The sequence below is a fragment of the Microbacterium sp. LRZ72 genome (assembly GCF_033792225.1).
In the GTDB taxonomy this organism is placed as follows: Bacteria; Actinomycetota; Actinomycetes; order Actinomycetales; family Microbacteriaceae; genus Microbacterium.
The window spans coordinates 1-57,671 of sequence record NZ_JANGEX010000001.1 but is presented as its reverse complement, the minus strand read 5'-3'; the positions used below and the strand labels follow the sequence as shown (position 1 = coordinate 57,671).

The following is a 57,671-nucleotide window of genomic DNA, read 5'->3' as shown; positions in this document are numbered from 1 at the left end:
GGCTCGGTCGAGACGACGAGGTTCGCGGGAACCGGCCCCAGCTCGGCGAGCATCTCGACGTACCCGTCGCGCTCGGCGTGCGTCTGGTGCTCGCCTCGCACGGCGCGCAGCTTGAGCACCACGCGCTGATCGGGCCGCACGTGCGCGGCGGCCCGGAGCAGCGCGGCCACCCGCCGCCGGTCCGCGCGCTCGCGAGGCACGATCGCCTGCGCGGCGAACACGAGGTCGCCGTCAGGGCGCCACCCGTCGTGGGCGCCGGGGTCCGCCGATCGTGCGAAGGGCAGCCGCGCGAGGCCGAAGCGCATGGCGACCCCCCGTTCGGTCGCGAGCGCCGCGAACTCCCGCACCTCGCGGTGGGAGTGCAGCACGAACAGGTCGCTCTGCATCCGGAAGTGCAGCGCCTTGCGGGTGGCGGGGATCGAGATGCCCGGCAGGCCCGTGACGATGACCGGGCGCGGTTCCAGGCTCGCGACGGCGCGAGCGAGCACCCGGGCGAGCGGCCCGCGCGCGGCGATCAGCACGGCGTCGGGAGCAAGACGCCCCAGTTCATCGGCGAGAGCGGTGTGGGCGACGCGCCGCACCCGCTCGGGCGACAGCCCGCTGCCGGCCACCGCCGCACGCTGCTGCGCCGCGCTGACCACCAGCGGCGTCTCGACGATCAGCAGCGTCGCATCGATGGCGTCGGGGCGGGAAGCCAGCAGCGCCGCACCCCACTTGACATAGGAATCGGTGTCGGCCAGCGCGACGACGCGCAGCGCCGACCCCAGGCTCACGCGGGCACGCGGCGCAGCTTCGCCATCGGCGCGAGCTCGCCCGGGAACACGCGCTTGACGCCGTCGCCGAGCGAGGCCTCGATGACGCGGATGTCGCGCACCAGGTGCTGCAGGCCCGTGGGTTCGAGCGACGCGGCGTGGTCGGACCCCCACATGGTGCGATCCAGCGTGATGTGGCGCTCGACCGCGACGGCGCCCAGTGCGACGGCGGCGAGCGAGATCTGCAGTCCCCGCTCGTGGCCCGAGTAGCCCACCGGCACACCGGGGTAGCGCTCGCGCAGCACCGGGATCATGCGCAGGTTCGCCTCGTCCGGCTCCATCGGATAGGTCGAGGTCGCGTGCATCAGCACGAGCTTGTCGGTGCCGAGCACCTCGATCGCCGCGTCGATCTGCGGGGCGGTCGACATGCCGGTCGAGAGGATCACCGGCTTGCCGGTGTCGCGCAGGGCGCGCAGCAGGTCATGGTCGGTCACGGATGCCGAGGCGACCTTGTGCGCGACGACGTTCAGGTCTTCGAGAAAGGCCACGCTCGGCACGTCCCACGGCGAGGCGAACCAGTCCACGCCCCGCAGCAGCGCGTGATCCGAGATGGCGATGTACGCGTCGCGGTCGAACTCGACACGGCGCCGGTAGTCGAGGTAGGTCATCGTGCCCCACGGCGTCTCGCGGGGAACGTCACGCATGTGCTCGGGCGTGCAGAGCTCCGGCGTGCGCTTCTGGAACTTCACCGCATCCGCGCCCGCGTCGGCCGCGACGTCGATCAGCTGCGTGGCGAGGTCGACGTCGCCGTTGTGGTTGAGGCCGATCTCGGCGATGACGTACGCGGGGCGGCCGCCGCCGACGACGCGTGATCCGATGGTGACGGTCATGATGTGGCTCTTCTCTCGTGCGCGGCGCGGGAATCGATGGGGAAGGACGACGTGGGTGCGGTCGCCTCGCGGTGCGCGTCCGCCGCACGCACGTCAACAGCGCCGCGAGCGCGCAGCACGCGGTCGGCCAGCTCGCGCACCGCGCCTCGGCCGCCGCCGCGGGTGAGCACGGCTCGCGCGGCGGCGAGAACGAGCGGGTGCGCGTCGGGCACGGCGACCGGCCAGCCGACCAGCTCGAGGCACCCCAGGTCGTTGACGTCGTTGCCGACGTAGGCGATGCGGGCCAGGGGGATGCCGCGTGCCTCGGCCCATTCCCGCAGCGCGGCGGCCTTGTCGTCGACGGCCTGCCGCACGTCGGCGCGCAGCTTGCGCGCACGGGTGCCGACGACGGGGTTCGTCTCGGTCGAGAGCACCAGCACGGGCACCCCCGCGCTGCGCAGCAGCGACACCCCCATGCCGTCGGAGCGGCTGACGCGCACGCTCTCGTTGCCGTCGGCGTCGACGAGGGCGGTGTCGTCGGTGTGCACGCCGTCGAAGTCGGTCACGACGGCATCCGCGTCGATCACGTCGGTGTCGGCGAGTGCCGTCGTGCGCACGAGGGGCGCGATGGCGCGCGCCATCTGCAGCTGCTCCTCGGAGTCGATCTCGATCGCCGTGCGCTCGGGCACCGCGAGCACACCGGTGCGGCCGAAGAAGCGGTGGCGCGCGGCGCGGAAGCCCGCGGCATCCATGGCGTAGAAGGCGCCGGTCTCGAGAAAGTGGGGATCGCGGTCCTGCCGCCGGGGGCGATGCGCGGCGTCGTGGTTGATGCCGCGGGCGCCGAGCTCGTCGCGTTCCCAGACGAAGCCGTAGGTCTCGACGGCCGAGAACACGCTGTCGTAGGGGCCGCGCGTGATCATGCGCACTGCGTCGTCGAGGGCCCGCGGATCGATGAACGGCGACGTGGCCTGCAGAAAGGCGAGGGTGCCCACGCGGATGCCGTTCTCGGTCATCTCGTCGAGCGCGTGCAGGAGCGCGCTCTCGGACGACGCCGTGTCTCCCGACAGCTCGGCGGGGCGGCGGATGACCTCGGCGCCCCATTCGCGGGCAACGGCGGCGATCTCGGTGTCGTCGGTCGAGACCACCACGCGGTCGACCGTGCGGGCGGCGCGGGCGGCGGCGACGGCGCGGCCCACGAGCGGCACGCCGCCCACGCGGCGCAGGTTCTTGCGGGAGACGCCCTTGGATCCGCCCCGGGCGGGGATGACGGCGACGACCTGGCGCATCAGCGCACCGCCTTGCGACGGTGGCGCAGCGCGGGGTCGCGCTCGCGGATGCGGCTGCCGGTTCCCTCGAGAACCATCGGCAGGGTCGTCGTGGTGCTGGACGCAAGCGTCAGCACATCGAGGGGGCGGCGCACACCGGCCAGCACGAGCTCGGTCGGCAGATGGGTCTCGGCGAGGAGAACCCCGGGGATGCCGGACACGGCATCCAGCTGCGCGCGCGACTCGCGACGGTGGGGCAGGTAGGTCACGGGCGCCGTCGCCGCTTCGGCGGCGACCCAGTCCAGGTACACGTCGGTGTCGAGCCGGCCGTCGATGGGGCGCGCGCTGCCGAGCAGCACGCGGGAGGTCGAGAGCCCCATGTCCCGCGACGCCGCGCGCGTCCACGCGAAGCGATGCCGCGCCACCCCGACCCCGAGATCGGCGAGGGCGTCGAGCCGGGCGGGTCCCGGATCGAAAGCGGTGAACAGCGCGACGCCGCCGGCGAGCGCGCGCGTGCGCACGTGGTCGAGTGCGAACGGCGCGACACGGGCGATGAGCCCCCGCTCGTCGTTGCCGGGGCGGGCGTACGGCCGCCGCCCCGTCAGTGCGTCCGCGAAGGCGAGCGTGTTCGCCCCGTCATCAAGGAACGTCACGCGTGCGGGCCGCAGCAGCGACGCCGCCAGGCGGAACTGACCCGAGAAGCCGTCTCCGACGAGCCAGTGGCGGTGACGGGCGAGCAGCAGCCAGGGGATGCCCAGATAGGGATGCATCTCACCGAACGGCGCCTCGCGTCGCACCAGCTCGGCGGAGGTCTCGCTCATCTGCGCGGTGAGCCGCCCCGCGACGGTGGTGCGCACGCCGTGGGCGGCCGCCCACTCCGCTGCTCCGAGCAGCTGCAGGGGCGATTCGACCCATGCCAGCGCGTCCTCGGCCACGGCACCCCCGCATTCACCCGGGTGCGGTCGATCCGCCCCGTCCGCTCACCCTGCGATACAGGGGTGAACGATCGGGCGGCGCGGCGATGACGCCCGGGCGACGGGGTGGTGAACGAACGGTGCCGACCGCCGAGTGGCGGGCGTGCCCTCAGTCGTGGATGGCCTCGGGAATCGGCGTCGCTCCCGTGTTGAAGCGGATGGTGCGTCCGATCGTGGTGTCATCGGCGAGGGTCGCGGCGATCACCGCGGCGACGTCGGCGCGCGAGACGGACGCGGCATCCGGCGCATCGGTGTCGATCTTGCCGGTCGGCGAGTCAAGGGTCAGGGCGCTCGGGCCGAGGATCGTGGCGTCGAGCGGCGCGTCGCGCAGGTGCGCGTCGGCGGCGCTCTTGGACTCGGCGTAGGGGTAGAAGCTGTTGTCCTCGGGCACCCCATGATCGGGGCCGGCGCCGAAGTACGACACCATGATGTAGCGGCGCACACCCGCCTCGACGGCGGCATCCATCGAGCGGATCGCGGCGTCGCGGTCGACCGCATACGTGCGCGAGGGGTCCCCGCCGCCGGCGCCCGCGGTCCACACGATCGCGTCATGGTCGCTCACCAACGCGGCGAGCGCGGCCACGTCGAGCTGCTCGATGTCGGCGACGCGCGCGTCGGCTCCGGCCTGCGCCACGTCGGCGGTGTGATCGGGATTGCGGACGACGGCCGTGACCTGATGGCCGGCCTCGACCAGCAGCGGGGCGAGCAGAAGGGCCACCTTGCCGTGGCCGCCGAAGACGAGGATGCGCGACATGGCTCCACGCTAGCCCTCCCGACGCGCGACCGGGCCGTCTGCCGTCCGGCGCGCATAGCCTGGACGGGTGGATTCCCGAGACGACGCCCCCGCCATGACCTACCGCGGCACGACCGTTCTGATCACCGGCGCCAGTTCGGGTATCGGCGAGGAGTTCGCGGCCCGGTTCGCCGCGCGCGGTGCGGATGTGGTGCTCGTCGCCCGCCGAGAGCAGCGCCTGCGCGACCTCGCCGCCGAGCTGACCGAGCGCCACGGCGTGGCTGCGACGGTCATCCCGATGGACCTGGCGCAACCGGAGGCCGCGGAGCGCCTGCGCGCGGACCTCGAGGCCCGCGGCATCCGCATCGACACGCTGATCAACAACGCCGGATTCGGCAAGCGCGGGCCGTTCGTCGACGAGGATCCCGGGCGGATGGCGGCGATGATCCAGCTGAACGTGACGGCCCTCGTCGCCCTCACGCACGCCTTTCTGCCGCAGCTGATCTCGGCGGGGCGGGGCGCGCTCGTGAACCTCGCGAGCGTGGTGGCGTACCAGCCGACACCGAGCATGGCCGTCTACGGGGCGACGAAGGCGTTCGTGTTGAACTTCACCGAAGCCATCGCCTACGAGACCCGCGGCACCGGGCTGCGGGTGCTGGCGCTCAGCCCCGGTTCGACGGCGACCGAGTTCTTCGAGATCGCCGAGGCCGAAGAGATCGCCTCGCGGGGTGTGCAGTCGCCCGCTCAGGTGGTCGACACGGCGTTGAAGGCGCTCGACCGGCGCAGCACTCCCCCGAGCGTCGTCTCGGGTGCGAGCAACACGATCGCGACGACCCTGTCGGCTCTCGTGCCGCGACGCGTCGCGCTCGAGGCGAGCGGCCGAATGCTCGCGTAGCGTGCGGATGCCGGCGCTCAGCCGCGCCCGTCGAGGTACCACCAGCGGCCGCTCTGGAACACGAAGCGGCTGCGCTCGCGGAGCACGCCGTCCGATCCGCCCTCGCGGTAGTGCGCGGCGAACTCGACCACGCCGCGCCGGTCGCCGGGCTCGCCGCCGTCGGTCGCGATGATCTCGAGCCCGGTCCAGCGGGTCGCCGCATCCACGCCGACGTCGCCCGGAACGGTGCCCGGGTGCCAGGTCGCCGAGAGGTGGTGCGCGTAGCCGAGCGCGAACGCGCTGTACCTCGACCGCATCAGCGCGAGCGCCGTCGCGGCGGGACGCCCTGCGTGCAGGGGTCCGCAGCATCCGTCGTACCGCTCGCCCGAGCCGCAGGGGCAGGGCGCGTGCGGTGATGTGCGGCCGGTCACCATCCCATGGAGCCGGGGGCGCCCTTGAACGGTCCCGCCAGGTCGCTTGTGACCCAGCCGCCGTAGAACCCGCCCGGCTGGGGCGTGACGGTCTCGCCGTCGACGATGCACGCATCCATCGGTGCCGGGTACACCGCCACGCGGTCGAGCAGCTGCCCATATCCGGGCGCGGGCGTCGGGTACGTCCAGGCGACGCCCTCGACGACCCGGTCACCGCCGCGCACGTCGAAGTAGCGTGCGGCACCCTTGAATTCGCAGAAGGACGCTCCGGCCGCGGGAACGAGCGACCCCGGGGCGAACGCCGCCATCGGCAGGTAGTAGGTGGGCGGATGGCTGGTCTCGAGCACCCGCACGACATCGTCGGTGTCGACGATGCGCCGGCCCCCGAGCTCGATGCTGATCCGCCGTCGCACCGCCTCGATGCGGGGCGGGCGCGGGTAGTCCCAGACGGATTCCTGACCGGGGCCGGCGGGGTCGGGTGCGGGTCGGCTCATAGGGCAACGGTACGCCGCGGTGCAGACGAGCGGATGCCGGGGCGTCCTCCGAGTCGTCCTCCCTCGTGCTGCTCGTGACGCACTCTCCACCACACGGACGACCGCGGGAGGGCGGCCATGGACGCGGCGGCCACGATGGCGGGGTCGAAGGAGGCCCCGATGCCCGCACCGTCCAGCCCGCACCCCATGCCGACCACCGCGCACACGACGCCGCACACGCCGACGACCCCGCCACATTCACGGCCCGCGCTCGCGGGAGCCGCGGTCGTGCTCGGCTCGGCGAACCTCGTGATCGGCGTGTTCGCCGTACTCGTGACCTTCGGACCGCTGGTGCCGATCGGCGACCCGGTCTCCCGGCTGTACCTGAGCCTGCTGCTCTGGCCCGCAATGCTGGGATTCCTGGCCCTGTCGCCGCTCGGCCTCGCCACCGGCACGGTCGCGACATGGCTCGGGATCACGACGCGCTCGCGATCAGGCCTCGTGCTGGGCATCGTCAGCGGCACCGTGCCGCTGGCCTACTGGTCGGCGACGCTGTGGTTCACGCCCGAGCTGTTCGCGATGCTGCAACGGGTCGCGTTCTGGCTCGGCGGCTGAGGTGGCGGCGGACTCTCGATCCGTATGCAGCGGAATACTTCTCACCCGAGTACGGTTGCTGTCGTCATGCAACGCTTCGGAACCCTCTCCTTCGGCCACTACGGTCCCCTCGGCGGCGGCCGCGTGCTCACGGCCCGCGACTCGATGCTGCAGGCGATCGATCTGGCCCAGGGCATGGACGACGCGGGGGTGGACGGCGTCTACTTCCGCGTGCACCACTTCGCCCGGCAGCAGTCCTCCCCCATGCCGCTGCTCGCCGCCATCGCGGCGCGCACGAAGCGCATCGAGATGGGCACCGGCGTGATCGACATGCGCTACGAGAACCCGCTCTACCTGGCCGAGGAAGCGGCATCCGTCGACCTGATCAGCGGCGGTCGGCTCGCGCTCGGCGTCAGCCGCGGATCACCCGAATCGGTGGTGCGCGGGTACGAGGCCTTCGGCTACACCGGCTCCGAGGACCCCCGCGGTGCCGACATCGCGCGCGGGCACTTCGACACCTTCCTGCGGGCGATCGAGGGCGAGGGCATGGCCGACCGCGACCCGCACAGCCCCTTCGGCGGCGGCACCGGGCGGCAGCAGATCGAGCCGCACTCCCCGGGCCTGACCTCGCGCATCTGGTGGGGCGCGGGCAACCGCGAGTCCGCCGAATGGGCCGGCCGCACGGGCGTGAACCTGATGTCATCGACCCTGCTCACCGAGGCGACCGGCGTGCCCTTCGATGAACTGCAGGCGCAGCAGATCGACGCGTTCCGGCAGGCGTGGCGGGATGCCGGGCACCCCGGCGAGCCGCGCACGTCGGTCAGCCGCAGCATCTTCCCGATCACCACCGCGGAAGACCGCATGTACTTCGGAGGCGGCCAGGGCGGCGACCAGATCGGCATCATCGACGGGATGCGCTCGACGTTCGGCAAGACCTATGCCGCCGAGCCCGACGTGCTCGTCGAGCAGCTGCTCGACGACGCCGCGATCCGCAGCGCCGACACGCTCATGCTGACCATCCCCAGCCAGCTCGGCGTCGAGTTCAACATGCGGGTGGTCGAGTCGTTCGCGGCACATGTCGCGCCGGCGCTCGGGTGGAAGCCGGCGACCGAGTAGGCGTCTGCGCGGGCGGTCGAGTGCCGTGAGTGCACGTGCACTACGTTGACGGTCATGAGCAGGGCTCCCCTGAAGCGACCGCCTTTCTGGGTGCGCGTGGCGGCGCTCTTGATCGACTACGCGCTCATCCTCGGCTGGATGGCCGTGCTCGCCGTCGTAGCTCTCATCTCGTACGCCATCACCGGCAGGTTCTTCGACTGGCTCGCCCTCGGGACCGCCGGCGCTCAGGTGCGGGGTTTCGCACTGCTCGTGCTGCCCGTGGGCATCTACCTCTTCGCAAGCGAAGCGTCGAGCCATCACGCGACCGTCGGTAAACGGGTCCTGCGCCTGCAGGTCGTCGAGGCGTCCACCGGCTCCCTCCCGTCACGCACTCGCGTGCTCGTCCGCACGGTCGTGAAGCTCCTGCCGTGGGAGATCGCTCACGTCGCCGTGTGGAACATCGTCGGACTCCTCGCGGCCGACGACCCCGTCTTTCCCATCTGGCTCCTCGTCCTCATGGTGGTGGCGAACGTGCTGCCCCTGGCGTACATCGCGATGGTGGCGTTCCAGAAGGACGGGCGCGGACCGCACGATCTCGCGGCCGGCACCCGCGTCATCCGGCGCGGCCCGTCTCATGAGCCGGCGTCCGCTGCCGATGCGGCCGGCGCCGCATAGTCCTGCCCCTGACATCATCGAGGCATGTGGATCGGCTGGATCGAGTTCGACCTGCTGCTCGGCGATGTGCAATCGCTCAAGCAGAAGCGCAGCATCCTGCGCCCTCTCGTCGCCGATCTCAATCGGCGCACCGAGGCCGCCGCGGCCGAAGTCGGCGCCCACGATCTGCACCGTCGGGCCCTCGTCGGCGTGTCCGTCGTGGCCGGCGATGCCGCACACGTGCGCACGGTGCTCGACCGCGCCGAGCGGGCGGTGGCCGAGGAGCACCCCGAGATCACGCTGCTGTCGACGCGGCGTGGTCTGCATTCGAGCGAGGATTGATGTGATGACCCCTGACTCTGAAGAACGCACGGCCACAGCCCGGCTCCGCTCCCGTCCTCGCGTCGCCGCCCTCGCGTTCGCCGCCGACGCCGTCCTCGTCGTGGTCTTCGCCGCGATCGGGCGCGCCAGCCATGAGCAGGGCGTGCTGGGCCCGGGCGGCAGCGGGCTGGTGCAGACGTCGTGGCCGTTCGTCGTCGCGCTGGTGCTCGGCTGGCTGGCCGCGTCGGGCTGGCGCCGTCCGCTCGCGCCGGTGCGCACCGGCATCCCGATCTGGATCGTGACGGTGGCGGGCGGGATGCTGCTGCGCGCCGTCAGCGGCCAGGGCACGGCACTCGCGTTCGTCATCGTCGCCGCGGTGACGCTCCTGGTGCTGCTCGTCGGCTGGCGCGTGGTGGCGGAGCTGGTCGCGCGGCGCGCCGCATCCTGATGTGTCGCGGGCGGAGGATGCCTACGCCGCCATCGACGGCGTGACCACCATCATGAGCTCGAACACGTACGACAGCAACCACCAGGCGAACGCGAGCCCGACCATCAGGCTCACCACGTTCACGGCGATCCACGCCCACACCGGGGCGAGGCCCTTGCCCGTGCGACGCCGCAGCACGACACCACGCCCGATCACGTAGACGCCGTTAGTGACGACGAGCGCCAGCGCCGCCCAGCCCCAGTGGAACGGACGATGGATGCCGCGCCGCGCCAGGGTGCGCCAGTCAAGCCACGCGAACAGCACCGTGGCGCCGGCCACGAGATAGCCGATCCCGACGAGCGCCCACGTGCCCGCAGGCATGAGCATCGGCTGCATCGTCGCCGCGCCCGTCGGATCCTCAAGCGCGCGCATCATCGTCTCGTCGAGGTAAGCGCGCCAGTCGGTCAAGCCCAGGGTGGCGAGGGAGAGCAGCGGCAGGAGGACGACGAGCCAGATCCATACGGTGTTCGTCGGTGTTCCGGCCTGGGGCGGGGTGCCGTCGGCCGCGGCGGCTGGGCGCGCGCCGTGCGTGTGCTCGGTCCACCGGGCGCCGTCCCACCAGCGCTGCACCCCCGAAGTGGTCGGATCGGGATACCAGCCGGCGGGCGGGATGCTGCGGCTCTCGTCGGACATCGGCGTCTCCCCTGCTCCCCGGATGGTGGTCGCGGCGAGTCTACTCACGAGGAGCGCACGGGTGCGGCATCCCCTCACCCTCATGGCTCGCCACGAAACGTCGCCTTCTCAGCCCACAGGCGACGCTTCTTGGCTACCCACGCGGTCGTGCCGCCACACCGCACCCATCGGTCGCCACGAAACGTCGCCTCCGCGGATGCGGCGGAGCGATTCTTGGCGACTCAGCGCACATGCCGCGAGCAGAGTGCTCCGCACGACGCGGCTGCGGTTCGGCACCGATCCGAGCCGAAAACCCCATCCGCGCCACATCCGTGCTAAACCTGCCAACAGGTGCACATCCGTCTTCCCCCGTCGAACGGACGATGCCCCTCCCCATCGGAAGGGCCCGCACCGTGGTCCGTACAACGACGCCCGTCCGCCTTTTCCTTGTCAGCGCCGTGGGGCTGCTCCTGATCCTCGCGCCCGCCACGACGGCGACCGCCGCCACGACCATCGACGGTCCGATCGGGCTCGGCACGGCCGAATCGTTCTCGGTGCTCGCGGCATCCACCGTCACGAACACGGGCACCTCGGTGCTCGACGGCGATGTGGGGCTGAGCCCGCTGACGTCGGTCACCGGCTTTCCGCCCGGCATCGTCAACGGCACGACGTATGTCGCGGACGAGACCGCCGAGCAGGCGCAGATCGACCTCACGACGGCCTACAACGTCGCCGCCGGCCTCACTCCGCAAGAGACGGGACTCGGTGAGCTCGCGGGAGAATCTCTGACGCCCGGGGTGTACTCCGGCGGCGAGCTCGCGCTCAACGGGACGCTCACGCTCGCCGGCACCGCGGAGTCGGTCTGGGTCTTCCAGGCGGCATCCACCCTCACCATCGGGTCCGGCTCGATCATCACGGTGACCGGTGGCGCGAGCGCCTGCAACGTGTTCTGGCAAGTGGGCAGCTCGGCCACGATCGGCACCGGCGCCCAGTTCGTCGGAACGGTCATGGCGGCCCAGTCGGTCACGGCGAACACCACGGCGACGATCACGGGCCGTCTGCTTGCGCGGACAGCCGCCGTCACACTCGACACGAACACGATCATCGCCCCCACCGGCTGTGACGCCGCTCCCGGCACCGTCACCAGCAGTCCCGAGATCACGTCGGACGAGCCGTCGGCAGGCGAGGTCGGCACCGACTACACGCACACGGTGACCGCGTCGGGCACGCCCACCCCGACCTTCACGGTCACCTCTGGCGCATTGCCGGCGGGCCTGGCCCTGGATGCCGTCACCGGGACGATCAGCGGAGAGCCCACGGCATCCGGCACCTCCGACTTCACGGTCACCGCGAGCAACGGAACAGCGCCCGACGCGACGGCGGACTACTCGCTCGTCATCGCGGCCGCCGAGGGCGATACGCCCGCCCCGGCGGCGCCGGACGCCACGCCTGCCCCCGGCAGTCCCGACGACACGGCGCCCGGCGAAGCGGCGCGGCTGCTCGCGTCGAGCGGCTCGGATGCCGGCGCGGCCCCGCTGCTGGCCGTGTCGCTCGCGACGCTCGGCGCGGCGCTGCTGCTGCTCCGCCCGCTCCGCCGCCGTGCGCCGGCAGGCGCCGGCACTTCTCGCTGACATCGCGGCCGGGCTCTTCCCCCGCCCGCGCCCGATCGGTCAGCTTTCGATGGGTCGCCACCGAATGTCGCCTCCGCAGCGCTGGGGCAGCATTCTCTGGCGACCCGCGGTCGCCCTCGACACCTCACTCTGCGGTCCCGGCCACCCCACACTTCACCGCTCGCCACAGAACGTCGCCTCCGCGGTTCCGAGGCGACGTTCTCTGGCGACCCGTGCACCGCGACTACTGCAGCCCGAGCGCCACGAGGATGCGCGGAAACTCGACGGCGATCGCCTGCCAGAGGATGCGATCGTCGGTGCCGGCGTAATCGTGCGCGATGAAGTTCCGGGCTGCGCGAATCCCCCGCCAGTCGACCTCCGGATGCCGCAACCGGAACTGCTCGGGCAGACGGTCCGCTGCGGCGGAGAGGTCGACGATCAGCGAACGGGCGATACGCCGCTGATCGTCGATCAGGGGATCGGCGAACGCCTCGGAGCCGCGCGCTACCACCCGTCGAGCCGTCACACCAAACCGCCGGATGTCCGACAGAATCGCCGCCGTTCGCTCGCCCTCGTTCACAGCGGCACCGCATCCCTCGCGATGGCGTCGGTCACGGCCCCGGCCGCCCTGTCCGAGACGACGTCGACCGCGACACCGAGTATGTCGCGCGCCTCATCCATGAACGCCGCAAGGTCGAACAGCGACGCATCGATCGCAGGGTGCACCAGCAGATCGACGTCCGACCCCGAACCCGCCTCGCCTCGCGCGACCGAGCCGAACACGCGCACGTTGCTCAGCCGGCGGGCGGTGGCCGCAGCGAGCAGCGCATCACGCGCGTCTCGCACGTCCGCCAACGTGGGCACGTCCAGTGCGGCGTCGAGACGCGCGAGGGTCGTCGCGCTCGGCACCCGGCGCCCGACTTCATAGGCGGCGATGTTTGGCTGCGGGATGCCGGCGGCCTGCGCGAGAGCGCGTTGGCTCATCCCGCTCCGCTCCCGTCGTCCGCGCAGCTGCTCGCCCAGTTCGCTCGCCATGAAGACGATGATAGCGCCGCGATATCAAGGACGAGATTCCGCTCGACTCACGTCGGCAGACGCTCGCGCACCCAGGCCCAGTCGATCCGCTCCTGCTCCAGACGCAGGGCCGGCGCGTACCGGTCCGACACGATGTCGGCATAGAGCCGGGACTCGTCCTCGTCCAGACGATCCAGCGCCACGGACGTCGGCGCCGACTCGTGTCCCCATCGGTCTTCGTGCTGCAGGAGCGTCTCACGGTCCATCAACACCGAGCGCACGCTCGGCAACGAGGATCGCAAGCGGTTCAGCATCGCGAAGCCATGCGTGTCGAGATCGCCCCAGTAGTGCACATCGGCACCGTGCAGCCACGGCAGGCCCGCCACGGTGTCGACGTCGTACCCCCGCCCCCAGATCACCAGGCCTCCCTCGGGCACGGCCACGCTCAGATAGGTGATCTCGTTCTCGATGATCAGCACGATCCGCGGCCGCACGTGCAGGGTCGCGAGTTCGTCGCGCCGCAGCGTCGCCTCGGTGAGCCCCTCCGGCAACCCCAGCACAACGGGATCGCAACGCAGCCGCACCGACAACGGCTTGCCCGCCAACCCCAGCGACGCGGCGAACCCGGCCGCCGATCCGGGCACCCCGAGCATCGCCGCCAGCACACCGCGGTGCCGCTCGATGAACTTCGTGTCCACACCCGGGGCGCTCACCTGCCGCAGATACGACCCACTCCCCCGATTGGCATCGAGCCAGCGGTAGGCCGCGAGCATCGTCCGCCAGTCCGCGGCGACCGCGATCGCGCGCGAGGGATGGGCGAGAGCCCACTCCCGCGCCGGGAGATCATCGGATGCCGCGGCCACCAGCGCCGCGTAGGCGTCGGCGTCCGCCGCCGCGCCCAGCAGGTGCCAGGCCTGCACGAAGGTCGACACGATCGCACGTGCCGGCAGTTCCGTGCGTCCCGCGGCGCGGCCCCCGATCGCACCCCGCACCACGTCGTAGGCGCGGCCGTCGCGTCCGCCGCGGTAGACCCCGTCGGCCCACGCGCGGGCCGCGTCGAAATGCTCGCCGAGGTCCGCCGCCGTCGGACGCCGCAGCGGCACCTCGATGGTCGGGAACGGCTCCCCGCCGGCCCATGCGCGCAGCAGCGACCCGTCGTCCCAGCGACGACGCACGGCGGCGGCGATTCCCGCCACTCCGGTCCAGGATGCCGGGTCGCTCATCGCCGCGCCGCGGCCTGCTGTTCGCGGAACTCCTCGATCGTCAGGGTGTGCACACGCGAGGCGGCGCCCGTCGGGTTGTCGACAAAACCGATCGCGCTGACGTAGGGCTCGATGACGTGTACCTTCTGCAGCGGGGTGACGATCAGCAGCTGCAGTCCGAGCTTCTCGAACAGCTCGAGGGCGTATCGGGTCGAGGCGTCCGATCCGCGGCCGAAGGCCTCGTCGATCACGGCGAAGCGGAAGTCGCGCGACCGCTCGACACCCCATTCCAAGCCGAACTGGTACGCGAGGGATGCGGCCAGGATCGTGTACGCGAGCTTCTCCTTCTGCCCGCCAGACTTGCCGTCGGAGTCCGTGTAGTGCTCGTACTCCTGCCCGGTGCGACGGTCCTGCTCACTCGCGGCGAAGGTGTACCAGTTGCGCACGTCCGTGACGCGTCGCAGCCACGCCCGGTCGCTGTCGGCGTGGTTCGGTCGCCCCTTGAACCGTTCGATCAGCTCGCGCACCTGCTCGAAGCGCGCCTCGGCGTCGGTGTCGCCCGGGGTCAGCACGTCCGACGTCGCCTCGCGCAGGTCGCCGCGGAACTGTCGGATGTCCTGGTTCACCGTGTTCTCGGGCACCAGCACGATGATGCGCCCGGGGTTGTAGTCGATCGCGCCGAGCGCCTCGTTGATCAGGTCGACCCGCGCGTGGATCTCCTCGGCCTGTCGCCGCAGCCAGTTGTGGAACTGCGCGAGTTCACGCACCGCGTTCGTGTTCAGCTGGTGCCGGAACTCCTTCTCGAACTGCGGCAGGTCGTCGCGCTCGACCCGGGCGTGCATCGTGCGGAAGTCGCCGATCGAGTGCACGCTCGCATCCATCTCGGACCGCAGGTGCGGCCATCGGCGCAGGATCTCGCTCATCTGCTGCTGGATGCTGGTGGTGTAGCCGTTCATCTCGCGCTGCGCGCCCTCGATGGCGCTGGTGAGTGCGGCGATCAGGTTCTCGCGCAGCGCGTCCCCGTCGTCGACGGTGCGGACCGCCGACCGCGTGGCCCGCTGCTCAAGGGCCGGGTAGAACTCCCGTGCCCGGGCGATCACCTCCGCGCCCATCGCCGCGACGGCATCCTGCTCGTGTCGTTGCCGCTTCTCGAAACCCGTCAGGTCGCGCTGCGCGCCCCCGATGTCCGACACGACGCTCTCGAGGTCGTCGCCGATGCGGGCGCTCTCCTCGTCGAGCGCGTCGAGCCGGCGGTTGATCTCGGCCAGCGGCGACGACCCCGATTCGAGCGACTGCCGCTCCTGCTCGAGCGCCCCCAGTTCGGCCCGTGCCCCCTCGACGTCGATCTCGCTCAACGCGGTGTATTCGGCGAGGGCCGCGAGGGCGCTCGCGCGACCGGTGAGTGCTGCGCTCTCCTCATCGATCCGGACGAGCGCCGCCTCGATGTCGGCCCGTTGCGCGGCGAGGTCGGATGCTTCGGCCTCGAGGGCCGCGATCTTCTGCTCGCTGCCGCGTCCGAGCACCCACCCGCGCGGGTCGCTCGCCGCGCGGCGGTCGTCCTTCTCGTGACGGTCGCGGTCGCGGACGAGCCCCTCGCGCGTGACGGCACGGTCCTCCCGCTGCAGCTGCGCCACCGTCTCGGCCAAACGGTGATCGGCGCGCTGTGCGAGCTCACCGGCGAGGAACTCGCTGAACGGGCCCGGTTCGACGACGATCGCATCGCTCAGTCGCGGCCCGTCCGCACCGCCCGAGGGCACCGTCCGCACGCGCCGTTCCGCGACCCGCAGGTAGACCAGCCGGGCGCCGAGTCGATTGTCGTTGACCCACCGCGACACCTCGGCGTACCGCTGCTGAGGCACGAGCATCGACAGCGCGAACCCCCGCAGCACGCGCTCCGCCGCACCGCGCCACTCGGCGTGCTCGTCGCGGACGTCCAGAAGCTCACCCGCGAACGGCACCTCGTCCTCGGTCGTGCGCAACGCCGTGCACAGCCGTCGTCGCACGTCGTCGAGGTCGGCCGGGAGACTGTTGCGGCGGGAGCGCAGGCCGTCGAGTTCGGTCGCGACGAGCGATGCCGCGCGGCGTACGTCGGCCTTTCTCTCGAGCAGCGGATCCTGCCGGGCCCGCAGCGCATCCCGCTGCGCCTGCAGTCGCGAACGCGCGTCCGCCGCCTGCTCGTCGCGGTCGCGGAACTCGTCGGAGGTGTCGACGGGTGCCAGCCCGGCGTTCTGGAGGTGGTCGCCGTACCGCCGCCGTCGCTCCGCACGATCCTCCACGCGTCCGGCCGCGCGGGGGATCTCGCTGTCGAGCGCCGCCAGACGGTCTCCGCCGACCCCTGCGCGCTCGAGGACGAGTCGGTCGCGCGCGGGCACGAGGGCGTCGCGCGCGGCAGCCAGGTCGCTCTTCCTTCGCTCCAGCGCCTCGACGTCATCGCGTCGAGAGGCGATCTCGGTCACCAGCAGCTCCTGCACGCGTTCCGAGATGTAGGGCACGACCGCCGAGCGTTCGTCCGTCTGCGTCCGGTGCCGCTCCGCGGCTGCGTCGTACTTGTCCGCCGCCGCCGCGAGGGGTGTGAGGAGCGCGAGTTGTTCCGTCGCGGTGCGCACGGCCTCGTGCGCCTTCACGAGATGCTCGTAGTGGTCGACGATCGCACGCACGCGGTCCCCGGCATCCACCGGTTCGAGCATGTGACCGCGCACGAAGTCGTTGAGGTTGCCGACGGACTTCATCGACACCGTCTGGTGGAACAGCTCCATCGCCTGTTCCGAGCGGATGCCGAGCAGCCGACGCACACGGCGGTGGTAGTCGGGGAACGTGTTGTCGATCTCGGCCCCGCCCTGGCGCAGCCGCGCGCGCAACGATTTGAGATCGGCACCGAAGTCGGCGAAGTCGGTGGCGACGGCGAGGTCGGATGCCGCGGTCACGAAGAAGCGGTCGGGTTGACCGGCGCGGTCCTTCTGGTGGAACACCTGCGCGATCGTGACCGTCTCGTCGAAGCCCTCGTTCGCGAACACCCCGAGGATCACCGAGTACGACCGGTGATCGCGCAGTCCGACGGGCCGCGACGCTCCGGTGACCTCGTTCCGTTCGGACTTGTAGTGCCCCTCGACGTAGCTGCGCAGGGTGCGCTCCTTCACATCGGCACCCGCGGCCTTGTTGTACGAGATGCGGTGTGCCGGCAGCAGCAGCGTCGTGATGGCGTCCACGAGGGTGGACTTGCCGCTGCCGATGTCGCCGGTGAGCAGGGTGGTCTGCCCGTCGGGTCGGAGCGTCCAGACGTGGGTGTCGAAGGTGCCCCAGTTGAAGACTTCGACCCGGCGCAGGCGATAGCCCGTGCGCGTGTGCGCGGATGTCGCGACGTCGAGGTTCGAGAAGAGGGTGTCAGTCATCGGCATCCTTCATTCCGGCGTACACGGAGAGGCGCCCGGAGAAATCGGACAGGGTCTGCGTGTCGACGTAGGCCTTCAGGATCCTTCGCACCTCCCAGACGCCGCCCTGCCCGCGCAGCTCCCGCAGGAAGCCCAGGCGCGCGACGGCGTCGATCGTGCGGTCGGCCTGGTCGATGATGCGGGCTTCGTTGCTCGAGGTCGCCTGGAAGACGCGCAGCATCTCGACCATCTGGTCGCGCGTCAGCACGAGCTTGCCGTCGCCCCCGGCGGATTCGAACTCGACGATGCGCTTGCGCAGCAGCACCAGCAGCAGGCTGACGTTGTAGGTCAGGCTGCGCCGGCGCACGAGGCGCGGCAGCGCATCCTCGCCGTCCTCCTCGTCGCGTGTGCGTAGATACGCGTACCCCTCGATCTCATCGACGACGACGTCGATCCCGATCGATCCGAAATGGTCGACCACGGCACCGTGGTGACGCTCCAGCGTCGCCCAGATGGACTCGTGCGCTCCGACCTCGCGGTAGACGACCTCGCGCATCAGCGTGATGATCGCGGTCGCGACCGCATGCTCCTCGGGAGACCTCACCGCCGCGTCACCGTCACCCTCGGCATCCGCACCCGGCGCATCGTCCCCGTCGCGTCCTGGTAGTCAACCGTCATGTCGCCGTCCCCGACGTGCACCGAGATGTCGTCCTCCGCCAGAGCCAGGTATCCGAGCACCTCGGCGACCCCTTCCTCGATCGGGTAGAGCGTGACGATGTCGTCGAGCGCGGCGGTCGTGCGGGGCGGCACCACGGCGCGGATGTTCTCGACCAGCCGTGCCGTGTCGACGAAGCGCTGGCCGAGCAGGGCATCGAGGGAGGCCTTCTCCGCCGGCTCGGGAGCCACCATGCTATCGACCTCGACCGCCGGCTGCGGGTCGTACAGGGGGCGTTCCATCGGCAGGGTGATCGGCACGCCGGGTTCGTCGACGACGAGCCCGAGGTCGTTCGCCGGAGGCGGGCTCTCGCGCACTGCGAGGGCGGCGGCCTCCACCGCACGCACGAGGTCGAGCACGCGACGGTTCTCGAGCCAGGTCTGATCCTCGAGGAATCGGCGCAGCTGCTCCGACAGGGTGCGCACGGTGCGCTGGGTGCGCTCCGCGGCATCCGCCCAGTCGTGATGCACGCGGCGCAGCCGCCGATCGGCCTCGACCTGCGGCATCCCCTGTACGCGTCCAAGCAGGGTCGCGAGCTCGTCCTGCCGGTCTTCCGAGAGCAGAAAATCGTAGAAGGCCTGAAAGCTGCGTCCCTGGTCGGATGCCGCGATGTCGGTGCGGCTGGTGACCAGCTCCGCCAGCAGCTCGCCCTTGCCGGCCTCCCAGGCGGCGATCTTCTCGCGCGCGGAGCGGTCGAGCACGCGGAAGTTCTGCTCGACCTCGCGAAAATCCGAGAGCAGCTCGCGTGCGGTGCTCGAGAACTGCTGGTACCGCTCGCGGAGCGCCGTGTCGTCGAGCACCGCGAACCTGCCGCTCTCAGCCTCGTGGAGTTCGGCGTCGATCGCCTCGCGCCGCCGGTGCAGCTCGGCGATGCGGGCCTCGGGGTCGGTTTCGGAACCGTGCACGATCTGGCGGAGCAGGTCGACGAGCGTGTGCAGCCGCGACTCCGTGCCGATGAACTCGCGGGCCTGCAGACTCTCGATCCAGCGATAGGCCTTCTCGAGCGCCGGTGTCGCCTCGTAGTGCACCTCATCCGAGCGCGCCGGGTAGAACCGGCGAAGCCATCCGCTCTCGGGCGCGGCCCAGTCCTCGAGATAGGCCGCCGGATCGGACGGATACCGTTCGGGGTCGATGAGGTGCAGCTGATGGAGGTGGTCGTCGAGACTCGACGCCAGCTCGTCGGCCGCGATGGCTCCCCGGTTCTCGTCGATGAACCGCTGCCCCAGAAACGACAGCACGAGCGGCGCGTTGCGGGCGCGCAGCAGCCGCCACGCGGGATTGCGGTCACGCAGCCGCTCGATCTCGTCGGTATCCATGGCTGCGACCAGGGTACGCGGGAGCGCCGACGCCAACGCCGTCGCCGGCCCTCCGGCTGAGGGCCGAAGTCATTGTTCGTCAGCCACGACCTGGGCCAGACGCACGAAGCTGATCGTGACCGTTCGCCAGAGCAGATCGGCGTCCATGCGGTCGTAGTGATGCACGACGAAGTCGCGATTGCGCGCTGCCTGGGCCCAGATCGGGTCGGCGAACCGTTCGGGATCAGCCGTGCGCAGACGTTTCGCCAGGTCCCCGACACGGTTGCTCAACGCTTCGAACGCGAGCGGCAACGCCGGATCCGCGAGATAACTGTCGCGTCCCCGCTCGGCGAGATCGGCAGCGCGCCGAAGCGTTCCCGCAAGGTCCTCCAGCCAGCGCTCTACGCGTTCGTCGTCCCTCACAGTGGCAGCGCCTCAGCCAGGATCGTCGCGTCGCGCCGCGAGTCGAGCGCACCCTGGGTGACGACGGATACGGGATGCCGCAGCAGCATCTCCATGTCGATCTCGAACTGCGAGACGTCGAACAAGGTCGCGTCGGGCAGCGCAGTCACCAACAGGTCGACGTCGCTGGCGTCGTCGGCCGAGCCGCGAGCAACCGAGCCATAGACCCGCACCTCAGCAAGACGCGAAAGCGCCGCAAGGCGGTGAATGAGGGGCGCGACGGCGCGCAGGTGTTCGAGCGAGGGCACTTCCTCATCGTGCCCGCCGGACCGTGGGAACGAGGTCAGCACCGCTTGGGGCTTGCGATGCGAGCCGATGATGACCGGTTCCGCTGAGGGATCTTGTGCAAGCCGTCGAACGAGCCGCGACAGCGCGACGCGCGCTTCGGCGATCGAGACGACGTCGGCCACGGCAGCTCCTTCGCGAATAAACGTACAATTAAGTGTACATCTGCTAGATCACTCGCCGAGCCTCGCCTGCACCCGGATCCCCGCACCCCTCTCGCGCGCGCATCACCGGCGTCGACGGTCACGTGACCGCTGGCCACCTCGACGCGGTGCGCATGTGGCTCGGCGACTTTCTCGATCTCTGACCCGAGTGATCCTGCCAGTGCGTGTTGCGCATCATGCTACAGTAAAGGGGTGATCAAGTCCTTCCGACACAAGGGCTTGCGAATGCTGTTCGAGACGGGCAGCGCTGCGGGCGTGCAACCGAATCACGCGAAACGACTGCGGATGCAGCTCGCGGCGCTCGATTCGGCGCAGTCGATCGACGACATGGATATTCCGGGATTTCGCATGCATCCACTGAAGGGCTCCATGGCAGGACGGTGGTCGATCACTGTGAACGGCAATTGGAGGGTGACGTTCGAGTTCCGTGAGGGGAACGCGCACGTTCTGGACTACGAGGACTATCACTGATGGACGAGCTGAAGCCGATGCACAACCCGCCGCATCCCGGAGAGTTCATTTGCGACGTGTATCTCGAACCGTTCGGTGTGAGTGGCCGCGCACTCGCCGCACAGTTGGGCATCGCCGCATCGACTTTGAGCCGCGTGTTGAGTGGGTCAAGTAGAGTCACCCCCGAGATGGCACTCCGACTGTCGAAGGCATTGGGGCGCAGCGCCGAGAGCTGGCTGTCGATGCAGGACGCGCATGACCTGTGGCGCGCACGCCAGCGCATCGATCTGGATGGCGTCGGCCGACTGGACGTCGCGGCGGTGCCGTGAGCGATGCTCAGCAGGCCGACTGACGGCCCGGACCCATCCGGTCCAGGAGTCCCGCCACAGAACGTCGCGTTCGGAGCCCCAGGCAGCGTTTTCTGGCGGCCCGCGGGCGCGACAGCAGCGCTCACCCCGCGGCCTCGCGCGCCGCTGCCACCAGCATCCCGTAGAGTTCGGGCCCCGCGCAGTCGTGCCCGGCCCCGGCGATCTCGACGAGGCGGCCGCGCGGCAGCAACTCGCAGAGTTCCCGCGAGGTGGCGAGCGGACTACGCGCGTCCCGCGCGCCGCGCACCACGGCGGTGGGCGCCAGGATGTCAGGCAGCGCGGGCCGGAAATCCCCCACCATCACCTCGAGCAGCGCGGCCGTGGTGGCCGGGCGCCAGTCGGCGAGCAGGCCACGGGCGTGCGTGCGGCGCTCTGGCGCGGCATCCGACTCGAAGACCGAGTCGACGAACGCGTCGGCCCATTCGTGCACCGGATGCTGCATCGTGAAGCGGGCGGCGGCGATGCGTTCCGCGAGGGCGTCCGGGGCGAGCGACCCGCCCCACCCGGCGTAGGCGCCGACGAGCACGAGCGCGCCCACCGAGCGCGGGTGGTCGCGGGCGAGCAGCAGCGCGATGATCGACCCCAGCGAGAATCCCGCGACGGCCGGCGCCCGCAGGCCCACGGCCTGGATGAATCCGGATGCCGCACGCGCCCAGTCCGCGTCATCCCAGCCCGCCGGCACGTCGTCCGAGCCGCCGCAGCCGGGCGCGTCCCAGGCGAACACTTCGACGTGCGGATGCAGGCGCTCGATCTGCGCATCGTATGCCCGGGAGTCCTCGAACCCGCCGTGCAGCAGCACGAGCGGCGGCCCGCTGCCCCGCTGCCGATAGGCGATGCGCAGCCCGTTGACGACGACCTCGTCCATAGCGCGAGGCTACGCCGCCTTGCCGGGACGCTGCACCCGATCGTGCGCTACTCCTCCCCGGCGGGTCGCCAGAGAACGTCGCCTGCACGGCTTCGAGGCGACCTTTCTTGGCGACCCGCGCACCAGCCCCCTCCACCGGTCGCCGAAGAATGTCGCCTCCGCCTCCACCGGGCGACGTTTCTTGGCGACCGGCAGATGAAGGAGCCTCCCTCAGTCGGTCAGCACGAGCGGCAGCTCGCGGGTCGCGTCCCAGGGTTCGGTCCACCCGAGCAGGTCGAACAGGCCGTCGAGCAGCATCCCGGTGAACCCCCACACCAGGTGCTCACCGGCCGTATGCCGCACGAGGAATCCGGGGCCGCGGAACTCCTGCCCGCCCCGCCGGATCACCGTGACGCCGCGGTTCGCCGGGTCGAGCAGGTCGGCCACCGGCGCCCGGAACACGTCGGCCGACTCCGCCTCGTCGACGACGCGCACGGCCGAAGGATGCCGCCACCAGGCCAGCACCGGCGTGACCACGTGCTGCGAGAACGCCAGCGGGATCCGGTCGAGCGTGCCCAGCACCTCCACGCCCGCCGGGTCGAGGCCCGTCTCCTCCCGGGCCTCGCGGACGGCGGCGGCGACGGGACCGGCGTCTTCCGGGTCGAGCCGACCACCGGGAAAGGCCACCTGACCGGCGTGCGCCCGCAGCGTCGACGCCCGCGCCAGCAGCAGCACGTCGAGGTCGCGCGACACCGCCGCGTCGTGGGCGCGGTGGTCGCTCGGAAGCGCGTCGAGCACGCCGAACAGCACCAGCACGGCGGCTTCGCGCCCGCCCACGGGAGCGGGGCCGAATCGTGGCGCGAGCGTCGCCCCGCGCGTCATGTCACCGGCGAGGGCGACGAGTTCGTCCCGCGCGTTCTGCGACGTCATTTCGCTGCGCACCGGTTCAGGGTACGCCGGGAATCCGACCCTCCCTGCGACTAGGCTCGCCCGCATGGCCGAACACCGCATCTTCACGACCAGCTTCGCCAGCATCCACCCGCTCTACGTGACCAAGGCCGAACGCAAGGGTCACAGCCGCGAAGAGGTGGACCGAGTGATCACCTGGCTCACCGGATACGACGACGCGGGCCTGCAGAAGACCATCGACGACGAGGTCGATCTGCGCACCTTCTTCGCCGAGGCGCCCCAGATGAACCCGAACACCCGACTGATCACCGGCGTAATCTGCGGGCTGCGGGTGGAGCAGATCGAAGACCCGCTGATGCAGCAGATCCGGTACATGGACAAGCTCGTCGACGAGGTGGCGAGGGGCAAGAAGATGAGCTCAATCCTGCGCGGAAGCGCGCCGGCTGACAATTAGCCACTCACCGCTCATCCAGGTAACACACCGGAAGCGCACAGCCACGACGTGAGAGGGTCGGTGCTTTGTTGTCCGCACGCGCGGATGCAGGGCGCCGCTGGGGCGGCGCGCATCTCCACTGACACGAAATCCGGTTCTCATGCGTTCGAACTCCCCCGTTCCCTCTGCCCGCCGCACTCGCCGCATCGCCGAACGCCGCGCCCGCCGCCGTTCCGCGCTTGTCGCCACCGGCCTCGCATTCGGTCTCGTCGCCGCCGGCGCGTTCGCCACCACCGCGCCGGTCTCGCAGGCACAGGCGCAGGGCCAGGTGGCGGCATCCGCCGCGACGCCGACCATGGAACTCGCGTCGTTCACATCGCAGCCGACGCCGATCATCAGCGAAGACGGCACCGACGAGATCTCGACCGGAGTCCGCACCGCACTCGAGGATGCCGAGGCCGTGCTCGAGGCCGCAGAGAAGGTCGTCGACGACATCGAGAAATCCGATCTCGACCTGGGCGATGTCGACACGACCGTCGACACCGATGAACTCGCGACCGCGGTGCAGCGCCTCGACGCCGCCGACCTGCTGCCCGCCCCGCTCGTGCCCGATCTGACCGACGACGTCACCGTCGAGGTCGCGTCGATCGACGAGCACGTCGACGAGCTGGCCGCCGGCCTCGAGGCGGCGGAGAAGAAGAAGGCCGAAGAAGAGGCGGCCGAAGAGGCTCGACGCGAGGCGGAGGCCGCGGCCGAGGCCGCTGCCCAGGCCGAGGCCGAAGCGGCTGCCGAGACCGAAGCCGCCGAAGCATCCAGCCCGGCGCCGGCACCGGCACCCGTCGTCGCCAGCGGCAACCCGGGCGCCGCGCAGGAGACGGCGCGCGGCATGCTCAGCAGCTTCGGCTGGGGCGGCGACCAGTTCTCGTGCCTCGTGTCGCTGTGGAACAAGGAGTCCGGCTGGCGCGTCGAGGCCTACAACGCCTCGAGCGGAGCCACCGGCATCCCCCAGGCGCTGCCCGGCAGCAAGATGGCGTCGGCAGGATCCGACTGGCAGACCAACGCCGCCACACAGATCCGGTGGGGCCTCGGCTACATCGATGGCCGGTACGGCTCGCCGTGTGCCGCCTGGTCGCACTCGCAGTCGGTCGGCTGGTACTGATCCGGATGCCGTAGGGCGGCGGGCCCGCCCGCCCGGACGGGTCTGCTGAGCCGAAAGACCGGCTGAACGACGGCGCGCCGGTGCCCCTCGCCGCGGCGCCCGGCGCGCCGCCGCGGTCACCGGTCTTTCTGCGCCGGGCGGACCCTGAAGCGGACGCCCGCAGCCCGCTCTATGTCATCGGCGTGGCGCGGATCGGCGTGCGCGATCTGCCGATAGGTCACGGTCAGCCTGTTGCCCGGGGGCTTGGTCCCAGAGACGTGATCGTGCGCCTGCCGACTTACGCGTCCCGCGCGGGTGGCCCCGCCCGGGTGCCGTACGGTGGCTCCGGCTCACGAACTGGTTCGTCCTGGCGTGGGTCGCCTGCGGTGTAGCCGCATACTTTCTCGACCTCGGCGCTGCGGGGGGCGGCACGTTCGGCAGTTGGGCGGTCGCGGCGACGCTGATGTAGCGCTCGACGATCAATAGTGTTCGCGCGCCTGCAGGATCACGATGCGATCATCTGTCACGTAGTACACGAGGCGGTTGGCGGAATCGATCCGTCGCGACCACGCCCCCGACAGCACATGCCGGAGCTGCTCCGGCTTCCCGATACCGGTGAACGGGTCTCGGAGGATGTCAGCGATGAGCTGATTGATGCGCTTGAGGGTCTTCCGATCCTGGGTCTGCCAGTACACGTAGTCCTCCCACCCGTGCGGGTCGAACGACAGCGCGCGCGTCACGCGTCGATCAGATCGTGCTGCTCGAACTCGCCGCGCCGCGCGCGTTCCATCGCCACAAGCAGGCGCTCCGCGTTGGCGGGGCTGCGCAGCAAGTGAGCAGTCTCGGCCATCGATTCGTAGTCGTCTTTCGACATGATGACCGCATTGCCGTGCTTCGAGACGACTTCCACGGCCGTGTGATCGTCATTGACCTGTTGAATGAGGCCGAACAGAGTCTTGCGAGCTTCGGTAGCGGTGATTGCGGACATGTTGACCCCCAAAAGTGGAATGTACCGGATAGTGTACCACTCAGGGTTGCTCCAGTCCCAGCATCCGCTCCAGCCCGTCCTCGGTGATGATCGGGATCCCCCACGCACGCGCCTTCTTGGCCTTGCTCGACATCGAGTCAGCGTCGGCGGCGACGAGGACCTTCGCCGTCTTCACCATGCTGTCCTTCGCGACGAAGCCCATGCCGTCCAGGATCGCGAGCCACTCGGCACGATCCCGCCGTGTCGCGCCCGTCACCACCACGGTGTCGCCGATCGCCAGCCGAAAGCTCGATGTGAAGCTCGGCGCCGCCACTGCCGGCTGAGCGGCAGCACTCGCGATCACGTCGGCCTCGATCTCGAGCACACCGCCGATCGCCTGGATGTCGTCCCACTCACGCGCCGTCAGCTCGTCGTCGGCCCACGCTGCCGAGACGAGGCCGTCGAAGTAGGCACGGTGCGTGCGCCGCATTCCCGCCGGCGACATGCCGATCCCCTGTGCGAAACGGAGGAGGTCGTCGGCCTCGGTCGTCGACATGTGCTGGTCGAGCAGAACCCGGTCCAGGAGCGCGAGGTAGTCGACGTTGAGCGCACGGTCATCGGATCCCGCGTCCACGCGTACAGGCAAGCGTTCCAGGATCGATCGGGGTGCAGCATCCGCCGCCTCGCGAGGAATCCATCCGACGGGATGTTCGACGGTGAGCGGACCCTCCCCCGCCGAGCGGAGCCAGGCATCCCACCAGGCCGGGTCGTGTCCGGCACCGATATACGCACGCAACAGGGTCGCCGTGGCGAGGGCATCAGCGGAGGCACGATGCGCGTCCTCGATCACCGAACCGATCGCGGCGCTGCAGTCTGCAAGCGAACGCCGGCCCGGCAGAAAGGTCGAGGCGAGCTGCATCGTGCACATCCAGCGGTCGGTATCGGGACAGAACTCGCCGACTGTGGTCATCGAGTGACCAAGGAATCGCGCGTCGAATCGCGCATTGTGCGCGACGGGCACGCGTCCGCGCATCAGTCGCCCGAGGTCGGGAGCAACCGCTTCGAAGGCCGGAGCGCGGGACGCGGCGGAGGCGCTGATGCCGTGGATGCGTTGCGCTCCCATGTCACGCATCGGGTTCACCAGCGTCTCCCACGCCCCTTCGACGATCCCGTCGGGCGATACATGCACGATCGCGACTTCGACGATCCGGTCGTGCTGTTCGGGGAACAGCCCCGTCGTCTCGAGATCGATCACTGCGAACCCACGACTCACAATGGCCCCTCCCCGGTCCTTGCCTGTCAGGGTAGCGGGGCGCTCGGACCTTTCCAGGAGCTGAGCGTGATCGTCGAGCAATCGGTGGTCTGTGCTACGGTCCCGAGCCCCGCTGACGGTGTCATCGCCGTGCGTCCCGGCATGATGGCCGACAAGGTCTTCGTCGCCATCGAGTAGGCAAGTTGCCAAAGGCGGAGGCCGGGCGAGCGTATGCTTCCCGGCCTTCGTGCTGTACACGCGTCGACACGCGACGGTTCACGACACTTGTCTCATCGCGCGGCCGATTATCCGAGCCCCCTGAACTCGGAGATCGTCGTCATGACCGGCGCGGGCCTATTGGCGGAGTCGGGTGTCCCGACGTTCCGCGATGCGAACGAGCGGGCACCCGTGTGGGACCGTCAGGTACTCGGCGAATAGTCCGCTCCTGCCGGATTCGGAGCGCTCTCCGCTCGTCCCCGGTGAAACCCCACGCTCCGGTGGATGCCGCCACGGCGCTCACTGCTAACGCCCCTCCAGCCCACCCCGCGGTCGGATGTAGCCGCGGGGCGCCAACTAGGCTGACGACAAAAAGGAGTTGCATGGTTACGTCGCAAGAACAGTCGCCTCAAGAGGTCGCAGTGAGACGCCTGGGCACCGAAGGTTCTGAGCTGGCGGTGTTCGAATTTCAAGGCCAGCTGCGCGAGCAGATGATCGCAAGTCTCAGAGACGGCTACTTGGCGACGGGAAGCTACGTCGCCGACGCACGAGCGGTGTCGCCCCAGGGTGCGATGTCCATCGCCGTCGCGGGAGCAGCAACCGGGGCGACCGCCTTGTCGGCGGCGTTCTCGTCCACGTTGTTCATGGCGACGGCGAATCCTGCCACACTCATGACTCTGGGTATCGGCGTCGGCAGCGCTGTGATGGGTACCGGCGGAATCGTCGCCCAGGCCCCGTTCCTCGCGGTGGCCAGTTCGCTCCCCGTCGTAGCGCCGATCCTCGCGATCCAGGCGCTGAATACCGCGGTGATGATGCAGCAGTTCAAGCAGGTCGATCGAAAGCTCGACACGATCAAGAGCACCCTGGACAGGACCCTCGCCAGAATAGAGGCGACGCACGCGGGCGAGCTGCTCGCGGCATCCGTCATCGTCGACGACGTCTACCGGCAGTACAACCTCGAGGGCTGCTTCTCGAACGACATGCTCATGCGCCTGGCGCTTGCGGAACGTGACGTGAGGGCGCTTGCGGCGAGGTTCCGGCAGCTGGTCGAGGCGCGGTCCGTCACGAACGTCGAAGACCTGACCGATGTGCACCATGCCAACTACGACGCCCACAGCGCGATGCTCGCGTCGTTCCTGGATCTGCGTATTGCCTACCTGCGCGTCTGTGTGGACATGCAGGAGAACCCGAAGTCCGTCGACTCGTCGATGGAGCACTTGAAGGTCAGGATCGACGACGGTATCGAGTTCTGGGAGGACCTGCTCGAGCGCTCTCAGGCGATCAAGGACGAGATTCTCGAACTCGAAGCGAAGCTGCAGGACATGAAATGGGCCAAGAGGAGCCTCCCCGGCATCTTCGGCGGAGAAGGCGCCTCGGCTGAGAGGGAACTGGCCAAGCTCAAAGCCGCTTACACGTCGACGATGGAGAGCGAGCGAAAGATCATGAACGAGTTCCACTCTCTCATCGCGTCCGCGAAGGCGACGCGGCAGGCACTTGAAACCCCGAAGTCGGACCACGCCGTCACGGCGCCCACCCTGGTGTACTGGCAGGACGAAACAGGCGAACATTCTTTTGTGACCGAGAAGACCCTCATCTCCTGACCGAGCGGGCTGAACCGAATCCCGGCCAAGCGCACGCGTCGAACCGACACCCAGGAAGGAAACAACCATGAGCACGCAGGAGACGGATCTGCAGGCGGGGACACTGGCACCGGAGGATCGTCAGGAGTGGTTGACCAATCACAGCCAGCCCTCGGAGAAGTGGACGGACCAGGACATTCTGATGGCGATGGGGTCGGGCGTGAACTAGACGACGCCGGCGACAACGCAGCACTCGCCCGCGGCCGACGTTCACCCGTCGGCGTACAGCTCCGCCGGCCGGCCGCGCCCGGTCTGCACCTTCTCCCCCGTCGCCCTCAGCCACGGCAGCATCGCTCTGCGGAACGTATCGGGCAGCAAGCGCTCGCCCGCCACGGCCTCGTGTACCCGTCGCAGCTCGCGCATCGTGAACGGCCGATCGACGAGCCCCCACGGGTCGGGGCGCCCGCGATACGCGACGCGCAGCTCCTCAGCGGCGAATCCCACGATCACGCCGTGATCGAAGGGCAGCGCCGGCACGGCGTCGACCGGCACGAGCCGAGCGCGTGCGGATGCCGAGATCCGCTCACGCCGGACGACATCGAGGTGCGCAACGCTCAGCACCCACCCGCGCTCATCGCGCGCGGGATCGTCGAATACGTGCAGCTGTCGCGGCGCGAGACCCGGCACTCCGGCCTTCTCACGCATCGAGCGCAAGACGGCGGCCGAAAGCGTCTCGCCCTCGTGGAGGAACGTGCCCGGCAGCCGCAAACCTGAACCCGCGCTCGCCGCACCGTCACCGTCCGCCACCAGCAGCACCGCCAACGCCCCGGTTCCGGCGATCGTGAGCACCGCGGTGTCGACGGCCACCGAGGGACGCGGGTATTCCGCGAGCGTGCGCCCCGAGCGATCGCGATACGCGGGCCCGGATGACGACATGCGACGATTTTACGCATGATTGCGCAATGTCGGAGGTCAGGTGCACACTCGTCCCACAACCGACCACGCAGCGCCTGACACATCCCGGGAGCCACCATGACCAGACTCGACGCCCTCCAGCTCGACCGCGCCGTCGGCGCCGTCCTCGCCTCCGCGGCCGGCGATGCCCTCGGCTCGCAGTACGAGCTCGGCCCCTCACTCCCCGACGGCACCCCCGTCGAGTTCGGGCGCGGATGCTTCGGGCACGCCCTCGGCGAGTGGACGGACGACACGAGCATGGCGATGCCGATCCTGCAGGCGCTCTCGGCAGGAGAGTCACTCGATGATCCGGGCACGCTCGACCGCATCACGGGGCGTTGGATCGGGTGGTCCCGCACCGCCCGCGACGTCGGCGCCCACCCGCAGCGTGCTCGGCCGCCTGTCGGACGACCCGAGCGCGCACGAGGCATTCCACACCGCCCGCGCCGCGCACGCGCAGTCGGGACGCAGCGCGGGCAACGGCTCCCTCATGCGCACGGGGCCCGTCGCCCTCGGGTACCTGGATCGGGATGCCGCCGACCTCGTCGCGGCCGCGACCGACGTCGCCCGACTCACGCACTGGGAGGATGACAACGCCGACGCCTGCGCCATCTGGTGCCTCAGCATCCGGCACGCGATCCTCACCGGACAGCTCGATGTGCGAGCACAGGTGGAGCACCTCCCGCAGGAGCGCCGCGAGCGCTGGACGGGCCTCGTCGACGCCGCCCTCACACCCGGGACACACCCGCGTGACTTCGCGAAACGGCAACGGCTGGGTGGTGCGGGCGTTCCAGGGCGCGCTCGCCGCGATCGCGGGCGCCCACTCGCTCGTCGACGCGCTCGAGCGCGCGGTGCGGGGCGGGGACGACACCGACACGGTCGCCGCGATCGCGGGCTCGCTCGCGGGTGCGCTGTGGGGCGGCAGCGCAGTGCCGATCACCTGGAACCGGGTGCTGCACGGCTGGCCGGGCCTGTGCGCCGGCGACCTGCCCCGCTTCGCGGTGCTCGCCACGCGCGGCGGCGCGGCGGATGCCGAGGGCTGGCCGCTCGCCGAGCGCGCGACGGTGTATCCCCACAACGACCACCTGTTCCGGCATCCACACGACGACGGCGTCTGGATCGGATCGATAGCCGCCCTCGACCGCCTGCCCGACGAGGTCGACGCGGTCGTCTCGCTCTGCCGGGTCGGCGCGGCGCAGGTGCCCGCCGGGCGCGCGAGCCTGCAGGTGTGGCTGATCGACCAGCCCGGACGCAACGCGAACCTCGACGCCGTCCTCGCCGGGGCGGCGGATGCTGTCGCCGATCTCCGCGTGTCGGGCAGCCGCGTCTTCGTGCACTGCGCCGAAGCCCGCAGTCGCACCGCCGCGGTGGCCGCGCTCTATGGGGCGCGCCACCGCGGCATCCCGCTTGAGCGCGCGTGGGACGATGTGCGCGACACCCTGCCGGCCTTCGCGCCGCAGCCGTTCCTTCGCGAAGCCGTCGCGCGGATCGTCGCCGACGGCACCGATCCCGCTCACCTGGCAAAATCGGGAGAGTGACCGCCACGCGGGAAGCGGACAGATGCCCTCGCGAATGCCTTCATCACAGCGGTCTGCCTACCCCGACACGGCCTCCTCCTTTCCTTCCTGTCCTTCCTGACATCTGTTGACCTCGGACGGACGACGATCATCATCCGAAATCGCGTACACCCGCATCGCCCAGCGCGATGTCCTATCCCGCTGCTTCACTAGAGTGAGATCGAAATGCCGCCCACCACTCCCACCGACCACGTCCTGCGCACTCGATCAAAGCCACCCACTGACCCGGATGCTGCGCCGGTTCGGATCGTCGACCTATTCGCGGGTTGTGGTGGATTGACGCTGGGGGCAGAGCAGGCAGTACAGGCGAGTGCAATGCGACTGGAGATCGCCCTAGCGGTCGACATCGAACCGCTCGCGACCGCCGTGTACAGGCGCAACTTTCCTGACGCGGAACAAGTCCAGACCGATTCCGTTGAATCGTTCTTCGATGGAGAGCTGGGTGCACACGCGACCTTCACTGAGCAGCTCACCCAGATCAATACTGGTCGCGTAGACGTTCTCCTCGGCGGACCACCTTGCCAGGGCCACAGCAATCTCAACAATCACACACGACGTATCGACGAGAAGAATGCCCTATACCTCAGGGTCGTGCGAGCCGCAGAGATCCTGCTCCCCCGCGTCGTCCTCATCGAGAATGTACCGGCGGTGCGCAACGATCGGCACTCCGGCGAGGGAGTCGTCGAGCGCGCGAAAAAGCACCTCGCCGCGCTCGGTTACCGGGTTGACGATCGCATCATCGACCTCGATACGCTTGGAGTCGCCCAGCGCCGCCGGCGCCACATCCTCCTCGCCCTCGCGGATGGAGAACCGATTACACCGGACCAGATCTTCGATGCAGCACCCACCCGGGTGCGCCGTGACCTTCGCTGGGCGATCGGCGATCTTCTCGATGCGACGGGCGACGACCCGATGGACCGTGCACCGCAGGCGAACGACGCGAACCGGAAGCGCATGCAGTACCTGCTCGACAATGACGAGTACGACCTTCCGAACGTCTTGCGCCCGCAATGCCACCAGGGCAATCATTCCTACAAGTCAATGTACGGACGGCTGCGCTGGAACGAGCCCGCGCAGACGATCACCAGCGGCTTCGGCAGCATCGGTCAAGGCCGCTACATGCACCCTCAGCAGGCCCGGGCGCTCACTGCGCACGAGGCGGCACGCATCCAGGGCTTCCCCGACTACTTCGACTTCTCTTCCTGCCCCACCCGACACGCACTTGCGACGATGATTGGCAACGCCGTGCCGCCAGCCCTCACCGCCGCCCTGTTCAACGTGCTCCTTGCGCAGGCGAATCCTTCGGCTCATGTAGCGACGGCTCGGGCGAGGGTGTCAGCGTGACGGTTCGGGCGCGCCGGCGATACTTGAAGGCCCCGCTCTGGAAAAAGAGGTTTTGAAGTGACTGCCAACGTGGTGGAAAGCGCAACGGCTGGCATCGCCCACGTGCCGGAGATCGGCAGCTTGGTGAACGTGCGGGGCGCGCGCTGGGCCGTCACCGATGTCACGGTGCAGTCGCTGCCGCGCAGTAGCGCCGACGACGGCCGCGCCGAGCTGCAGCACGCGGTTACGATGCAGTCGGTCGAAGAGGACTTCTACGGGCGCGAACTCACCGTCATCTGGGAGCTCGAGCCAGGTCGTAGCGTCATCCAAGAACAGGGCCTACCCACAACCCTGCGCCCCGACCAATTTGACGACCCTACAACTTTCGCTGCGTACGTCGATGCGCTCCGTTGGGGCGCGCTCACCAGCGCCGACCCCAAGACGTTGCAGGCTCCCTTCCGCAGCAGCGCATCCGTCGAGGCATACCAGCTTGAGCCGCTCCGCCGCGCAATCGACTCACCCCGCGCGAATATGCTCCTCGCGGACGACGTAGGTCTCGGCAAGACGATCGAAGCCGGTCTCGTCATACAGGAGCTGCTCCTGCGCCACCGCGCCCGCTCGGTGATCGTGATCTGCCCGGCAGGCCTCGTGATCAAGTGGCAGGAAGAGCTGCGCGACAAGTTCGGCTTGGACTTCGAGATCGTCAACTCCGCGACGATGAAGACGTTCCGACGCACCTTCGGTGTGCACGCCAACCCCTTCCGCGTTTATCCGCGCGTGATCGTCTCGATGTCGTGGCTACCCTCGCCCCGCGCGGAACGCATGCTCGAAGAGGTGTACGCGAGCGTCAAGGACGCACGCACGGCGGACCGTCGCGCGTTCGATGTTCTCGTCGTCGACGAGGCGCACCACGTCGCCCCGGCGACTCCGAGCCGCTCCAATGCCGACAAGGCCCGCTATGCGGTCGACAGTCAGCGCACCATCGCGGTGCGTCGCCTCGCGGAGCTCTGCGAGCACCGCCTGTTCCTCAGCGCGACCCCGCACAACGGCTACACAGAGTCCTTCACCGCCCTCCTGGAGATGATCGACCCGCAGCGGTTCGCTCGAGGTGCGGGTCTCGACGAGAAGGCCCTGCAACAGGTGGCGGTGCGCCGCCTTAAGCGCGACCTGCCAGACGAGGGCTTCCGGCTTCGTGAGGTCCGCCCCCTGTGGTTCGACCCCTTCGACGACGAGGCGAAGGCATACGAGAGGCTCATCGCCTTCACCCGCCGCCGGAACGCCGACATGCGGCAAGAACGCGGCAAGCGCGCGTCCGACCTCGCCACGGTGATCCTGAAGAAGCGGTTCTTCTCCTCTCCCGTCGCCTTCGCGACGACCGCGGAGACGTATCTCCAGGCGCGCGGCGACGAGGATGTGCAGCTTCCCGACTATGACGACATCCTCGGCGACGAGGCATCCGATGAAGAAGAAGGCCGCGTCGAGCAGCCCGAGCTTGAGGCGCTCCGGACGGCAAAACGCGCCCAGGTCGCGCTCACCGATGACGACATCTCCGACCTCGAAGACCTCATCGCCTGGGGCCGAGGCTTTGAAGGCCGTCCGGATTCGAAGCTCGAGGCACTCCTACGGCTTATCGAGGGCGAGCTGATCGTGCCAGGATTCGGCTGGGGAGACGAGCGCATCGTCATTTTCACCGAATACGTCACGACCCTGGAATGGCTACGTGACGTGCTCGAGTCGCGCGGCCTCGGCGGCGAGCGGCTCGCAATCATCGACGGATCGACCGATGCCGACACCCGCGAAGAGACCCGCGCCCGGTTCACCGCGCCCCCGCGCGACGAACCGGTTCGGATCCTGCTGGCAACGGATGCCGCCGGCGAAGGCATCGACCTGCAGACTTACTGCCACCGTCTGGTCAGTTTCGACATCCCGTTCAACCCGAACCGTCTTGAGCAACGAATCGGCCGCATCGACCGTTACGGACAGAACGAGACTCCCCTCGTTTGGCACCCTCGCGCCAACAAGCAGAACACCTCCGACTACGCCAAGGACAACGACCTGCTCGCCCGTCTCGCGAGCAAGATCGCTAATTCCGAGCACGACGGTGTCTCGGCAAACGAGATCATCGCTCCCGACCTTCAACGGGACCTCGGATTCGGCGAGGGTCCGGCACGCAAGGCGCAGACGGATGTCGGAGCACTGGCATTCAACCGAGTCATGCAAGCCGAACGCAATCATCGTCGAACCTTGACCCGCCTTGCCGAACGCCTCGAGGACTCGCGGGACCGCATGCACCTACACGAGGGCAACCTGCTGAGAGTCTTCGAAGAGGGGCTGCGGATTTCCGGGCAGCCTCGCATGATCGAGGTAGCCGACCCGCGCGAGGAAGCGCAGCTCTTCCAAGTGCCCCCCGGCCTGTCTCGAACTTGGTCGCAGGCGCTCATCGGGCTCGACACTCGGCTCGCGAAGGATGTCCTCAGGCCCATCACCTTCGACGAGCACCGAGCGCGACACCAGACCGACGTCGTGTACGCGCACCTCGGCCACCCTCTCATCCAGCGTGCGGCACGCGAGCTGCGAGGGCAGGTCTGGACGCGCACCGAGCATGTTCGGGGGGTGAGTGCGGTGGTCGTCGACGGCTTGGATCAGTCCTTCGCAGCGGGGGTCGCCCGCCTCGTGCTCGTCGGCGAGGGCGGCACTCGCCTGCACGAAGAGGTCTTCCTCGCTGGCACCCGCCTTTCGCGCCGCCAGGATCTCGGCATGGAGAAAGCGGAAGACTTGCTGGCATCCGCGCTAGACGGCACCCGCCTCACCCGCCCGAACGAGCGGCTGCTCGCGAACCTGGTGGCCGACTGGAACACGGAGTCGGATGCGGTCGGTGGTATCCGAAGCCGCGTCAACGCCGCCGTCCAACGCCGCACGGAGCGCCTCCGGGGCGGTGTCGAGTCCGACCTGCAGGAACGACGCGACGCGGAACTCGCCGCCGTCGAAGAGATCTTCGCCCGGTTCCGCAGCACGCTGGAGAGCACACTCACTGCCGCTGAGGAGGCCCGCCGATCCGGCGAGGAAATGCTGTTTCAGCTCCCGGAGGAGAAGCAGCAGCGTGACCGCGACCTCGATCGCATCCGGACGCGTCTGTTTCACCTCGACGACGAGCTGCAGACGGAACGCGACGCTGTCGAACGCCGCTACCGCGATGTGAAGCCGCACACCTTCGTCGCCGCGCTCGTGTTCGCCCTGACCCCCGAAGACGCCGAGAAGGTGGAGGCCGCCGGTGCCCGTTGATGTGTGGGAGTGGTTGTCGCTGATCGACCACGACGGTCCCTTCCTATCCAAGGCGGCACTGAAATCGTTCTATCCGTCGGGGCTCCCCCGCCCCGACGCGGACGAGACGGGAGACGTCTTCGTCGAAGAGTTCGTCCGATGGTCCGCCGCCTGGTCCGCGCCGGCAGATGTCTACGACGCGGCACGTGACCGCTGGGTGACGGCCGTGCTGCGCCACCTTCTGGACTGGACCGAAGACCTCCAGCTGTCCCCCGCAGGCATCGCCGCGCAGTCCCCGAGCGGCGCTGTCACCGTGACGCCTTGGGCCGCGCTGACCGGCGATGGTGGCCCGTCCGCCCTCGTCACCGTTGTGGACCGCACCGATGATCTGCGCTCGATCGGCGCCGACGGCTGGTCGGCGAACGCAATCGACCGCATGGCCGCGCTATTGCGGGAAACCGGGGTGACGATCGGAATCGTCACCGACGGCCGATGGTGGGCCCTGGTCTCAGCGGCGAAGGATGTCACGACCGCCAGCGGCGTGTGGGACGCGCTGCTTTGGAGGGAGGAGCGTCCCAGCCGGGATGCATTCCTCGCGCTCGCGAGCTACACCTCGATGGCGGGAGGCTCCCCGGAGAAGCGACTTCCGTCGGTCTTCGCGAAGAGCGTTGCCAGCGCGGAGGAGATCACCGAAGCGCTCGGCGACCAGGTCCGCCGCGCAGTAGAGCTCGTGCTCCAGTCGATGTCCGATACGCATCTCCGCGCACTCGCTCAGGGCGAGCCCTCTCCGCTGCCTAACGATCCGAAGACAGTCTACGAAGTCGCCGTAACGGTGCTCATGCGCATCGTCTTCCTCCTCTTCGCGGAAGAACGCGGGCTGCTTCCCGAACACGACCTCTACCGTTCCTCGTACGCGATCGCTCGGCTCCGCGAGGAGCTGCAACGTGATGCGACCGCGACCACCGTAGAATCGCTTGACCACTCGTGGGAGGCGTGGCACCGTCTGCTCGCCGCGAGCAACGCGGTCTTCGGCGGGGCCTCGTTCCAGGACATGCGGATGCCCGCCTACGGCGGCTCTCTCTTCGACCCGGTGCGTTTCCCCTGGCTGCACGCCACCGACCCTCAGGGCCGCCTCCGGGTGCGACTCACCGACCGTGCGATGCTCGCCGTCCTCCGCGCCGTGCAGACGATCGAAGACGGCGCGATGCGGCTGTCGTTCCGCGACCTCGACGTCGAGCAGATCGGCTACGTCTACGAAGGCCTGCTCGGCTACTCCGCGGAATACGTCGACGACGTGACGGTCGGCCTTCGCGGCAAGAGCGGGTTCGAGCCCGAGATCCCGCTCACCGAACTTGAGGAGATCGCGGATGCCGCCTCCTCGTCGGCGGACTTCGCGAAGCGTCTCGTCGAGCATCTAAAGAAGACTCAGGAGCAGTCGAGGCCGCGCACCGCCAACCAGATCGCGAAGGCCTATGGAGCCGACGATCCGACGGCCGCCGCCGATGCTCGCACGCGTCTCCGCCACGCCCTCCTCGGCAACGATGGCCTCGCCGCGCGGCTAGAACCCTTCCACGGTCTCATCCGCAACGACCTGCGCAGGTTCCCGTACGTCGTCCCCGCGGGCGGATTAGTGATGACGGAATCCCCGCAGCGCGCGAACACCGGCACTCATTACACCCCCCGCGCTCTCGCAGAAGAGGTTGTGCTGCACGCACTGGAGCCGCTCGTCTACAGCCCAGGACCACTCGACACCGAGACCCGCAGCAACTGGAAGCTCAAGTCATCGGCGGAAATCCTCGACCTGAAGATCGCCGACATCGCCGCTGGATCCGGCGCGTTCCTCGTCGCCGCGGCCCGCTACCTCGCCGACCGGCTCATCGAAGCACGCGCGAACGAAGGTCTCGATGTGGACGGCGAGTCCGATCCTAAAAGGTGGGCGGTGCGTGAGATCGTCGCCCGCTGTCTGTACGGCGCCGACATCAACGGTATGGCCGTCGAGATGTGCAAGCTCTCGCTCTGGCTCATTTCGATGGACCAGGGAAAGCCGTTCTCCTTCGTCGATGATCGCGTCTTCCACGGCAACTCGCTCCTCGGGGTCACCGCGGAGGAGCAACTCAAGACTCAGCATATCTATCCCGAGCGCCGTCGCGGCCGAGAGCAGCTACGCTGGTTCGACGTCGACAAAGATCTCGACGACGCGGCCCGTATCCGACGAGAACTCGCGTCTGGTCAGGCCGACGACGCCGACCGGATGCGCTCCACCAAGGCGAAGCACGCACTGTTGGGCCAGGCCGAGCAGGTCACCTCGAAGCTCCGCGACGTCGCGGACGGCATCATCGCCGCCGGCCTCCTCGAAGGAGGAAAGCCCGGCAAGAGGCTCGACGACCGCTACGACGACCTCGCTGACGCCCTCCGCGCCGCCTACCCCACCGGCGAAGATGTCGGGCCCGACCGCACCGAACTCGACGCCATCATCGACGCCGGTCTCACCCCCACCGCAATCACCGGCGAAGCGCGGTGGAAGCCGCTCCACTGGATCCTCGAAGCCCCCGACGTCCTTCATACCCACGGCGGGTTCGACGCCATCATCGGTAACCCGCCGTTTCTCGGCGGAAAGAAGGTTTCGAACTCGATCGGCAGCAATTCTCGGGACCTCCTTGTCAACGTCCTCGCCGAAGGGACACGCGGAAATGCGGATCTCGTCGCCTACTTTGTTCTGCGCGCCGCGTCGCTCGTCAATTGCCGCGACGCTCAAATCGGGCTCATCACGACTAACACAATCGCGCAAGGAGACACTCGTGAAGTTGGCATCACACGACTCGTCACGAGATTCACGATTCGGCGCGCGATTCGCAGCGCTCCCTGGCCGGCACGCAGTGCTTCCCTGGACTACGCGGCGGTGTGGTTCAGTCGAGCGCTGCTTGCTGAAGACGTACACGCAGTAGTTGACGGGGTGCGAACTCGTCAGGTGTCACCTTTGCTCGAACCAAGCGGCCGAGTATCGGGGGCACCGGTGCGGCTTGGAGGAAACTCGGGCTTGGCTTTCATCGGCTCGTATATCAACGGGAGCGGCTTCCTCCTGCCGCACACTGTGGCAGAGGCGATGATCAAAGACGCACCGAATAACGCCAAGGTGGTGAGGCCAGTCCTGACCGGCGAGGATCTCACTAGCGATCCCCGTTGCGGAAGTCACTCGTACGTGGTCGATTTCGGAGATCGGTCGCACTCTGAGGCGGCTGGCTTCACCTCGCCGTTCGCGCACGTGAGAGATCTAGTTCAGCCGTACCGAGCCACTCTCCTCAAGAAGCCCAAATTGGTGAACAACTGGTGGCAGTACGAGCGGAGGGCGGTCGGCCTCTACCGAGCAATTGCGAAGCAGGAGCGCGTCATAGCCCTCACGCTGGTCAGCAAGCCCGTCATGCCGGTCCTCGTATCGGCGGATCAGATTTTCACACACGGATTAGCCGTGTTCGCGACTGCTGATCTCGCCGATCTAGCATTTTTGTCGTCGACGGCTCACCAAGCTTGGGCCATCACTTACGGCTCCACCCTTGGCTCCACCGTTCGCTACGCTCCATCTGACGTCTTCGAGACGTTGCCGCGCCCAAAAAATACATCCCGGATGCGCGACCTTGGGGATCAGCTTGACGTCTCGCGCCGCGAGATCATGCTACGCCGGCGACTCGGACTAACCGATCTCTACAACCTCGTGAATTCCCCGCACGAAGACGCCGATGGAGACGCCGCCTCAATGCGTTCCACTCATGCGCAGATAGACGCGGCCGTGATGGAGGCCTACGGGTGGACTGACATCCCCCTCGATCACGACTTCTACACATACAGGCAGATGGAGCGGTGGACTGTGAGTCCCGTGGCTCGTGTGGAGATCCTCGACCGACTGCTTGAGGAGAATCAACTGCGCGCAAAGCTCGAATCTGAAGCCGGTTACGCGAAGAATCCGAGTGGCGGTAAGAGCTTCGAAGAATCAGCTGCACCCCTGGGAGCGATGTTCTAGTGACCGATGAATTCAGGATCACATCGACGCAGGTCCGCGACGAACTGGCTAATCTGATCGCCCGCGACCTCGTAGGACCGTGGGACGGGCCCGATGAGACGATCGTAGGCACGCCCCGCGCTCGCTACCTCGCCGGCGCCCTCGCACCGATCTCGCTGCTCGATGGCGCCACGCATGCAGCGGCATCCCCTTCCGGCGAGAACCGCGCGTCGCTCGCCGATGTTCGCTCGGACGAATCCCTCGCCGTGGCCGATCTCAGCAGCGCGCACGAAGTTCAGGGTGTGCCCGCCGACGAAGAGGACTCGATCGCCGAAGCCTCGCCGAGCGAGCCCGACGAGGACCGCGGCCCCGAGTCGAAGATCATCGCCCCGTCATCCATGGGGCTGCGGTTCCAGGTACCGGCGGAGACGACAGTGCTGCGATTCGCGGCGCGTTGGGGCAAGTACGCGGCGCGGCGCGAGGCGGATGAGCAGGGCAAAATCCTGACCTACTACGATCGCACCCTCTTCCAAGAATTCGCCAATATCGACATCTCCGCGATCGCGAACCACAGCTCGACGCGTGCGCCACTGCCTGGGGACGTCGAGATCAGCGTCGAGGTGTTCGACGTCGAGGGCCGTCGCGTCGTCGAGGCGGCACTTCTGAATACGGCGATCACGGGCCGAGAGCTGCCGCCCAAGCTCTGGATGTTCCAGGCCGAGCTTGAGGTCACGGCGCCGAACGGGGACGCCGTCTTCCTTCCCGCCCGTGACGCGATGGCGTCCGACCGCGGCTCTCGGGACCCGGAAGTGCGCCGCCTCGATCTGCTCTACCGCGATCGCCTCGAATTCGCCGTCGGCCGCACAGCCTCCGCGAACTGGGACCTTTCGGCCACGAATCCTCGTCGCGCGACTGCGGTCAGGACGACATGGCTGCCGACGGCGGAGGTACCGCAAACGCAGGCTCCGGCGGTCGAGGGCGTCGTACTCAGCATGAGAGCGCTCATGGAGGCATCACCCGCGGAACTCGAAGCGGGTCTGAGGCCGCTCATCGACGGATACTCGACATGGCTATATGAGCGCACGGAAGAAAACGCGGAGCTTCCAGAGTGGCTGCAACAGCAGGGCAGGATCGGGCTTGAGGACGGCACCGCAGCGCTTGAGCGCCTGCGCGCCGGGCTCGACCTGCTCGTCTCCAACGACCAGGCACAGCGCGCGTTCTGGTTCATGAACCGCACGATGCGCGATCAGCGCCTGCGGTCGCAGGTCGCGGCGCTCCGCATCGAGCAGAAGGAGCTGACGATCGCCGACGCCGTCGCCGAGGTCGAGGCACGTGGCGAGAAGGCAGCATCATGGCGCGCGTTCCAGCTCGCATTCATCCTCATGCAGCTCCCCTCGATCATCGACCCGACGCACGTCCGCCGATCGACGGACTTCGCACGGGCCGAGCTGCTGTTCTTCCCCACCGGTGGTGGCAAGACGGAGGCGTATCTCGGGCTTGCCGCCTTCACATTCGGTATTCGCCGTCTGCACGGCGAGGTCGGCACGCCCGAGGGCCTGCTCGATGGCAGCGATGGCGTCGCGGTGCTCATGCGGTACACGCTGCGCCTACTCACGTCGCAGCAGTTCCTGCGTGCGACCACGCTGATGTGCGCCGCCGAGGTCGTCCGGCGAGAAGACGCCGCGACGTGGGGGGCTGCGCCGTTCACGATCGGCCTCTGGGTCGGCTCGAGCGTCAGCCCAAAGCGGTATTCCGAAGCGGCCGAGCAGGTGAAGGACGTGCGCGAGCGAGACGGAAACTCCGCCTACGGGCTCACCGTTCTTCAGTTCGACCACTGCCCCTGGTGTGGAACGTCGATCAACCCGAAGTCGAACGTTGAAGCCGACGACGTCGAGAAGCGTATCCGCGTCTACTGCGGCGACCGCCGGGCCCGCTGCCCCTTCGCCGCCGGCGGCGCTGCAGAGGTCGGACTGCCCGTACTCACCGTCGATGACGAGATCTACCGGCATCCGCCGACGTTCCTGTTGGCAACCGTCGACAAGTTCGCGCGTCTGGCACGCGAGGGTGAAGCCGCGAGCCTTTTCGGTTACGTCGCGAAGAAGTGCCCCCGTCACGGATACAAGCACCCCGACACCGACGGCAGCGTGTGCGGCGCCGATACGCACAACACGAAGACCGCGAACGGGCGCACGTACCCCGCCTCGCGGGTAACTGAGGTCGGACGGTTGCGCCCGCCCGACCTCATCATCCAGGACGAACTTCACCTCATCACCGGCGCTCTCGGGACGGCTGTCGGCCTGTTCGAAGGTGCGATCGACCTGCTTTCGAGCTGGGAGCTCGGCGATCCCGGAAACGCGAAGTCTGTGAAACCTCTGGTGATCGCGTCAACCGCGACCGTGCGGAACGCCGCTCAGCAGGTGCAGCGGCTCTACGCCCGCGACGTCGAGGTCTTCCCGCCGCAGGTGCTGAGCGTGAGCGACACCTTCTTCTCGAAGGAGGTGTCGCTCGACGAGGCTCCCGGACGCCGATACCTCGGCGTGTGCTTCCACGGCGCACGGCTGACGCTCGCGGAGATCCGCCTCAGCGAGATACTGCTGCTCGCCGGTCAGAAGCTGTTTGACGAGCACGGGGCGGCAGCCGAGCCGTACCTAACCCTCGTGGACTACTTTTCGGCGACCCGCGAGCTCGCCGGCATGCGACGTTACCTCGAAGACGACGTGTCGACGCGGGTAAGCAGCCCCGACAAGACGTCCGGATATCCGAGACGGCGCACGCCGCTCAAAATCGGTGAACTAACGTCCCGCATCTCCTCTTCCGAGATCGGCCGGACTCTCACCCACCTGGCCTCTCCGTTCGAGGCCGAATCCGACACGACCGCAGCCCGCACGATGACCGCGATGAAGCTGAAGGCAGGCGAATCCCTACCCAGCAGGGAGCTTCCATATGACGTCGTCCTCGCGACGTCCATGCTCCAGGTGGGCGTGGACGTGCCGCGCCTCGGCCTCATGATGATCGTTGGCCAACCGAAGAACACGGCGGAGTACATCCAAGCCTCGTCCCGCGTCGGTCGGGAGAGCGAGAAACCGGGGCTGGTGGTAACGCTCGCCAACCGTGCTCGACCACGCGACATGGCGCACTACGAGCAGTTCGGGCACTATCACGACACCTTCTACGCGAACGTCGAAGCGCTCTCTGTGACGCCGTACGCTGAGGCGGCTCTCGAACGCGGGCTGACCGGCCTCATCGTGTCGGCGGCGCGGGTGATCGACGCGACGAGAACACCCGGGGAATCGCTCTCCCCTGAGGTGCATACCGGCGCGGGTCGCATCGCACTGCGACGTACGACAGTGGATGCCCTCGTCGACAAGTTCGTCGCGCGCGTGGCCCTCGCCGCCGACCCGCAGACGGCCTCAAGCATGAGGAGCAAGCTCGTCCTCCGTCTCGATAAGTGGACGGACCGAGCGACCGCCACGTCGGGGGGGCTCACGTATGCGAAGAAGACGTTGCCCGGTCAGATCGTGGAACCGCTCCTGATCAGCCCGGAGGAAACGATCGGTGAGGAAGGTGACCGTCTCTTCCAAGTCGCGAATTCGATGCGAGAGGTGCAGCCGGAAATCGACCTGCTCGTCTCGCCGTTCCCCGGCAAGCTGGCCGAGCCCGTGACAGCGACGACTCCGAAATGGACATTCACGACGAAGAAGGATGCGACGTGACCGAAGCGAACGCGACTGCTCCGACTACGGCGGAGGCCGACGAGACCACGGTCGGCGTCCCCGGTGAGGTCGCAGACCCCTACTCGGACGCCGGCCAACCTAAGAACCGTGCACGCGTTGGTTCCATCCGTCCCAGCGCGATGCTATACACATCGGGCATCGGTGCGACGGTCGATCTGCCACAGATCGCCGTCATGCCGCAGGGCATCGATGCATGGGACAAGGCATACTCCCGGATGGGCGGCGAACCAACGCTCGTCCTCGTCCCGCGTCTCCTCGAAGCTGTGCGACGTCACATGGGTGCGCAGGTTGGCGAACTTCGTCAGCCACCGTGGCTGCCCGCCGAGCTCGGCGGGGACACAACGCCGATCGGCATACCCACGCGTGTCTTCCCTCAGTGGCTGCGATGCACCGGATGCGACCTGCTCGCGCCCGTCACAGCTGCGAGCACGTTCGAGTTCGAGAACACCCGCAAACACCGCCCCGACCTGGCTCGTTTCATCCACCGCTCGTGCAAGGGACGACACAGTGGCACGGCGCGTGCTCGCACCGCTGTGCCTGCTCGATATCTGATTGCGTGCACGAATGGACACATCGACGAGTTCCCCTACGTCGACTGGGTACACGGTGCAGACGGTCACCGCGCCGAGTGCGTCCCCCAGCCGAAGATGCGGATGCTGGAGTGGCGCTCGAACCTCGGCCCACAGGTGTCGATCAAGTGCGTGCAATGCGGGATGTCCCGGAATATCGTCGAACTCACCCGTGCGGGGGGCGAGGCCTCCCTGCCGAACTGCCGCGGGCGGCATCCGCATCTCCCTTCGTTCGCGTCGCCGGACAACCCGTGCACCGGTGAGGTGCGGCTCATGTTGCTCGGCGCGGCGAATCAGTGGTTCCCCGCTACGATCAGCGTGCTCGTGCTGCCGTCACGGAAAGTGCCGCAGCCCTCCGACATCGTGAGAGAAGTCATGGGGCTACCTCCTGGCCAGCTAGCAAACGTGACATCTCTCGCATCGGTCGCGCCCTGGCGAATATTCGCGGCCCCGAACATCACCGGGAAGTTCGTGGGCATCTCCGACGAGCAGCTATGGCAGGCGATTCAGGTCGCACGAGGTGGCCTACCTCCCCTTTCGCCCGCTGTCACCGAGCCCGACGGGTACGACCCGAACTATCTGCTCGCGCCGGAGTGGGAGACACTGACCCATCCCGAAGAGTTCCTCACCGAGGACCGACGGAACGGCTTCAAGGTGCACCGCGTGCCGATAGCGGCGTCGATCGATACGGTGATTTGCGATGTCGTCGCCGTCGATCGTATCCGCAAGGCGAACGCGTTCATCGGCTTCACACGCATCGATGCGCTGGACCGGGTCGGCGACGATGCGGCCCGCATCGCGCCGATCGGCCTTTCGGACAAGCCAAAATGGACGCCCGCTACCGAGGACCGCGGCGAGGGAGTCTTCCTGCGCTTCGATGAAGAAGTCGTCGAAGCGTGGGAAACCGGTGTCCTGAACAGCAAGGTGTGGGCGGAGCACTGTGCCGCCCACAAGCGGAATCTGGCGCGACGCCAGAGCAGCACCGCTGCCGCGGTCGACGCCGACGATCGGATGCCGCCGCCCCGCTACTGGGCGCTGCACACGCTCTCACACCTGCTGATCCGCGAGATGGCGATGTCGAGCGGATACGGCTCGGCGTCTCTGTCGGAGCGCATCTACGCGTGGCGTGCCTCGGAGACGCGCGATTCGGCCGCCGGCATCCTGATCACGACGACCTCTCCCGACAGCGAGGGCACACTGGGCGGCCTCGTCGATCTGGCGCGGACGGAGCGACTGGATTCTGTGATGCAGGAAGCGCTTCACCGTGCACAGCGCTGCTCATCCGATCCGATTTGCGCGCACCGCGTGCCCAAGAATCAGGAGGATTTCCTGCACGGAGCGGCGTGCCACGTCTGCGCCTTTCTCTCGGAGACTTCGTGCGAGCGGGCGAATCGCTTCCTTGATCGGCGCTTCGTTCTCGGGCTCCACGGCGGCTCATTGGATGTCGAACCGCTACTGGTGGGAGTCGCAGTGAGCGCGAGCTGATGGCCGATCCATTCGTTGAACTTGCGTCAAGGTTAACCGCGGCAACGGCGCTGAAGGTTGCGTCAAGTCTCGAGATCGACGGCCGTCTCTCGAAGGCGCTGGAGAAGCTGCCTCCGGACTCCGAGGTCTCGCCTGCTCTGAGCTCCTGTCATGCCGCTCTCGGCCCGGACGCACTCGTTTCGGTGCTGCGAGGCTTCGCCATCGCCGCCGGGACCAATGCCAGCGATATCCGTGCGGTGTGGAGCGGCCCGTCGTTCGACGGCGACAGCGATCACACCACGTCGGCGCTTGCGCACCTGATCGACAGTGCCCACGAGGATGTCTTCGCATCAACCTACTCGGCGACCGCGGACTCCGTTTTCGTGCAGGCGCTGTGGCGAGCCATCGCCCGCGGTGTGCGCACAACACTGCTCATCGACTCGAAGGTGAAAGACGGACAAACGGCAGCCATGCTTCAGCGGAAGCTCGCCGGCGCCCGGTTCTGGACGTACTTGCCGCCAAACGGGCAGTACGCGGCACAGCACGCGAAGGTCGTGATCGTAGATTCGCAGAGTGCATTTGTGACCAGCGCAAACCTCTCAGTCGCCGCGGCCGAACGGAACCTTGAGGCGGGCGTGATCATCCGTAATGCGGATTTCGCTTCCGGCATGAGGCAGCGCTTCACCAAGCTCTGGCAGGCGGGCGAGATCACCGATGTCGCGGCGCCATGACGATGAGCGAGTCGTGGGCGACGTCCCAAGGAGCCCGCAAAGTCGATGATTGCGAATAGGCGCCCGGCTTGCGGCGGCGTGCGGACATCGTCTTCATCCCGGCTCGCATCGCGGTCTTCATCGACGGATGTTTCGCCCAACCCACAAGACCTCACCGCTACGAAAGAGCGAATACTGGGGCCCGGAGCTCGCGGCGAATGTCGAGCGGGACCGCGATATGGATACGCGGCTCCGCGCGGCGGGCTGGCAAGTCCTGCGCTTCTGGGAACAAAGGAACCGTCTACACCTGCTGAGGCGGTTGCGGATACGCTCACGCAGGACGCGCGCGATTAGAGAAGCTCTCCAAGGTGGACGTCGGAGAGGCAGCGCTGCAGCTCATGCGCACGGTAGTTCTTGTCGAAGTCTGTATGTTGGCGGCTCAAAGCGCAGGTTCCTCGACCAGTTCGAGCAGCTCTTCGGCGTCGAGCCTCTGCTCCGGATCGGCACGACCGTCAGAGAAACGAATGCCGTCAGCCTGCAACGCTGCCACCGGGTCCCGGTCGTTACCGGGATCAATCCAGCGAAAGTTATCGGCGATCGTGCCGTTGTACGTCAGCACTCGGTAGGCGTGCGAGCAGTCCGTGCAGCTGGCGAGGTGGTTCGCCATCGGCTGCGCGCTTGTCCCTACCGCTTCGGCGAGGTTGTCGTAGTTCGTCCATTTTCCGTCCGGCATTACCTCGAGGATCGCGTGCGCCAACGACCAGTCGAAGCGGCGTGAATCACTGAACCGACGCTGGTAATAGGCGAGGTCCATTTCGTCAAAGACCGGACGCGGCCAGATGCGGGCTGCTTGCACCGCGAGCGAGCTCGCCCGTTGCTCGATCTCCGCAGCTCCCCACCTGTCGAGCTGCCCGATGCCCTGGTTGAGGCGCAATGGACTATCTTTAAAGCCGCCCGCCATGTCTCGCTTCTCCAGGAACGGTCGGTCGGAGTACTCAGGGTTGTAGCCGGTCAGCGTCAGGTTGCCGAGCGCATGCAGGTATCGATCGTGGATCACCTGCCAGTCATCGCCAAGCGCCGTCTGCCAGGCAGTATTGGCGTTCTGCGGCATGATGTGCTCGATCGTGTAGTCCGCTATGGAGACCTCTTCCTTCCGCCCGTAATTCTCCATCTTGCGGAAGAAGTAGGCCCGACGCTTGATGCTGTACATGTCCGTCGTCTTGAGCGATTCCTCGAACTCCTCGTCCGTTGGAAACCGGCGGTAGTCAGGGAGTGTCAGGAGGCGAGCGCAAATACCCTCGACGTAGTTGTCGGGATCAATCGCCGAGGCGAGCGTCGCGAATGTCTTGTTCAGGCTGTTCGTCGGGATTCGACACACCGCACGACGGAATACGTACGAGATGACGACGTCAAGGATCTGAGCGAAAGCCTGCGTCGGCAGACGACCTGCCACGTAGTCGCCGTACAAATGCAGTTGAAATGGATAGACCACGGTCGCGAGCAGATCGATCTCAGCGAACCGACGTGCAAGCCGTGGGTCGGTTTCGGTGCCGAGCGCCATCGCTGCGAACCAGGAAGCGTGCCTACTGAGATCGACGACGAGTTCCTCACGGGCTACGCCATCGGCTTCCTGGCGGAAGGCGTACGCCTTGAACGCATCGTAGATCTCGTCGATACGCGGAATGGCATTCGTATTGCTCTTCATCGTCAGATAGTGACGCACGAACTCGTCGAAACGCTTTTCGTTCGAACCCTGGAACTCCCGTTCCATCGGGAACCAGTAATCCTCATACAGGCGCTCCTGGCGGGTCGGCGGCAGATCCATCAAAACAAAGTTGCGAATCAGGTCAGCCTGCGAGAGCTTCTTGCCGGTAGCGTTCATCGACTCGAAGACGAGCTGCGGGTCGTCCATCCCACGCGTGAGCTTGACGTCCACGACAACAAGCTTGTCGAGGCCAAGGCAGACGGCGACGAGATCGACGCCCGGCTCACGAAGCTTCCGGAGGAAGTAGTCGTAGTTGAAGACAACGCGCGACGCGGTGTCCGGAAGTGGCGCGTTGCGTACGACAGCCTTCAGCGCGTCCTTGTCACGCTGCGTCAACAGAAGTTTGAAGTAGTCATCGCCGGACTCGTACTGATTCGTCAAGTACAGACCACGGATCTTCTGCGGGGCGAACCCCGGCACCGGCTCGCGGTCCTGCTCAGGGAGTTCCTCAAGTCGAGCGGCGAGTGCTGCCAACAGCAGGGTCACCGTGGTCACTCGTTGCTGGCCGTCGATGATCAGATCCGGCTCGCGCGAAGTTGTCGTTCCTTGGTCACGCTCGATGTAGACGATTGAGCCGGTGAAGTGGTTGTTCAGATGCGTACGAACACCTGCACGGACGAGGTCGTTCCACAGCTGCGCGCACTCGGCCTCACCCCACGAGTAAACGCGCTGGTAAATGGGCACCACGAACCGCTCGCTCTTCTTGAGCAACTGTAGGAGGTTCGCATCGACAGCCTTCACTGCGTTGCTCCCGCGCACGCGCAACTAAGGTGGTGCGGCCGGATGCGCCGCCCGTCTCCAGATCTTAAGGTCATAGGTTCATCTCCTGCTCGCACGGCGCGTCACTTTCTGCGGGTTCGCTTCCACGGTATCGGGACCGGCGACATTCGACTGGTCCGCCGCCGGGCCGTTCGCGTGTACACAAGCACGCATGTTGACCGCAACTACTCATTGCACCACCGCGACCACGGCCCCCGATGCCGAGCGTTCGAGGCGTCCCGTCGCCACCCCCAGTTCAAGCGCACGTTCCAGGCGCGCCGAGATCTGTTCGGTCACGCGCTTACCGCCGAAGAGTGCGAGCGCCTCACGTTTGAGCTCCTCGTCCTGCATCCCGCCGCCGAGCTGCGCGACGACGGCCATCGCATTCGCGATCTCTTCGAGCGCGACGTGGTCGAGCACTCGTCCGTCGCCAGGTTCGCTCGTACGCACGATCCGCCACGTCTCGGGCTCGAACCGCGTCGGCCACGCGAACGCCGGGTCGTCGCCTTTCGAGTGCTCCGGCGGAAGCTGCTGAAGAATCGCCGAGGCACGTGCGGCGGCCACGCGCGAAAGCCCGAAGCCTTCCGCGACGAGCTTCGCCAACCGCACCTTCGCGATCGGGCCCTCGTACGCGACCGCACTGATCAGCGCTTCGCGCACCTTCTGCGCCGCCCACGGAGCGGGCAGCGCATCGAGCACGTCGACCCCGCTGAGAAACCCCGGTCGCCACGCTTCGAAAATCCGCAGGTTCGCATGACGGATGCCGCGGTCGGGGGCGGGAGCGACGGATTCCGGGGCCGCCGCCGCTCGCAGAAGGCCAGACGGGGCGTCGACCGCGCCACCTGAGCCGCCGATGGGCGACGGCGTCTCTTCCGCTTGATCAACGGACATCTCCTCGACCGGGTCGCCTCGCTCGTCGATCGCCACCACGGCTTCGGCCGCAGCATCCACCGCCGACGTCAGTCGCTCGAGGGTCGCCTCGCGATCCTGCAGCCACTCCGGCAACCACACACGCTCGACGCCGGGCCACCGCATCAGCGCTCCGAGCACCTCCACCGGCAGCCCGTCGCGATCGGCCACCGTCCGGCGCGCACGCCAGCCTTCGCCATCGAGCAGCACCGCCACCAGAGGCTGATCGGGGTCGTCCCCCCTAGCGAGGGAAAGGTCAACACGGAAGTCGGACAACCCGACGTCGGTCTTCACGGCCAGACCCCGATAGCGCAGTTCTGCCGCGATCTCGTCGCGATGACGGTCGACGATCGGCTCGCGGTGCTGTGAGTCGTCCGTCGACTCGACGCCCCGCTGGGCGAGCTCGAGGTACGCCTTCAGATCCTTGATTCCGCGCGACGACGTCTGTTCGGCACGCAGGTCGGCGGGATCGAAGCTCGAGTAGAGCACGACCTGGCGCCGCGCGCGCGTGATGGCGACGTTGAGCCGACGCTCGCCACCGGCTCGCGAGAGCGGGCCGAAGTTCAGCGGCAGCACCCCACGCTCATTCTTGCTGAAGGCGACGGAGAAGAGGATCGTGTCGCGCTCATCCCCCTGCACACTCTCGAGGTTCTTCACGAACAACCCGTCACGCTCGTCCATGGCGCGGCCGATGCGCTCGTCGGGTGCGTCACGCAACATGTTCTCGATCAGATTGCGCTGCTGCACGTTGAAGGTGATGATTCCCAGCGACGGCGTCCTCTCGCCGGCCAGCGCGAACCGACGCGTCACCTCGTCGACGATCGCCTGCGCCTCGACGAGATTCGTGCGGAGCACACCCCGGCTACCGCTCCGGGCGAACTGCCCCTCGACGCGCACGAGCGAAAGGCCGTAGTCGGCCGCCACCGAGCCTGGCTGGGCGGCAGGACTTGCGGGCCCATGGCCACCGTTCGTCGCGGTGATGGCCCGCAGTGGCGCGGGGAACGACGACAGTCGGCTCTCGTAATACTGGTGATTGCTGAACGCGATCAGCGCCTCGTCCTGGCTGCGATAGTGCCACGACAGCCACTTGCTCGGCACCCGCGCCTGGGTGCACTCGGTGAGGATCGACTCCTCATCGGCCACGGCGCCGGCATCCGTGTCGTCTTCGGCGTCGGCGCTCACCTCGGCGAACGTGCTGGGTGGCATCTGCTTCGAGTCCCCCACCACCACGACCGATGCGGCACGGCCCATCGCGCCGATCGCGTCGGCGACGCGGATCTGCGACGCCTCGTCGAAGACGACGACGTCGAACATCCCCGCCCGAGCGGGAAAGAACCGCGCGACGGACTCCGGACTCATCAGCATGCACGGAGTGATCTGGGTGATCAGGTCACCGTACTTCTCCATCAGCGCTCGCACGCTGTCCCCACCCCGCTGCCGGCCGAGCTGTCGCTTGAGCGCGCCCATGTCGCCGCCGTCGTAGTTTGGGTCGAACGCACGCCGCCCCAGGATGTCGGACGGGATCGCCCGCGGCAGCTCGCCGCGGATCGCCGCCGAACTCGCGGTGAAGCGCTCGATGGTGCGGTTGTGCACTCGCGGGTCGAAGTCGCCGAGCGCGGTCGCGTCCTCCCGCTCGCGGATGGATGCGGCGGCCACACCCTTGCCGAACGCCAGGGAAGCTTCTTCGGCACGCACCCGCCCCTCGAGCACTCCCGCGCGCGCTTCGTGCATGCCGTGCTGCCGCAACGGCTCGACATGTCGGACGAGGTCCAGCCACCGGGCGAGGGTGACGGGCTCGGTCGTGCCGAGATTGCGCGCGGCAGCGGTCCGTTCCCATGCGGGGATGATTCCTCCGTCGCCCGCCCATGCGGCGAGGCGGTCGCCCGATGCACCCGGATCGCCGGTTGCCGCAGCAGTTGCGAAAACGCGCCACGCCTCGGCGAGCGTGGTGAGCTTCTCGGCAAGCGCTGCGTCGGAAGGAGCGTTGCGGTAATGGTCGCGGATCTCGGAACGCAGATCGCCCGCGGATGAGTCCTCCGTCGCGAGCGCCCCAGCGAGCCAGGCGAGCCAGGTCAGTGGTGTGAGGACGGATTCGATCTGGCCGGGCAGGAACGGATTCCACCCGCCCTCCGCCAGCGGCTGCGGCAACCGCTGCAGGTGGTCGGCCAGCGCCTCCACCCGTTGGGCCGTGTCAGCGATCGCGCCGGTCAGGCTCGACAGGTCGCGCAGCGGGACGCTCGCCGCCTCGCCACGCACGTCCGCAGCGAAGCGCTCGAGTACAGCACGGCGACGCTTCTTGCGCCCGAACCACGATGATTCATCGGCGGCCACCGCGGCCGCGTGGATGTCGACGACATCCCGAGCGAGCACACTCGCATCCACCTGTTCGAGCCACGCCGGCGGTTCGCCGACGAGGGCTTGCACGTCACGGCTCAGGCGATCGATCTCGGTCGCCCGCGACACCGTCGCGGCATCATCAATGGCGTCGAAGGGATAGCGCGGCGCACGCATGACGCCGGCCCAGACATCCAACTGTTCGGGAGCGACAACGCGAGCGAGCATGCCCTGCGGCGCGCCCGCCGACTTCGCCTCGCCGATCGCCGAGTCGAACGCGCGCGCCGCCTCGTGCACAGCAGCGCTGTCGAACGAGATGCCGTCGCCGACATCGATGAACGCCCACGGATGCTGGGGTCCGGGCCGTGCGAGGTCGCTGACCTCAGGGAGGGTGCGAAGGATCTGGCGGAGCTGGTCGAACACGGACTGCGGCGCGGTCGCGACCAGCTCCGCGGGTACCTCCAGCGGTGTGACGGTCTGCTCGGCGGCGAGCAGCTGCGACCGTGCCGAGTAGAGCGACAGTCCGGCGGTATTGGGCTCATGCACCCGCTGTGCATAGCGCCACAGAGCGCCGCGACTGGCCTCGGCGCCTTCAAGCTGCGCCGTGAGCGCCGCCCGGTCGGGGCGCGCTCCCGCGTCGAGTGCCTTCCTCAGCTGCTCGCGGACCGCGTTGGGGCGCGCGCCCTTGTCGTGCAGGTCGAGTGAGAAGGGGCCGAGGCCGACGGCGTCGAGGCGGTCTTTCACCACGTCGAGCGCAGCACGCTTCTCGGCCACGAACAGCACGCGTTTGCCCTCCGACAGCGAATGCGCCAGCAGGTTCGTGATCGTCTGGGATTTCCCTGTTCCAGGAGGGCCCTCGAGCACGAAGGTGCGTCCCGCGACAGCTTCGGCGACGGCCTCGAGCTGCGACGAGTCCGCAGACACCGGCACCTGTGTCGCGAGTGTGTCGAGGTCGACGTCATCCGGCGCTGGAGCGTCGTCGGCGAACGCCTCGTTCGGGTGATGGATCAAGTGCGTGACGAGCTGATTGCTCGCGAGTTGTTCCCAGTTCTCGTCGAGGTCCTTCCACAACCGGAACTTCGCGAACTGCAGGATGCCCAGGTGCACGGTTTCATCCACGGTGAACGGGCGCTTGGCATCGATCATCGCCTGCCGCACAGCGTCGAACGCTTTCGCGAGGTCGATGCCCGCGGCATCCTGCTCGGGGTTCTCGAGTCCGGGGATCTCGATGCCGAAGCTGACCCGCAGCTTCTCGAGCAGGCAATAGTTCGGCGTCGACGCGCTGGCCTCATCGATCGTGAGCTTGAAGGACTGCCCCCGCGACACGCTCTCGAGCGTGACCGGGACCAGGATCAGCGGGGAACGCAGGTCTTTGTCGTTGAAACTCCAGCGCAGCGTTCCGAACGCGAGATAGAGGTTGTTGGCTCCCGTCTCCTCTTCCACTGTTCTGGCTTTGGATGCGAGCGCGCGCAGGCGGGTCGTGTAGCTCGCCTGGGTGATGTCCGATGTGTAGACCTGGCGGTTCTCGGCGAGCAGCATCTCGCGATCGGCGGGCGCGAGGTCGCGACCGAACCGGAGGCCGCGTTCTCTGGCGATCTGCGGCACGGCGTCGGAGGCGAGCAGCGTCACCGCCGTCCCCCCGTTGATCATGTCCTCGAGGCGCGGCAACGCACCCTCGGGTACTGCGAGGGAGTGGCCCGCGCGGTCGGTGAAGTTGATGAGCCGGTTGCGCAGACTCAGGTCGAGCAGGGCGTTCTTCCACTGGGTCACGCGGGCCGGCGGCTGCGGTCGCCCGTCGGCCGTCTGCACGCCGACCTCGGGAACGTACGGGGCCGGGGCCTCACGTGCCCCCGGGTGGTACTCGACGACCGTGACCTCACCCTCGGGCGAGACGCTCCGACTCGGCAGCGGAAAAATGCCGTTCTGGCGGGCGCCACGAATGTCGGTGATCCCCAGCACCTCATGTCGGCGCGTAGACAAGTAGGCGCGGGGCGCCTGACGAGCCGCGACGAAATCCGACGAGGTGGCACCGCCGGTGACCATCGTCGTCTCGACGAGGCCGATGCGCCCCAACTCCACGTGGTTAACCACTTCTTCGATGTCGGTGGTGGCAGGCACGCCGAGCGTGCGCTCCTCACGCCAGTACCCCAGGAAGATGTGACCGTCGGTCAGCCACATGATGGGGTTGATGCCGGCTTCTTCGAGGAGCGCCGCCAGCGTGAGCGTCGTATCGAGGCAGGTACCCAGGCGCCCCTCGAGCACCTCTTGAGGTGTGCGGACCTTCTGCCCTTCCAAACCCCAGCTCGCGGGCGGCTCCGCATAGCGAATATCGCGGGAGCGGACGCTGTCCCAGATCGCCTCGACGATGGCATCGACCCGCTCGGGTTCGCCCGACTGGTAGCCGTCGAGCGCGGAGCTACGAGTGGAGCGCCCCAATCGATCGGATGCTTCGCGGAGCACCGGGGCGAGCGCGAGTGCCTGCGGCTGCACGAAGCAGGCCAGCAATTCGAGCGCGAAGTGGAGGCCCGTCACAATCCACTGGTTGGCCGCCAGGACAGTCACCGGGTGGGGGTGACGCGCGAGGACAACGCCGTCCGGGTCGCGGAGTGTCACGTCGATGGAGCCGCGCTGAAAGGTGTCGACCTGCAACATCTTGGCCGGGTCGAGAGCGAGATCCGGCAACCGGATGATCGTCGTTCCCGAGGGGGCCAGGTCGAGGATGATCACTTTCGGGTCACCGAGCGAACCCGCGGCGCATGTCGCTTCGATCTCGAGTGAGGCCGCCCGCAGCTCAAGACCCTGATACGAAATGCCGACCTCTTGGACGACCGTGATCCCGGCGTGCGACATGGCGTAGCTGAGCTCGGAGACCGCGTCGAGGCGCAGGCTTGCGCTGCCGGCAGGTGCAGGTGAGGGCGGCGGTGCAGCCGGCGAAGGGGCTTGGGGCTCTCCGACATCCGACCGCCGCTCATCGTCGCGTCGGGTACGCATGCTTCGGCGCGTCGGCGGGGCATCCGCCGTGGGCGCGTCTGCGGCGAGCAGTTGCGGCGTGGCCGGGGCCGGCGGCGGGGTGGGGAGCGGCCGGGTGGTGCCGCCGGCGAGAGCGGCCAGGATGGCGGGCTTCCGCTCCGCGATAGACGCAGCTTCTTCGGTCGCACCGATCTCACGGAGCAGAAGCTCGGCGGAGTCGAGCGCGCGATACGCTTCCGCCGGGCTGAACGCGACCTGATGCGCGTGACGGTTTCGGACATCGCGCATCTCGCTCACCCAGTTGCGGGCCTGGCGCGAGAGATGTGAGGTGAACGGAAAGCCGAGGTTGCCCAGCTTCTCGGACATCACGCGCAGCATCAGGCCGACGTCATTGACATGATGATGAGCGGTCGGCCGCCCTGCTTCCTCGTCTTTTCGTGCGATGACCTGCACCCAGGTGATCCCCGGCGGGAGCACCTCGACGAAAACGCGATCGACGAACGGGCGCAATCCCTCGGCCACATCGTCGATGGTGTCGCCGACGAGTGCACGGGTGTCCACGGTCATGGTCCTCCTCCCCGACCCGGCCGCGCAGTACCCCCTCGGCCCGCAGTCAGCCGGGCAGGCCCATTCGGGAGCATAGACGATGGGCGCTCACGCCCGCTTGCGCGCAACATCGAGCTCCACGGGCTCCGACTCGTGCGCGAGGCGCTGCCCGTCGGGCCCCTCGTAGCCGTCGAAGAAGTACAGGTAGTCACCGCCCACCGATTCCTCGTCGTGGCGCACGTACGCGGCGTACGCGACGATGTCCGGATAATCGCCGATCGGGCTCCCTGCGAGCCTCGGTCACGTGCTGACGATGGTCTCGGCAGCATCGAGCAGCCGCCAGGCATGTAGAACGAGTCGGGAAGCGTCCGCGTGCGTCGGCAGTCGATCGCCGTACGACTGTGCCGACTTCGCGGCCAGAAGTGTGTCGAGGTGCTTTGCGCTCGATGCACTCGACGCCTGACGTAGCGCCGCTACGGCATTGCTGTGGGACTCGGACGCGACCTTGTAGCCGAGCACGTGCCCGCACACCGCGTCGCTTGCGGCGATTCCCGCACTGACTGCGATCTCGGCGGCGTGCTTCCACTCGTGCGGGCTGGATCCGCTGAGTTGCAGGTCTGCCGACGCGAGCCGAGTCACTGCATCTTTCAGCCGAATGCGCACGGCGGCGGCATCCATGGACTGGCGCCTCGGACTGATGCGCGGAGTCATGCGGCGTTGCTCGATAGGGCCGCCAGCGTTGGACCGTAGATATGGATACCGTCTGTCACGACACCGCCGAGGAACGCATCCTGCTCCGCGAGACGCTGGTCGAATTCCGCGCGTTCGAGCGAGAACACCTGAGTCTCGTTGCCGGTGATGTGCGCGACATACTCCGCCAGCCGGTAACCGAGGTCGGCGCGCACGTCGGAGTCGACGCCGTCGGGATAGACCAAGAGCAGGTCGATATCGGAGTCGAGGCTGGAGTCACGCCGCGCAACAGAGCCGTAGATGAGGACGGTGAGGCGCGACGACTCCGTTACCTCACGGGGCGCAATCTCGTCGAGGAAGCCCCGGATGCTCTCGAAAACCCGCGATCGAGCGGTCAGTCCCATCTCCACTGACGGCCACAGTACGTGCTCGCGGTTGGCCCGGTAGATGATCGCCGGCGGCCGCGCTTCTGAGGTGACCAGTCCGACGTGAACGAACCCCGCGAGCGCTCGATGGACGCTCGACGTGGAACCGGTTCCCGCCAGCGCGTGGACTTGCCGTCCAGAGAATCCCGCGTCGCTGCGCGCGAGAACCCGCAACACGGCTGCCTCGACGGCAGACATGAGGCCTTCCAACGGCTCACTTAGATTCATGTGACGATCTTGGCACGATTGTCACGATATTGGAACACCTGTGGCCGAAGCTTCACGTCACGCACACCTACCCCTGGTTCGCGGCAAGCTCTGCATCAATGACGACTCCGACGGAGGGGCGTTCACAGGTCGGCTAGAGCATCGAGTATGCGCTCATTTCTCGCGCCGACGAACTCGAGCTGTCTGTCACGGAACGTGACGTACTCCTCGTAGGTTGCCGGCAGCGGCGAGCCGCCGAACTCGTCGAAAGGCAGATAGAACCGGACTTCGTCAGTGTCAGCAGCCACGAGGTCTTGGAGAAGAAAGAACTCTGCGTAGCCACGGAAGCTCTCGAACAGACCGAAGAAGTCATCGTAGCGCGAGAGCACCTCGCTGAGCGGGCTCTCGCCACCGTCGTAGTGGCGACGAATGCTCTCCAGCGTGAGATCGAACCGGTCCTTGATAGCGGGGCTCCACCCCCGAGCCTGATTGAACGTCTGCTGACCATCGACTCGATTCGCCGGAAATACAAGCCGCCCACCGATCGTCCCGCCGTCGACATGCCACCTCTCATTGACGCCCGGCGGCATCTGCTCGTAGAACGCTCGTCGAGGACCGCGGCTGGAGTTCGCCAGGGTGTCACTCGAGAGCGTGAAGGTGCCGGCATCGGATTCGTGCCTGAGACGGTGGACCCGGCCTTGTCGCTCGATCGTCAGCTGAAACGGCGTCCCGTTCGGCAACGGCTTGCTCCAGAGCATTGCGTGGTACTTGTACAACGTCGGGCTGTACGAGTCCGGGTCCTTGCCGCCGGCATCAGCGGCGAAGTTGATGGTGGTGTCGATCGTCATTGACGGCATGAGGGAAGGCTAGAGCAACCGTCCGACACGCGGGTCCTATTAAGATCCGGCTTCGTCGAAGCACTGAACTGGCGGGCCGCGCGGGACCGGGAGACGATGACGATCACGCGCAATGACCACGAATCTGTGCCGTCGGGCACCTAGTAGTACTTGGTTAGGTTCTTGTTAATGGTCGTGGGAGCTGTTAACGTCGCGGCGTGCGAGCGGATGAGATCGA

The 57,671-nt window shown here is 68.0% G+C and carries 47 protein-coding genes and 1 pseudogene (1 of these 48 running past the window's edge); 20 read left to right on the top strand and 28 right to left on the bottom strand.

Annotated features, from left to right (window positions below; translation table 11 throughout):
• The 5 genes from M4I32_RS00245 to M4I32_RS00225 form a co-directional block, all read right to left on the bottom strand.
• On the bottom strand, window positions 1-773 hold the 5' portion of the coding sequence (locus M4I32_RS00245; protein WP_319032482.1) for a DUF6716 putative glycosyltransferase. The gene continues 550 nt to the left of window position 1, outside the view; the window shows 773 of its 1,323 coding nt (coding positions 1-773); the start codon lies at window positions 771-773; the stop codon falls past the left edge of the window.
• Window positions 770-1,642 carry an N-acetylneuraminate synthase family protein gene (locus M4I32_RS00240; protein ID WP_319032481.1) on the bottom strand — a complete coding sequence of 291 codons (873 nt, stop codon included), beginning with the start codon at window positions 1,640-1,642 and terminating at the stop codon, window positions 770-772. Before M4I32_RS00240 ends, M4I32_RS00245 begins: the two co-directional genes overlap by 4 nt.
• Window positions 1,639-2,907 carry an acylneuraminate cytidylyltransferase gene (locus M4I32_RS00235; RefSeq protein WP_319032480.1) on the bottom strand — a complete coding sequence of 423 codons (1,269 nt, stop codon included), beginning with the start codon at window positions 2,905-2,907 and terminating at the stop codon, window positions 1,639-1,641. The genes M4I32_RS00240 and M4I32_RS00235 overlap by 4 nt, the downstream gene beginning before the upstream one ends.
• Window positions 2,907-3,821, bottom strand: coding sequence for a hypothetical protein (locus M4I32_RS00230; protein WP_319032479.1), 915 nt, complete (start codon window positions 3,819-3,821; stop codon window positions 2,907-2,909). The genes M4I32_RS00235 and M4I32_RS00230 overlap by 1 nt, the downstream gene beginning before the upstream one ends.
• Before the next feature lie 148 nt (window positions 3,822-3,969).
• Window positions 3,970-4,614: an SDR family oxidoreductase gene (locus tag M4I32_RS00225; RefSeq protein WP_319032478.1), complete on the bottom strand. Its 645-nt coding sequence runs from the start codon at window positions 4,612-4,614 to the stop codon at window positions 3,970-3,972.
• 67 nt (window positions 4,615-4,681) lie between these two features.
• Here M4I32_RS00225 and M4I32_RS00220 point away from each other — a divergent pair, with 67 nt between their 5' ends.
• Complete coding sequence (locus tag M4I32_RS00220; RefSeq protein WP_319032477.1) at window positions 4,682-5,488, top strand: SDR family oxidoreductase; 807 nt, start codon at window positions 4,682-4,684, stop codon at window positions 5,486-5,488.
• Between the two features lie 17 nt (window positions 5,489-5,505).
• On the opposite strand, the gene M4I32_RS00215 is transcribed toward M4I32_RS00220, so the two are convergent.
• Both M4I32_RS00215 and M4I32_RS00210 read right to left on the bottom strand, forming a co-directional pair.
• Window positions 5,506-5,901 carry a YchJ family protein gene (locus M4I32_RS00215; RefSeq protein ID WP_319032476.1) on the bottom strand — a complete coding sequence of 132 codons (396 nt, stop codon included), beginning with the start codon at window positions 5,899-5,901 and terminating at the stop codon, window positions 5,506-5,508.
• Complete coding sequence (locus M4I32_RS00210) at window positions 5,895-6,392, bottom strand: DUF427 domain-containing protein (RefSeq protein ID WP_319032475.1); 498 nt, start codon at window positions 6,390-6,392, stop codon at window positions 5,895-5,897. Before M4I32_RS00210 ends, M4I32_RS00215 begins: the two co-directional genes overlap by 7 nt.
• A 159-nt stretch (window positions 6,393-6,551) precedes the next feature.
• Here M4I32_RS00210 and M4I32_RS00205 point away from each other — a divergent pair, with 159 nt between their 5' ends.
• From M4I32_RS00205 to M4I32_RS00185, 5 genes are all read left to right on the top strand, one after another.
• Window positions 6,552-6,986, top strand: a complete 435-nt coding sequence (locus M4I32_RS00205) for a hypothetical protein (protein ID WP_319032474.1) — start codon at window positions 6,552-6,554, stop codon at window positions 6,984-6,986.
• 66 nt (window positions 6,987-7,052) lie between these two features.
• A complete protein-coding gene (locus tag M4I32_RS00200; RefSeq protein WP_319032473.1) occupies window positions 7,053-8,081 on the top strand; it encodes an LLM class flavin-dependent oxidoreductase in 1,029 nt (342 codons plus the stop codon).
• 54 nt (window positions 8,082-8,135) lie between these two features.
• Entirely contained in the window at window positions 8,136-8,735 is a 600-nt protein-coding gene (locus M4I32_RS00195) for an RDD family protein (RefSeq protein ID WP_319032472.1), read from the top strand.
• Window positions 8,736-8,759: 24 nt separating this feature from the next.
• The gene (locus M4I32_RS00190; protein WP_319032471.1) at window positions 8,760-9,056 is read left to right on the top strand and encodes a DUF503 domain-containing protein; all 297 of its coding nucleotides are present in this window, start codon (window positions 8,760-8,762) and stop codon (window positions 9,054-9,056) included.
• A 4-nt stretch (window positions 9,057-9,060) separates the two neighbouring features.
• Window positions 9,061-9,483 (top strand): DUF3054 domain-containing protein, encoded by a 423-nt coding sequence (locus M4I32_RS00185; RefSeq protein WP_319032470.1) that lies wholly within the window; start codon window positions 9,061-9,063, stop codon window positions 9,481-9,483.
• 21 nt (window positions 9,484-9,504) lie between these two features.
• On the opposite strand, the gene M4I32_RS00180 is transcribed toward M4I32_RS00185, so the two are convergent.
• Window positions 9,505-10,155 carry a DUF2510 domain-containing protein gene (locus tag M4I32_RS00180; protein ID WP_319032469.1) on the bottom strand — a complete coding sequence of 217 codons (651 nt, stop codon included), beginning with the start codon at window positions 10,153-10,155 and terminating at the stop codon, window positions 9,505-9,507.
• A 392-nt stretch (window positions 10,156-10,547) separates the two neighbouring features.
• Here M4I32_RS00180 and M4I32_RS00175 point away from each other — a divergent pair, with 392 nt between their 5' ends.
• Window positions 10,548-11,765, top strand: a complete 1,218-nt coding sequence (locus tag M4I32_RS00175) for an ice-binding family protein (RefSeq protein WP_319032468.1) — start codon at window positions 10,548-10,550, stop codon at window positions 11,763-11,765.
• A 223-nt stretch (window positions 11,766-11,988) separates the two neighbouring features.
• Here the strand turns inward: M4I32_RS00175 and M4I32_RS00170 are convergent, their stop codons facing one another.
• The 8 genes from M4I32_RS00170 to M4I32_RS00135 all read right to left on the bottom strand — a co-directional run bounded on the left by M4I32_RS00170 (window position 11,989) and on the right by M4I32_RS00135 (window position 20,210).
• Window positions 11,989-12,255, bottom strand: a complete 267-nt coding sequence (locus M4I32_RS00170; RefSeq protein ID WP_319032467.1) for a DUF86 domain-containing protein — start codon at window positions 12,253-12,255, stop codon at window positions 11,989-11,991.
• Window positions 12,256-12,320: 65 nt separating this feature from the next.
• On the bottom strand, window positions 12,321-12,779 hold the full coding sequence (locus M4I32_RS00165; RefSeq protein ID WP_319032466.1) for a helix-turn-helix domain-containing protein: 459 nt from the start codon (window positions 12,777-12,779) through the stop codon (window positions 12,321-12,323).
• Between the two features lie 47 nt (window positions 12,780-12,826).
• Window positions 12,827-13,981 (bottom strand): Wadjet anti-phage system protein JetD domain-containing protein, encoded by a 1,155-nt coding sequence (locus M4I32_RS00160; protein WP_319032465.1) that lies wholly within the window; start codon window positions 13,979-13,981, stop codon window positions 12,827-12,829.
• Window positions 13,978-17,349 (bottom strand): ATP-binding protein, encoded by a 3,372-nt coding sequence (locus tag M4I32_RS00155; RefSeq protein ID WP_319032464.1) that lies wholly within the window; start codon window positions 17,347-17,349, stop codon window positions 13,978-13,980. Before M4I32_RS00155 ends, M4I32_RS00160 begins: the two co-directional genes overlap by 4 nt.
• Complete coding sequence (locus tag M4I32_RS00150) at window positions 17,342-17,932, bottom strand: DUF4194 domain-containing protein (protein ID WP_319032463.1); 591 nt, start codon at window positions 17,930-17,932, stop codon at window positions 17,342-17,344. Before M4I32_RS00150 ends, M4I32_RS00155 begins: the two co-directional genes overlap by 8 nt.
• On the bottom strand, window positions 17,929-19,359 hold the full coding sequence (locus M4I32_RS00145) for a DUF3375 domain-containing protein (RefSeq protein ID WP_319032462.1): 1,431 nt from the start codon (window positions 19,357-19,359) through the stop codon (window positions 17,929-17,931). Before M4I32_RS00145 ends, M4I32_RS00150 begins: the two co-directional genes overlap by 4 nt.
• A gap of 69 nt (window positions 19,360-19,428) precedes the next feature.
• Window positions 19,429-19,761, bottom strand: coding sequence for a DUF86 domain-containing protein (locus M4I32_RS00140; RefSeq protein WP_319032461.1), 333 nt, complete (start codon window positions 19,759-19,761; stop codon window positions 19,429-19,431).
• Window positions 19,758-20,210: a nucleotidyltransferase domain-containing protein gene (locus tag M4I32_RS00135; RefSeq protein ID WP_319032460.1), complete on the bottom strand. Its 453-nt coding sequence runs from the start codon at window positions 20,208-20,210 to the stop codon at window positions 19,758-19,760. The genes M4I32_RS00140 and M4I32_RS00135 overlap by 4 nt, the downstream gene beginning before the upstream one ends.
• Window positions 20,211-20,441: 231 nt before the next feature.
• Between M4I32_RS00135 and M4I32_RS00130 the strand changes: the two genes are divergently transcribed.
• Window positions 20,442-20,720 (top strand): type II toxin-antitoxin system RelE/ParE family toxin, encoded by a 279-nt coding sequence (locus M4I32_RS00130; protein WP_319032459.1) that lies wholly within the window; start codon window positions 20,442-20,444, stop codon window positions 20,718-20,720.
• The gene (locus tag M4I32_RS00125) at window positions 20,720-21,028 is read left to right on the top strand and encodes a HigA family addiction module antitoxin (RefSeq protein WP_319032458.1); all 309 of its coding nucleotides are present in this window, start codon (window positions 20,720-20,722) and stop codon (window positions 21,026-21,028) included. The genes M4I32_RS00130 and M4I32_RS00125 overlap by 1 nt, the downstream gene beginning before the upstream one ends.
• A gap of 121 nt (window positions 21,029-21,149) precedes the next feature.
• Here M4I32_RS00125 and M4I32_RS00120 read toward each other — a convergent pair whose 3' ends face one another.
• Window positions 21,150-21,932, bottom strand: a complete 783-nt coding sequence (locus M4I32_RS00120; protein WP_319032457.1) for an alpha/beta hydrolase — start codon at window positions 21,930-21,932, stop codon at window positions 21,150-21,152.
• Window positions 21,933-22,142: 210 nt separating this feature from the next.
• On the bottom strand, window positions 22,143-22,841 hold the full coding sequence (locus tag M4I32_RS00115) for an NUDIX hydrolase (RefSeq protein WP_413466765.1): 699 nt from the start codon (window positions 22,839-22,841) through the stop codon (window positions 22,143-22,145).
• A gap of 64 nt (window positions 22,842-22,905) precedes the next feature.
• Between M4I32_RS00115 and M4I32_RS00110 the strand changes: the two genes are divergently transcribed.
• Both M4I32_RS00110 and M4I32_RS00105 read left to right on the top strand, forming a co-directional pair.
• Window positions 22,906-23,274 (top strand): DUF2200 domain-containing protein, encoded by a 369-nt coding sequence (locus tag M4I32_RS00110; RefSeq protein WP_319032456.1) that lies wholly within the window; start codon window positions 22,906-22,908, stop codon window positions 23,272-23,274.
• A 139-nt stretch (window positions 23,275-23,413) separates the two neighbouring features.
• A complete protein-coding gene (locus M4I32_RS00105; protein ID WP_319032455.1) occupies window positions 23,414-24,412 on the top strand; it encodes a lytic transglycosylase domain-containing protein in 999 nt (332 codons plus the stop codon).
• 458 nt (window positions 24,413-24,870) lie between these two features.
• On the opposite strand, the gene M4I32_RS00100 is transcribed toward M4I32_RS00105, so the two are convergent.
• Genes M4I32_RS00100 through M4I32_RS00090 form a run of 3 tightly spaced genes read right to left on the bottom strand, consistent with a single transcriptional unit; the run spans window position 24,871 to window position 26,613 of the window.
• Window positions 24,871-25,131 (bottom strand): Txe/YoeB family addiction module toxin, encoded by a 261-nt coding sequence (locus M4I32_RS00100; protein ID WP_319032454.1) that lies wholly within the window; start codon window positions 25,129-25,131, stop codon window positions 24,871-24,873.
• Window positions 25,128-25,379, bottom strand: coding sequence for a type II toxin-antitoxin system prevent-host-death family antitoxin (locus M4I32_RS00095; RefSeq protein ID WP_319032453.1), 252 nt, complete (start codon window positions 25,377-25,379; stop codon window positions 25,128-25,130). Before M4I32_RS00095 ends, M4I32_RS00100 begins: the two co-directional genes overlap by 4 nt.
• 40 nt (window positions 25,380-25,419) lie before the next feature.
• Window positions 25,420-26,613, bottom strand: a complete 1,194-nt coding sequence (locus M4I32_RS00090) for a 3'-5' exonuclease (protein WP_319032452.1) — start codon at window positions 26,611-26,613, stop codon at window positions 25,420-25,422.
• 494 nt (window positions 26,614-27,107) lie between these two features.
• Between M4I32_RS00090 and M4I32_RS00085 the strand changes: the two genes are divergently transcribed.
• Both M4I32_RS00085 and M4I32_RS00080 read left to right on the top strand, forming a co-directional pair.
• Window positions 27,108-28,427: a hypothetical protein gene (locus M4I32_RS00085; RefSeq protein WP_319032451.1), complete on the top strand. Its 1,320-nt coding sequence runs from the start codon at window positions 27,108-27,110 to the stop codon at window positions 28,425-28,427.
• Window positions 28,428-28,494: 67 nt separating this feature from the next.
• The gene (locus tag M4I32_RS00080) at window positions 28,495-28,635 is read left to right on the top strand and encodes a hypothetical protein (protein WP_319032450.1); all 141 of its coding nucleotides are present in this window, start codon (window positions 28,495-28,497) and stop codon (window positions 28,633-28,635) included.
• Window positions 28,636-28,676: 41 nt separating this feature from the next.
• Here M4I32_RS00080 and M4I32_RS00075 read toward each other — a convergent pair whose 3' ends face one another.
• On the bottom strand, window positions 28,677-29,342 hold the full coding sequence (locus M4I32_RS00075; protein WP_319032449.1) for an NUDIX hydrolase: 666 nt from the start codon (window positions 29,340-29,342) through the stop codon (window positions 28,677-28,679).
• A gap of 96 nt (window positions 29,343-29,438) precedes the next feature.
• On the opposite strand from M4I32_RS00075, the pseudogene M4I32_RS00065 reads away from it, so the two are divergent.
• From M4I32_RS00065 to drmC, 7 genes and pseudogenes are all read left to right on the top strand, one after another.
• Window positions 29,439-30,898 (top strand): annotated as a pseudogene (locus tag M4I32_RS00065) (ADP-ribosylglycohydrolase family protein).
• A 204-nt stretch (window positions 30,899-31,102) separates the two neighbouring features.
• The gene (locus M4I32_RS00060) at window positions 31,103-32,281 is read left to right on the top strand and encodes a DNA cytosine methyltransferase (RefSeq protein WP_319032446.1); all 1,179 of its coding nucleotides are present in this window, start codon (window positions 31,103-31,105) and stop codon (window positions 32,279-32,281) included.
• 57 nt (window positions 32,282-32,338) lie between these two features.
• On the top strand, window positions 32,339-35,542 hold the full coding sequence (drmD, locus tag M4I32_RS00055; RefSeq protein WP_319032445.1) for a DISARM system SNF2-like helicase DrmD: 3,204 nt from the start codon (window positions 32,339-32,341) through the stop codon (window positions 35,540-35,542).
• A complete protein-coding gene (locus tag M4I32_RS00050; protein WP_319032444.1) occupies window positions 35,532-39,536 on the top strand; it encodes a DNA methyltransferase in 4,005 nt (1,334 codons plus the stop codon). Before drmD ends, M4I32_RS00050 begins: the two co-directional genes overlap by 11 nt.
• Window positions 39,536-43,228, top strand: a complete 3,693-nt coding sequence (gene drmA / locus M4I32_RS00045) for a DISARM system helicase DrmA (protein ID WP_319032443.1) — start codon at window positions 39,536-39,538, stop codon at window positions 43,226-43,228. Before M4I32_RS00050 ends, drmA begins: the two co-directional genes overlap by 1 nt.
• Window positions 43,195-45,303, top strand: coding sequence for a DUF1998 domain-containing protein (locus tag M4I32_RS00040; protein ID WP_319032442.1), 2,109 nt, complete (start codon window positions 43,195-43,197; stop codon window positions 45,301-45,303). Before drmA ends, M4I32_RS00040 begins: the two co-directional genes overlap by 34 nt.
• Window positions 45,303-46,013, top strand: coding sequence for a DISARM system phospholipase D-like protein DrmC (drmC, locus tag M4I32_RS00035; protein WP_319032441.1), 711 nt, complete (start codon window positions 45,303-45,305; stop codon window positions 46,011-46,013). The genes M4I32_RS00040 and drmC overlap by 1 nt, the downstream gene beginning before the upstream one ends.
• A 418-nt stretch (window positions 46,014-46,431) precedes the next feature.
• On the opposite strand, the gene M4I32_RS00030 is transcribed toward drmC, so the two are convergent.
• The 6 genes from M4I32_RS00030 to M4I32_RS00005 all read right to left on the bottom strand — a co-directional run bounded on the left by M4I32_RS00030 (window position 46,432) and on the right by M4I32_RS00005 (window position 57,445).
• Window positions 46,432-48,498 carry a DUF262 domain-containing protein gene (locus tag M4I32_RS00030; RefSeq protein WP_319032440.1) on the bottom strand — a complete coding sequence of 689 codons (2,067 nt, stop codon included), beginning with the start codon at window positions 48,496-48,498 and terminating at the stop codon, window positions 46,432-46,434.
• Window positions 48,499-48,705: 207 nt separating this feature from the next.
• Window positions 48,706-55,296 (bottom strand): DUF4011 domain-containing protein, encoded by a 6,591-nt coding sequence (locus tag M4I32_RS00025; protein WP_319032439.1) that lies wholly within the window; start codon window positions 55,294-55,296, stop codon window positions 48,706-48,708.
• Window positions 55,297-55,383: 87 nt separating this feature from the next.
• The gene (locus M4I32_RS00020; protein WP_319032438.1) at window positions 55,384-55,515 is read right to left on the bottom strand and encodes a hypothetical protein; all 132 of its coding nucleotides are present in this window, start codon (window positions 55,513-55,515) and stop codon (window positions 55,384-55,386) included.
• A gap of 60 nt (window positions 55,516-55,575) precedes the next feature.
• Complete coding sequence (locus M4I32_RS00015; protein ID WP_319032437.1) at window positions 55,576-55,953, bottom strand: hypothetical protein; 378 nt, start codon at window positions 55,951-55,953, stop codon at window positions 55,576-55,578.
• Window positions 55,954-55,982: 29 nt separating this feature from the next.
• The gene (locus tag M4I32_RS00010; RefSeq protein ID WP_319032436.1) at window positions 55,983-56,588 is read right to left on the bottom strand and encodes a nucleotidyltransferase domain-containing protein; all 606 of its coding nucleotides are present in this window, start codon (window positions 56,586-56,588) and stop codon (window positions 55,983-55,985) included.
• 152 nt (window positions 56,589-56,740) lie between these two features.
• A complete protein-coding gene (locus tag M4I32_RS00005; RefSeq protein ID WP_319032435.1) occupies window positions 56,741-57,445 on the bottom strand; it encodes a DUF6994 family protein in 705 nt (234 codons plus the stop codon).
• Between the last annotated feature and the right edge of the window lie 226 nt (window positions 57,446-57,671).

Excerpts from the sequence above, each read along its gene's own strand:
- M4I32_RS00240 (WP_319032481.1), bottom strand. The coding sequence starts at position 1,642 with ATGACCGTCACCATCGGATCACGCGTCGTCGGCGGCGGCCGCCCCGCG.
- M4I32_RS00235 (WP_319032480.1), bottom strand. The coding sequence starts at position 2,907 with ATGCGCCAGGTCGTCGCCGTCATCCCCGCCCGGGGCGGATCCAAGGGC.
- M4I32_RS00225 (WP_319032478.1), bottom strand. The coding sequence starts at position 4,614 with ATGTCGCGCATCCTCGTCTTCGGCGGCCACGGCAAGGTGGCCCTTCTG.
- M4I32_RS00215 (WP_319032476.1), bottom strand. The coding sequence starts at position 5,901 with ATGGTGACCGGCCGCACATCACCGCACGCGCCCTGCCCCTGCGGCTCG.
- M4I32_RS00210 (WP_319032475.1), bottom strand. The coding sequence starts at position 6,392 with ATGAGCCGACCCGCACCCGACCCCGCCGGCCCCGGTCAGGAATCCGTC.
- M4I32_RS00205 (WP_319032474.1), top strand. The coding sequence starts at position 6,552 with ATGCCCGCACCGTCCAGCCCGCACCCCATGCCGACCACCGCGCACACG.
- M4I32_RS00200 (WP_319032473.1), top strand. The coding sequence starts at position 7,053 with ATGCAACGCTTCGGAACCCTCTCCTTCGGCCACTACGGTCCCCTCGGC.
- M4I32_RS00195 (WP_319032472.1), top strand. The coding sequence starts at position 8,136 with ATGAGCAGGGCTCCCCTGAAGCGACCGCCTTTCTGGGTGCGCGTGGCG.
- M4I32_RS00190 (WP_319032471.1), top strand. The coding sequence starts at position 8,760 with ATGTGGATCGGCTGGATCGAGTTCGACCTGCTGCTCGGCGATGTGCAA.
- M4I32_RS00185 (WP_319032470.1), top strand. The coding sequence starts at position 9,061 with ATGACCCCTGACTCTGAAGAACGCACGGCCACAGCCCGGCTCCGCTCC.
- M4I32_RS00180 (WP_319032469.1), bottom strand. The coding sequence starts at position 10,155 with ATGTCCGACGAGAGCCGCAGCATCCCGCCCGCCGGCTGGTATCCCGAT.
- M4I32_RS00165 (WP_319032466.1), bottom strand. The coding sequence starts at position 12,779 with ATGGCGAGCGAACTGGGCGAGCAGCTGCGCGGACGACGGGAGCGGAGC.
- M4I32_RS00160 (WP_319032465.1), bottom strand. The coding sequence starts at position 13,981 with ATGAGCGACCCGGCATCCTGGACCGGAGTGGCGGGAATCGCCGCCGCC.
- M4I32_RS00155 (WP_319032464.1), bottom strand. The coding sequence starts at position 17,349 with ATGACTGACACCCTCTTCTCGAACCTCGACGTCGCGACATCCGCGCAC.
- M4I32_RS00145 (WP_319032462.1), bottom strand. The coding sequence starts at position 19,359 with ATGGATACCGACGAGATCGAGCGGCTGCGTGACCGCAATCCCGCGTGG.
- M4I32_RS00125 (WP_319032458.1), top strand. The coding sequence starts at position 20,720 with ATGGACGAGCTGAAGCCGATGCACAACCCGCCGCATCCCGGAGAGTTC.
- M4I32_RS00120 (WP_319032457.1), bottom strand. The coding sequence starts at position 21,932 with ATGGACGAGGTCGTCGTCAACGGGCTGCGCATCGCCTATCGGCAGCGG.
- M4I32_RS00115 (WP_413466765.1), bottom strand. The coding sequence starts at position 22,841 with ATGACGTCGCAGAACGCGCGGGACGAACTCGTCGCCCTCGCCGGTGAC.
- M4I32_RS00110 (WP_319032456.1), top strand. The coding sequence starts at position 22,906 with ATGGCCGAACACCGCATCTTCACGACCAGCTTCGCCAGCATCCACCCG.
- M4I32_RS00105 (WP_319032455.1), top strand. The coding sequence starts at position 23,414 with ATGCGTTCGAACTCCCCCGTTCCCTCTGCCCGCCGCACTCGCCGCATC.
- M4I32_RS00095 (WP_319032453.1), bottom strand. The coding sequence starts at position 25,379 with ATGTCCGCAATCACCGCTACCGAAGCTCGCAAGACTCTGTTCGGCCTC.
- M4I32_RS00080 (WP_319032450.1), top strand. The coding sequence starts at position 28,495 with ATGAGCACGCAGGAGACGGATCTGCAGGCGGGGACACTGGCACCGGAG.
- M4I32_RS00075 (WP_319032449.1), bottom strand. The coding sequence starts at position 29,342 with ATGTCGTCATCCGGGCCCGCGTATCGCGATCGCTCGGGGCGCACGCTC.
- M4I32_RS00060 (WP_319032446.1), top strand. The coding sequence starts at position 31,103 with ATGCCGCCCACCACTCCCACCGACCACGTCCTGCGCACTCGATCAAAG.
- M4I32_RS00040 (WP_319032442.1), top strand. The coding sequence starts at position 43,195 with ATGGACATTCACGACGAAGAAGGATGCGACGTGACCGAAGCGAACGCG.
- drmC (WP_319032441.1), top strand. The coding sequence starts at position 45,303 with ATGGCCGATCCATTCGTTGAACTTGCGTCAAGGTTAACCGCGGCAACG.
- M4I32_RS00025 (WP_319032439.1), bottom strand. The coding sequence starts at position 55,296 with ATGACCGTGGACACCCGTGCACTCGTCGGCGACACCATCGACGATGTG.
- M4I32_RS00015 (WP_319032437.1), bottom strand. The coding sequence starts at position 55,953 with ATGGATGCCGCCGCCGTGCGCATTCGGCTGAAAGATGCAGTGACTCGG.
- M4I32_RS00010 (WP_319032436.1), bottom strand. The coding sequence starts at position 56,588 with ATGTCTGCCGTCGAGGCAGCCGTGTTGCGGGTTCTCGCGCGCAGCGAC.
- M4I32_RS00005 (WP_319032435.1), bottom strand. The coding sequence starts at position 57,445 with ATGACGATCGACACCACCATCAACTTCGCCGCTGATGCCGGCGGCAAG.